This is a genomic window from Candidatus Thermoplasmatota archaeon, assembly GCA_018814355.1.
Taxonomy (GTDB): Archaea; Thermoplasmatota; Thermoplasmata; order UBA10834; family UBA10834; genus COMBO-56-21.
Genome location: JAHIZT010000082.1, coordinates 1 through 50,458 on the forward strand (window position 1 = coordinate 1; position 50,458 = coordinate 50,458).

The window sequence follows — 50,458 nt, forward strand, 5'->3', positions numbered from 1 at the left end:
GACGCTCAGGTCACCTCTCCGATGCAACTCGTTCCATTCGGCTCCGACCGTGCGGCCATCGCTGGCTCGTATAGGATCATCATCACGTCATGCTGGAACGCGCCGGGGTCGAACCGTAGACCCCCTGCCACCTCCAATCCCTTGGAGACGGCTGTCTGCAGCAGGTTGATGCTGGCGTTGATGTGCCTATCAAGGCGCCATCCGCACTGGCATACGAACACCGCGCCCATTCGGGAATCTTGCATCCTCCCACACGTCGAGCGCGTTCTGCTGCTGTGCCTGGGATAGTCTTGGTCGACTCGAAGGTACGACTCAAGGCTTGATACGACACCATTGACTGGCATCACCTCATTCACGGCGTTTCCTCTATTAAGACTCCGCCGCTGCATGTAGTGCTAGGAAGTCAGGGCGTAACCGCTTCGATGTCCTAATCACCTGACTTGTCACAGAACGGCACTTTACTTGCACAACCTATTTATCCGGACTGCCCGCTAGGGCGGAGGCGCGACTAACATGGTTCTAGAAGGTCTCGGCCAGGCGCTCAGAGGGGCGATCAAGAAGATCGCCAACGCTTCCCACATCGACCAAAAACTGGTCAAGGAAGTGGTCAAGGACATACAGAGGGCGCTCCTGCAGGCAGACGTCAATGTCAAACTGGTGCTCCAGATGACCAAGGAGCTAGAGGAGCGCGCCCTGACGGAGAAGCCTCCCGCAGGCATGAGTTCCCGAGAGCATGTCATCAGGATCATCTACGAAGAGATGGTCAAGATCATCGGCAAGCCGAAGGAGATCCCCGCGAAGCCTCAGCGGATCCTCATGGTTGGCCTTTACGGTCAGGGCAAGACGACTTCCGCAGGGAAACTGGCTCGGGACCTCCACAAAAGGGGCATGAAGGTCGGTTTGGTTGCTGCGGATGTACACAGGCCCGCCGCGTACGACCAGCTGATGCAGATCGGCAAGAAGATTAATGTCCCAGTCTACGGGGACCCCAAGGAGAAGAACGCGGTCAAGATAGCCAAGCACGCCATGAAGGAATTCGAGGGGTACGACGTCCTGATATTCGACACATCCGGGAGGCACTCGCTGGAGGACGACCTTATCCAGGAGATCAAGGACATCGCGAAGGCGGTGGATGCTGAGAACAAGATACTGGTCCTAGACGCCCAGACGGGACAGCAGGCCGGACCTCAGGCCAAGGCGTTCCACGAGGCCGTCGGGCTCACGGGCGTGATACTCACCAAGATGGACGGGACCGCAAAGGGCGGAGGCGCGCTGAGCGCCATCGCGGAGACAGGAGCCCCGATATCATACATCGGAGTGGGCGAGCACCTGGAGGACCTTGAGAAGTTCGACCCTGACAGGTTCATCAGCCGTCTGCTGGGCATGGGAGACATCAAGTCCTTGATCGAATCGGCCTCCGAGGTGATGGACGAGGAGAAGGCCGAGGAGATCACCAAGAAGATGATGTCCGGGAAGTTCACTCTCAAGGAGATGTACGAGCAGATGGAGATGCTCCAGGGCATTGGCCCGCTCAAGAAGATCGCCGCGATGCTTCCTGGGCTGGGAGACAGGCTCCAGGAGCAGGACATGGAAGCCACTCAGGTCAGGCTGGCCAAATGGAGGGTCATCATGGACTCGATGACCGACGAGGAGCTCGAGAACCCCAAGGAGATCAAGTCATCGAGGGCAATGAGGATAGCCAGGGGGAGCGGCACCAGCCAGAGGGACGTCAGGGAGCTCCTTAAGCAATACAACATGTCCAAGAAGGCCATGAAGGGCTTCATGGGCAACCGCAAGATGAGACGTCAGTTGATGAAGCAGATATCAGGATCTGGCCTGGCCAAGGGAGGGTGATGTTTCTGAGGAGATACATAGTAATGGGCCACAGGGCAATCACGTCAGCTGAGTTCAAGCTGGACGACCTGTGCGGATCGACAGGCAGACTGGACATACTTCTTAGGTGTGTCAACTCGGCATTCTTCCTTTCCCACGGGATCAGGAGAGATGTCGAGATCGTGCTGATGCTCCTGGGAGAGCCGAACCCGCCCAAGACGATCAGGATAAACGGCTCTGAGGTGAAGTACCTCAACCCCGACGAGCGGAGCACTGCCGCGCTCATAAGAAACGCCCTGCTCCAGAAAGGCGAGGGCGAAAGGAAGTGCTCGCCTGGCATATACGTCTCTGAGCGCAGCTATAGCGAGGTCTTGTCCAACATGTCAAAGGAGTCCAAGATGTGCTACCTCCGCGAAGACGGCGAGGACATCAGGGTGGCCACTCTCGCACCTGACCCGACGTTCGTGCTTGGCGACGACCAGGACCTGACCAAAGAGGAGGAGGACATCCTCATGACCTACGAGCCCAAGAGGCTCTCCCTGGGGCCAGTCAGCTATCATGCGGACCACTGCATAACGCTGGTCAACAACGAGCTCGACAGAAGATAGCTCTGCTCACTGGGCAGGGCTTGAGGACTCGCTCGGGACGACCGGCGCGACCTCAGAGCCTCCGTTCTCAGGTTCAGTGTCATACCTGACTACGAACCTCCCGTTGATGAACCTGAGTGTGGCGGAACGAAGTCGACACTTGTAGAGCCTGACCTTTCGGCCCTTGTAGACCTCTTTCTCCCTGTCGACACCGATCAGGCCAGCCAGCTCCAGTTCGTGTATCCTTCTGTAGCAGGCGGCGATTGGTATCTGGCAGATCTTGCTCAGCCGTTGGGCGGACATCGGGGAGGTGTAGGTGCTCACCAGTATCTTCTGTGAGTAATCGTCTGCGAGCAGCCTCGAGACGTCCTTGGCTTTATGCTCTGAAGTCATTCCGCTCGCGTCCAACTAGGCGCTGACGGACTTAAGGCGGTTATTGTCAGGTTATCAGTGTTGATAACTCACTAGGCGTAGCCAGCCGGGTCGCGGTTTATTGTCAATTCCGGACGATTGACGGTCAGCATGGGATCCTGCACATGCAGCTCCTGCGCTAGCACTGCGCGTAAACCCACAAGGAAGAAAAGAGTTTCATTGGAGAAGATCCACGATCTAGTCTTTCTTCTTCTCCAAGGCTCCTGCGACTATGACGGCTCCAGTGACGATAGCGGCGGCTAGTACGCCCATACTGGCGCTGAGGTCGTCTGTGAACAACACATTCGCCGCTATCTTGATTACCAGGAGCGTCAGAGCGAAGTAGATCAGGCCCAATATGACCATCATGATAGTGGCTATCAATGTCACTACAAGGACGTCAAGCTTCTGTTTCATTCCCATTCCCTCACCTCCTCCTCGAATCATTATCGGGGCTACATCCGGAATGGGCTTGCGACGTATTTGGAGGTTATGGAATCATTCATCGACACCTGCCGTGTCAAGCAGTAGCATTTGGTGATTCAGTTCCATGAGGTTGGGAAATGGGAAAAGGGTCTGAGCAAGGCCATTAATCCGCGCCGATTGACCACATTCGACCTACTACTAGGCTCATCAACACATGTTGTCAGCGATGAGAACTCACAAATTGACCTGCACGCATCTCACGAAAGGATTAATCCAAGCATAGACATCTATCCCGGGGAGTTCCCAGATGACTGTCTGCCCGCTCGATTTCAGGTACGGCCGCCCAGGGATGAAGGCCGTGTTCGATGAGGAGAACCGCCTCCAGAGGATCTTGGACGTGGAGGCCGCTCTGGCCCAGGCTCAGGCAAAGGCAGGGAACATCAAGCAGGACCATGCGGACATCATCAAGAAGACGGCGAGCACCAGGTATGTCAAGTTGGACCGCGTCCGAGAGATAGACCAGAAGATCAACCACGAGATAACGGCCATCATACGGGTACTGAGCGAGCAGTGCGGGGAGAGCGGGAAGTTCGTGCACGTGGGCGCGACCTCGAACGACATTCTCGACACTGGCGCGGCGTTGCAGATCAGGGACGCTATCAAGATCGTCGATGACGACCTGGGCAAGCTCAGGAAGACCCTGGCGATGCGGGCGAAGGAGCACAGGGACACCATCATGGTGGGCAGGACGCACGGGCAGTGGGCGCTTCCCATAACGTTCGGTCTCAAGCTGGCGAACTATTCGCTAGAGGTACACAGACATCAGCAGAGGCTGACGGAGTGCTCCGCCAGGATTCTGGTCGGGAAGATGAGCGGAGCTGTCGGGACGGGGGCCGGCTTCGGACCCAAGGCGCTGGAGATCCAGGCGAACGTCATGGAACATCTCGGGCTCGGAGTCGAGGAAGGTCCGACCCAGATCGTGGCTCGAGACAGATACGTGGAACTCATCTCGGTTCTGGCCAACATATCGTGCTCCATCGAGAAGTTCGCCACCGAAGTGAGGAACCTCCAGAGAGGGGAGATAGCGGAGGTCTCGGAATTCTTCGATGATAGTGTCCAGGTCGGCAGCTCGACGATGGCCAACAAGAGGAACCCGGTGACGGCTGAGAACATCTGCGGGTTGGCCAGGATCGTCAGGGGGTTCATGACGCCGGCCTATGAGAGCGCGATGCTGTGGCATGAGCGGGACCTGACCAACTCCTCGGCCGAGCGGTTCTTCGTCCCGCACTCGTTCATTCTGGTCGACGACATGCTCGCCAAGCTGGACAAGCTGTTCGAGACCCTGGTCGTGGATCCTGCTCAGATGGAGAGGAATCTGGCGAAGGCTGGGAGTGTCATAATGGCGGAGTCCGTCCTCCTTGCACTCGTGGGAAAAGGGATGGGCAGGCAGGAGGCCCATGAGCTCATCCGCAAGTGCAGCATGGAGTCGCAACACGCCTGCGAGGATTTCAAGAGCTACCTGATGGCCAACAAGGATGTCCGGGCGCTGCTCTCTGAGAAAGAGATTGATGCTGCCCTGGACCCAAGAGCATACCTCGGGAGCACAGGCGAGACCGTGGACCACATTCTGAAACTGGTTGCGTAGCAAAGATAGAAATAGCACACTCTTTCTCATCGGCCTACCAAAGGGCCCTTAGATCAGTGGCAGATCGCTTCCTTCGCAAGGAAGAGGCCGTGGGTTCAAATCCCACAGGGTCCACTATGACCGTTTTCAACCTTTTCTCGTCAGATGTATTATCAACAACATCTGCAATAGCCAGAGAGTAGACGCCCTATTGATGGAATGACGCGGAAATAAGTGCGGAGCGTGCATAGCACGGAAGAAGATCGTTTGAGCGGAACTGTGAAAGGATTCGCAATGGTCCTTCTCGGCATCGTCATATGGATTGGGTGCGCGTACATCAGACCGAACTTCCTTGGGATTTCCGCGCCCGCAGCAGTAGGCGCCCTCATACTCGTGTTTCTCAGCGGTTTCGTGCTCGTCCTGAGCGGGACCGGGATTGTGATGGTAAAGAACGGCCTTTGGGACTAGAGCGGTCGATGGATCTCTCGGAGTAGAGCTTGCTGGACAATTGATGACCCGGGTTACCTAGGATAGCGATGAATTGCTAGACTAACCAGCTAGCCAATTAACCAGCAAACCGCTGACCGGCCTAGAAACAAGGGCATTATCAACACACGGCTCGCACCAGTCGGGATTGCTCCCGACTTTCCCCCATTCTGCAGTGAGTTCCTGCTCACTCCATACATCCGATGCAACTGACCGAATATAAGAGTTACATTAGCCATGGACAGAATACATCGAAATCTGCTATGCGTGAGCGGCCCATGTCTTGCACAAAAGCAAAGACGGATGCTCGTGATGAATTTCTGCAACCCGAGTGAGCTCTTGGTTCATATCGTGCCGGGCAGTCGTTCAAGGAAGTGAACCAACCTCGTTCTAGCACGTCCGTAGAATGTGTCGGCTCCGGCAAATGACATCATGAGGAGGGCGGTGAAGATCCCGAGGAGGGCTCCGAACAACACGTCGGACGGCCAGTGCAGTCCCAGATAAATGCGACTGACTGCTACGCACCCCGCCAGGGCGAAGCTGATCACATAGATTCTTGGGCCGCGGCCAAATGAGAGCAATGCCGCCACGGCGAAGGCCCTTGCCGCATGTCCGCTTGGGAAAGCAGGGCCTGACGCAGAGGTGAGTCCGAGCAACGAGATAGTGTTCACGTTCGGCAGCACATCGAACGGCCTTTGACGGTCCGTGACCATCTTTATGACCTCGGCCAAGATGCTCGCGATAATGATCAACACAAGATAGTCGATCGCGAGATCCTTCCGCCTCCGCAACCAGAGTACTATCGCGAACGTCGCCATCACAAAGGAGATGCCCATGACCACCGTGAAGGTGGTCATCAGCGCGTCGAGAACGACATTAGAACCCGCTTGGTTGAGCGCATGGAATACTGATTCGTCCGCGCTCAGAATGATGTCCAACAGATGCACGGGCCCGTATCGCACGGTTCGTTATTCAACCTGCTGTGTTCAATAGACGAGTTCGCCCTTGACAAATGCGGCCGTGCGCTCATCGTCAGGGTTCTCAAAGAACTTCTTCTTGGTGGCCACCTCGACGATCTCTCCGCCCCACATCAGGGCTATCCTATCGCACATCCGCTTCGCCTGGAACAGATTGTGCGTCACAAGAACGATACTCCTTCTGCTGTCCTCCGCAGCGTACTGTCTTACACGCTCCTCGAGCAGAGCCACATTCGCCGGGTCCAGGTTGGCGGCGAACTCGTCCAAAAGCAGGATGTCAGGAGAATGGATCATGACCCTGGCGAAGCACAGCCTCTGCATCTCACCACCGGACAGAGTGCGAGCGTTCTTGTGCTTGCGGTCGACCAGCCCGAACCTATTCATCTCGGCTCGAACCCTGTCGACGACGTTGTTCTCGTCCCAGCCGCGTATCCTGAGGGCGTATGCGAGGTTGTTCTCAACGCTTCTGTTCAGGGCGACTGGCTTCTGGAGTACCATGCCGATGTTCCTTCTCAGCTCCGCAGCCTGTTTTGTGTTGACATCAACGGGCTTCTCGTGAATGACTACAGAACCAGAGTCCGGGGCTTCGAGAAGGTCAATCAAACGCAGGAGCGTGCTCTTGCCGGCCCCGCTCGGGCCCAGGATGCCTAGGACTTCGCCTTTCGAAGCGGACAGCGACACATCCCTGACGGCAGTGACATCGTTGTATCGCTTCGTGACCGCATCCAGTCTTATGGATTCGGTCATAGCATCTCCTTCTCCTGCAACAGCCTGAGGAAGAAGAACACAGCCATCGCCACAGACAATAGGACGGCCCCGAGCGCGATCGCCCATCCGAAGTTGCCCATCCTGGTCTCCAGCATGATCGCCGTGGTGAGGACCCTCGTCTTGCCCTCGATGTTACCTCCGACGAGATACGCTGCCCCAACCTCCGCTATGACTCTCCCGAACCCGATCATGCACGCCATGACAAGCCCGACCCAGGCCTCCCTCATGATAGTAAGGGTGGTCTGGCGGGAGGTGGCTCCGAGCGCTCGTACCGTGTCCTTGACGGACCGGTCGACCTCCATGACGGACGTTATCGTAACGCCCGTTACGAGCGGTATGACCAGGAGGGTCTCGGCCAGTATCATTGCAGTGGGGGTGAACAGAATCCCGAAAGATCCTAGGGGGCCGCTCCTCGAGAAGAGGTAGTAGATGAGCAGACCGGAGAGAACGGGAGGGAAGCCGTAGAGAGTGTAGGTGACTGTCTTGACGGCCCCCTTCCCACCGAACTCCTTCAGACCGATGAGTGCGCCCAGAGGTATCCCTATGGCGGAGCCGAGGATCGTTGCAATGCCGGACACATAGAGCGACAGCAGTGTTACCAATAGGAGTTCGTTCGTGTGGGTTCCACCTCACATTTTCGAGACGTCTACGAGGGCAATCGGCTCAATTCTCCCGACCGACGCGCTGTTGCAGATGACCGTTCCGATCGGCATCCCTGGATGCAATTCGATTCCACGGCTCATGGTAGCCGGGATGTTTCTCGGTGCGTTGGGGAAGAACAGCTGGTGGTCGTACTTCACATAGCTGGCTATGAGGTCCTGTCCGTCGGTCGATGTGATCCAATCCTTGAAGTCGACAGCCAGCGTGTGGTTGACATGGGTCCACTTCGTCGCGTTGATCGGTATAGCGCTGTACTGGTTGAACAGCCCTGGGTCGCCCTGATAAGTGATGTTCAGATGGGGGATGAGGTTCACGCTCACCCGCTGATAGTAGGTCGCATCATCCGAGAGAGTGTACGCGTTCATCTGCTCGCACATGTCAAGGACGGCGCCCATGCCCTGGCCAGCGCTCAGATACCATGAGTTCGAGAACTGGGATGCGTTGAATCCAGCCGAAGTCCACAGAGAGAGCTCTTTGGTGTTGGTCCCCGAGTTATCGCCTCGCGAAATGAACTTCGCGGAGCCCGCGGTGCCGCTGTCGTGTATCTTCACGAAAGCCTGAGTGGCGTTCCTCGATGAGTTGGTTCCCGCAACATCGCCCGATGGGCCTACGATTACGAAGTTGTTGTACATGACGAGCGTTCGGCTCTCGCCGTAACCATCACTGACGAACTTGATCTCAGAAGCCGGAGAGTGCACAAGAAGGACGTCAACATCTCCGCTCTTGCCCATCTCAAGAGCCTGACCGGAGCCGACCGCTATCACATCGACTTCGCAGTTGTACTTCTCCTCGAAGTCGGGCAGTATGTAGCCCAGGAGCCCGGAGTCGTATGTGCTTGTGGTCGTCGCAAGTCGCAGGGTCTTCTTCTCATGACCCTGAGCAAGGACGAGATAGCCCACAGTCGCAACTACAAGCACAGCCACCACCGCAATGGCCGCCACAACCCTCCAATCTAGCTTCATCATGTCACCGATATGCTTTGGCGAGCATAATGATAGGCCAGTATATAACAATTATCGGCGAGAGAAATGCCTTTGTCCGATGCCGAATGGGCTGAGAACCCCTGCACACTCCTTTTATAGTGGCCGTTCTATTGGAACAACGCTAGGCTCGACCGGGACGTTCGGCGTGTCCTTGTACACCAAAACCGTCGTTAGTGGGGGTGACAGCTGGGGACGTCGTAACCGAACCGGCGCCGGTCCAGATACCAACTATGAGGCTCTGTCCGATGGGGTCGAAGGTGGCTCTGAGGTCCAGCCGGAGGGCGGGATCACTTGTCTTCATTGCGGGGATCGGGTCAGACCCTGACGGGAGCAGCCTTACCGCGAACTCTCAACGCTCAACGGGAAGCGGGGCCGAGAAGGTACCTGGGTAGCCGACGTCGGAGAGGTCGGCAACTCCAGTGGCCTAGCACTTCTCGCCACACCTTCAACGCGTCTGTGCATAGATAATAGTGAGTGAGATTGAGTAATACGTATTGGAGAAGAGAAAGAGAGAGAGTCGAGCACGGTGGGGGCCGCAGCGTGACAGTCCCCTTTTACTAGCTCAACCTACCCCAGCGTATAGGCGCCCTCTGGGATTGGTTGCCAACCGCTGTGTTGCCGTGTTTCTCGCTCTCTAAACATCGATAGGATAACCGACCTCATATCTTTTGTGGGAGAGCGCATCCGAGGGTGTCCTCTTTGAAATCGAAAAGCACTTTGCTGTCTCCGTCGAGCTGGAGCTCAAGGGAAGTGCCCTTGGTGACCTTGCCGCACACGGCAGCAGTTATGTCGGACCTTGCGAACTCATCGATCACTTGCTGCGTCCGCGCCTCCCTGCAGGTGACTACGAACCCGCAGCCCTGGTAGGCCGTGAGCCATTGAAGGAGTTCCACTCCCTTCGGACGAGGGATCTTCGACACATCCACGACCGCTCCTTTTCTGCTCGTCTCGAGAAGCATTCCAAGGCATCCCAGCGCACCTGGGTTGCTGATGTCCTTCCCAGCGGTGAGGTATGGCGCGATCTTGTTCATGGTCCGGAGCTGCCGCCTCACGACCTCCCGGCTTTTCTTTGATGTCGTGTCCCAAGAATATGGCACGCCCTCCGTGAACTGGCCGTCGAGGTCCATGGCGAACACTATCGGGTCGCCTTCCGATGCGCCGCTGCTGAGAACAAGCCGCGACCTGTCGGTCTTCCCGAGTATGGCCACATCGACGGCCGAATAGGAAGTGTCAGGGTGCAGATGTCCGCCCACCATAGGCACGCCGAACTTGTCGCAGGCTGCCTTCATGCCCTCGACGATTCTAGCCCTGACCTCTTCGTCTGCGCACGAGAGCACATTCACCATAGCTATGGATTGGCCTCCCATGGCGGCGATGTCATTGACATTGACCAGAACCGCGCAGTAGCCCGCCCAGTATGGATTCCTCTTCACGAGGTCCTGGAGTATCCCGTCGGCCGCCATGAGCAAGATCTCCCTGCCGCACTTGATGACAGCCGCGTCCTCTCCGTATGCTGCGAGCACATCCTCGATCTGGATCGGTATTAGGCCTGCGGCTACCGATGTTACGGGGCCCTTTCTGACGACGCCCCTGTACTCTCTGATGTGCTTGACAATCTCCTCCAGCTTCACGAGAACCAAATCCCAATCATGCAGATAAATACCTGTCCCTCAGAGCTTCGTCTGAGTGGTTTCCTTCTGATATGGCCGAGCGTTGAACCGCTCCACTATGACGTCCCCCAAGACCTGGAGGAACTGCTTCTCGAGATCCTTCTCGACCACCGTGGGGATGTCGCTGTTGGGAACCTTGTAGCCCATCCTCGTCATTATGGACTTCGCATCGGCCCGCTCCTCGGCTGTGGCCTTCCTGCCATCGACAGTTCCTCCGACTCCACACCGCCTGACCTCCATGTCGAACACCGCCCTCTTGAACAGCCGCTGCAGGGAGTAGGCAGCGAGGGTAGCCCTCTCGTCGGCAGACTTCATGATCGATGACGAGCTCTCGCCTATCAGCTCATAGAGGTTCTTGTCCCTTGACGCCGAAGGGGAGAATACCTTGGAGGGCTTGATGTCCTTCTCTTTCAGGACATTCATGTCTGCCAGGGCCTTGAGGTAACCTGTGAGCTCAAGTCTGTGCAGCTTCACCCCCTTCGAGGCGAGCTCCCGACAGACCCCGCTGATCGACATCTGGTCCTTCTTCAGGATTTCCAGGACCAGCTCCTTCATGTCCTTCTGAGGAGAGAACATTGCATCCGAATTGGTAACAGATTAGGTAATAAAAAACTATGCGTAGCCAGGCATGTGTTCCTTTCGGTGAATGGACAACTCTTCAATCCGAAGCTTGCGGCGCAACGTTTCGAGATAAATGAGAACCGAAGGGGTTTAGATCGAGCTTTATGTCTCTCGTGCAGTCGCAGTGACAACGATGTATGGCCTCATCATCTCGTTGTCCTCATGGTCCAGAATGTGGCAGTGCCAGACATAGCCCGGTCCAGAGGTCGCATCGAACGGATAGGATGGGCTACCATCGATGGGCGCGAACTTGATCCTGATTATCGTCACCTCACCAGGATTCATCTGAACAGTGTCCTTCCAGCCCATCTCCTGGGGCTCCGCCATCTTCGGCTTCCCCTTCAGGTATCGAGCCACGTCTAACTCCTGCGGGGTCTCGTGGTGGAACGGCGGCTCGCCGTTAAGGGCGACCCAGTCCGCATAGTACTTGACGGTATCGAGCTTCTGCCTGCTCACAAGCTGGAACTGAGTTAGGTGCAGGTGGATCGGGTGGGTGTCCATCGTAGGATTGACTATGATCCAATCCTCAGTGCTGCCTAGCACTGGTGTCTCAGAGATCGGTGCGTGCCATTTCTGGCCGTTCAGCAGGATTTCCAGCGGTCCTCCCATTCCCATGACCTCAGTCAGCACAAGAGTTCGCTTGGCATCGGCCACGGTCAGGCTTGGGAAACCTGCGGTCAGAGTCGGATTGAGATACAATGGCAGACTCTTGGCTGCGAATCCGCTATTGCCCGTTACCGTGAACTGCATAATCTTGCCCGTTGACGCGCCGTTTGAGGGAATTCCTGATGGGTAGGGCGACTTCGCATTGTTCACGAGGAATACCTTCGTCCCTGGCGCAAGCCCGGAGAAATCCACGAGAATGTCGTACCTCTCGCCTGGCGCGACCGTCAGTTTGGTCAACTTGGCTGCCGACGTCAAGTATCCTCCGTCAGTCCCGATCACAGTGAATGGCATCCTGTTGGAGAAGCTGAAGGTGTAGAATCTCGCATTTGAGCCATCAAGGAGCCGGAATCTGTACTGTCCCTGGTCCACGTCCATGTTCGGCCAGACGAGACCATTCACCATGATGGTGTTCCCAAAGAACTCGGGGGTCCAGTAGGGATGCATGTCTGGGTTGACTCCGACGTTGTCAAAGTAGAACGAGCCGTCCGTCTTGAACGTCCTGTCCTGGATCACGAGCGGCACCTCGTACTTCCCAGTTGGAAGCAACGGCGCAATCGTGTCAGCTGGATCCCTTAGAAGATAGAATCCCGCCAGTCCGGACATCACATTCGTTCTGGTCAGTCCAAGAGCGTGATCGTGATACCACAAGGTTGTTGCAGGCTGCGAGTTCGGATAGTGGTAAACAGCAGCGTTGGGGGTTGTCGACCTGTAAGTGTCGTAGGACATCCCCTGCTTTCCATCCCAGGTGAACCAAGCATCGGGTCCGCCGTCAGATGTCGACTGAACCTCAGCACCATGCAGGTGAGTCACCAGGGGGACGGGGCTCTGAGCCTCCTCGTAACCTGGCGGGAACGGGAGGAAGTCTTCCATCGGCATCTCCATGCCGTTCGGGTTTGCCCAGTGGAGAGTCGGGTCGACCGCGAACATGTGTGGGGTCTGTATGTCGTTCACCCACTCGACATTGACCGGTATCCCTTTGACAGACTCGAAGGATGGTCCTGGTGAGTTCGCTATCAGTCCCAGATATTCACCGGTGACGCTATCCTTTGCGTATCCGCTATATCCCCAGACATGTGTCTTCGGAAACGGAGCAGGAAGAACCTGTTGGTCCAACTCAGTCATCTCGACTCTGTAGTCCCACGAGACAAGCTGACCGTTTTCGTAGACGGGTGTGGGCACGTATACTGGAGGTGGACCGGATATCTGATTCACCCACTTCGGAATGCTCATTGGGTCCATTATGCCTTGAGGCACTGCAGCTGCTGTCGTATTAGCAGGTGCGACTCCTACGGGAAGTACCAGCACCAGCATCACCAATGGGACAATGGCGATTGCCAGGGACCTCTTGCCCCTGCCTCTGCTCGCGGATTCACCAAACCAGCTTTCGAAGGTTGATTTCAATTCCTGCCCCCTCCTTTCTCTATTCCTGACTTCGTGCATTTAACACTGTCATACGATTTAACTATTGAGCCGGACGCTGAGGCAGTCGGTGCGCGGGAAACAGGCCGACTTGACGCTCAGGAAACTCTCTGAGTCGTTAAGCCCATTGTGTGCAGGGGAGAATGGAGAATTCGAGGGGGATCTCAGAGGGATAATGCATTGTCACCTTCGGCGTCGGCTTCTTCATCCCATTCGTATCATTCAAACACATGGCCGCCATTCCAGAGAAACAGTATGGCTCGTTCCCTTCTCCAATCGGCGTGCCAGACATTGTTAGTTTGATCTTCGGCATCGTGCCTCACCTTTTCATGAGGATCGACGAGCCAGTCTAGGTGAGCAACAACACTCCCTGAGCTCAAAGGGCAGGCCCGACTATCTGCCAGACTATCAGAGCTAACACGAGGAAGGCGAACGCGAGCACTATCGAACCCACCACTTTGTCCTTCTGCTCCTTGGTATACGTCCTGCCAGTCTTGCTGAGAACATAGTCGATGGCATCCCGGAAGATGTGGCCGCCGTCGAGAGGTACCGCGGGAAGAACGTTCGTCAGGCCGATCATCAGGTTCAACCAGAATATCCAATAGAGGGAATTGGTGACGATCCAGAATGCTGAGTCTGGCATCCACGAGAGTCCACCAGATGGGTGGTAGAGGTCCGTCACCGGAGATCTCAGAGGAGCGAGGTCCAGGAATGGCAAGGCGATCAGTCTCAGCCATGACATTGAGAAGTCATTCAGGTTGCTATCGCCCGTGAACGGATTGGCCAGGATATTCGAGTAGTAGCTCACGTCATCGACCCGCAGGCCCAGCTCGAGAAATCCTCCTCCGAGGTAGGCCACACCAAGGTAGCTCGGATCGTTATTCGAAGGGTCGTATTCCTGATAGTAGTCCCATTTGTCAGAGAGAGTTATCCGGGAGATGCTGGTGTCCACGGCGAAGACGCCAGAGGGCGACTTGCTCATCACGGTGATGTTCACGGTCTGCCTGGCGTGAGCGAGCGCCATCGCGTCCGAAAGAGCAGTCATGTTGCCGATACGCGTATCGTTAATTGACACGAGAACCATGCCTGCCTCCAATCCAGTATCATAGGCGGCGAAACCCTTGGCGGCGTAGGCTATGACTACGCCGTCGGTGAACTGGGTCGACTTCAACTGCCCCTTATAGAAGTAACCCACGCTGACGTTCGAGCCCGGCGCTTCGGACATGCGCTCGTTGAACTCCGCTCCGTTCTTGACAGTGACACCATTCACCGAGACGACGACGCAACTCGGCGTCAGCCCTGCCTGCGAAGCAGGGGAGCCTTCCACGACGCCGAGGGTTAGCGCCCCCTCGTGCGAAGACTCCACGGAGGACATCATCACGCCCGAGAAAAGGGCTAGCACAACCATGGCCAGGATGATGTTGGTGGCGGGCCCGACTGCAAAGACCTTCGACCGCTTGCTGCGCGTAGTCGCCAGGAGCTCCTTCTCGTCCGGCTCTACGAATGCTCCGATCGGAATGACCATGAACACGAGGCCGATCGACTGGACCTTGATATCTCCTACTCTTGTGAGGATGCCGTGCGCGAACTCGTGCACGACGATGGCGACCACTAACGCGAGGATTCCATATCCGAGAGGGATCACGGGGTTGATGCCAGGAATCCCGAGGATAAGTTCAGGTGAAGGGGGGTTCTCGATCTGAGGGACTATCGTGGCCTCCCAGAGAAGAAGCAGCATGATGAGCAACATCGAACCCGCGCAGATCCAGAGAGACACCTTGCCATAGAAGTTCCAGAAACGCTTTCTGGAGGCCAGCCTCTCGATGAACTTCCTGCCCCGGCGGGTCCTCCACATGATCATGGGACCCATGAGGCTCATGCTGTGCCTCTCGAACCACTTCGTCCTGTTGAGGACATAGATGAGGCCCACGTACGCCAAGAATACGATGAGTGCTATCAGGTAACCGTTCATCTGGACAGACCCGCGCTCAGCTCATATCGGTTCCGCTATTAATGGGTTTCATTGTTCCTGGGCGGGTTCCCAGATGTCGGGTCTCCGGAGGACATCTTGTGTCTCGACCATTCCTCATCGGATACCTGGTCGTAGACGTCCGCTGCCTCGTCCTTCGCCTCAATCCCCTCATCGTCCGTCTGGGCAAGCCTGATGATCTGATCCTTCTTGAGTATCCAGTAGTGGATCCTCCAAAGCTTTCCCTTCTTGAGCAGGACCTCCTCCTGAGTGGATGTGAGGAGGCCTTCCTCTTCCAGCATGTAGAATACGTCGCGATCCTCGGAGGTGAGCCGGTTGTCGATGACTTCGTCCGTGTATCCGAAGAAGCTCATGAGATAGTCAGCCAGGTTCTTGACCTCTCCATCGGACATGCCCTTCTTGCCGACGGTCCTCTTCAGAGCTTTCTCAACCTGTTGCATGGTTACAACAGTCATCCCAATCCCGGAAAGGCAACTGTATTCACAGCTAAAAACATGTCGAAGATATGGTCCGCAGACTCATCCAACTTCCTCACTAGCGGGAAGGAGTCTGGCACCTTCCTGCGCCAGTACATCAAGGACTACCTTGGCCCATCTGAGCTTGCGCAGCTTCACCTCTCTGCTCTTCCCCTCCTTGTCCGAAGGATGCTCGAAATCGAATCCCGTTAAGAATATCTTCTTCGCGCCCAGCTCCGCGGCTATGCAAGCGGCTCGATCTCCATCTGTGAAACCTCCGAAGTTGAAGATCCCGGGAGGAGGAGGACACTGGCAAGTCCCGACAAGAGGTCCCGTGAATTGTCCAGTATATCGTGTCAGGGCCTTCATGTTGTCTCCGTGGGCATGGACAAACACAACCGCGCCTCGACCATTCGCGTCTATCTGGTCCTCAACGATGCCGTCGAGGTCGGTAACGATCATATCGACCTGCACGTTCGCATCCATCAGCACCGTCGCAGCGCTGTCTGCGGCGATCACATATCCTTTGATCGTGAGAGAGGAAAGCTCATCAGCAAGTCCAGGACCTCCACCGCAAACCAGTACCGATTGTGGAAAATCTCTCCTGGTCTGCTCGAGTGCGCGGGCCCCGCTTTCTCCCATCTGAGAGGCCAGCCATCGAGCGCTCTCGAGATCCTTGAACTTGTCGAATCCAAAATCATCGCATATCCTAGCGTACATCGGGAGCCAGGTCTCGAGCTTCAAGGGGTCACGCCCCCTGAGGTGCTCCCGGCTGCCGGGCCGCCTCGCTCCTCAGCGACGCGTTCAGAAGCGAGCCGAATATTGCCAAGAGGATACCAGTAATCATCTCCGCGATGATTATGACAAGGTCGGCCTCGCCATACGATACGAAGAACTGAAGGGCGTCCACGGCTCCCTGAATTATGAAGCCCGTGGCGAGGACGGAGACCATCATCACGATGAAGGACCATCTTATCTTACCAGTCTGCAAGAAGGCGGTCACAGACTTGCCGGTCTCGTATGCGAACACGCCGAACACGATGAACCACACTGCCCCGGAGATGAAGAGCAATATCGATATGGACAAGCTTCTCTCCTCGGGGAGCAGGCCCTGTCTATAGACTGCCAACATGTCGTAGCCCACAAGCATTCCGAAGACAACAAGTGCGAACGAAACAAGCGCAAATGGTATCACGAGGCTGCCCTGCCGAAGGGCACGCTTCGTCCTCTCGACCCGCAGGTGTAGCGATGCCGTCCATCTGTACGCCCATCCAATGAGGTAGAAGCCCAATACAACACCAATAACGCCAGGAGCCATCTCTGACAGCAGTGCGATGTCATCGAAGTTGCCCTCCGAGAATCTGATGATCTTGGTGAACAGTGAGAGGAGCCCCCATATTATCAGTACGAGAGAAAGCGGGACTATCCACTTTCTCCTCATCTTTTCGTCTTGGAGCGTCCTGATGATCATGTAGTATGTGCCTTCGATACTTCTGCTCTGCTTGACATAGACCCGTCTGACCGAGTCGATCTTGATCCTGGAGGAGATCACGGGATAGATCGACTCGTCCTCGGCGCCGTCGCTTACTAGGATCGCCCTGTCGGGCTTGACCACCTCAAGAACATTCTCCAGCTGGTTCGTCAGAATGAGGTCGGACTGGAACCCGACGTGCGAGTCTCCAGATATAATGGCGATCTCCGCCTCCATCCCCCGTTTCACGAGGTCGTCATACAGTTGCACGCCCGCTAGGATCGTGTTAGTGTCCACGTCTTCGGGGTCGGCCAGGCCAAGCGCGATGCTTGCCTTAAGGTTCTCATCTCTCCCTATGACCGGCCCGTTGATGCCCGCTTTTGTGCCCAGGTCGTCGTCCCTGTCTACACACAGCACTAGAGTCTTCATTACGGGCCTCCTAATGCCCCAGGGATGTATTTGAGCCTCGTCATTGTAGTACTGACTAGTATTCTTCACCGCATCAACAACTCTTATATAATGACCTGAGAATTATCTCTGCAATGGGCAAGAAGATTGACGAGACAGAAGTCAAGAAAGAATGCCCGAGCTGCGGACTCGGAGTTGCCCTGGATTCTTCAATCTGCGAATTCTGTGGTTGGGATTTCGAAGAGGAGGACGAGTGGATCCTCCAGATAGAGAAGCTCGAGCGCGACCTCATGCTTGAGAAACAGAGGTTCGAGCCAGGATCCGTGAACCAAAGAATCGAATCGACCCTTCACGCACCTGCATTGGGGCGGAAGGAGACCGCAAAGGCGGCCCCGAGGACGATGGAGCCCGTGCAGGCGAGAGAGACAAGACCCGCGCCCAAGCCAGCTCCGCCGGTGGCCCGCGATGAACATGTTCTGAGACGGGCGAGGCCTTCAGAGGTCAGACCTCAGGAAGTCCCACCGCCAGTGGTGGCCAAGGAAGAGGCTGCCGATGCCAAGAAGGTCAGACGGGTCCGCACAGTGAAGGCGGCTCCGACGGCCGAGGCGGTTCCTCAGGCCTCTGATCAAGGAGAGACGACCATGAGAACCCGGGTCGTGCGAAAAGTCAAGCAATGATCTCCGGACTTCCAATAGCCGACCATTGCGCAACTGCCTCACACGAAGCCTGATCTGACCGTTTGTGTTAAGTAACGTGTTGCGGATTACTTCCATCCCCGGGGCGCCGATAAGTTGCGAATAAGATGGCATGGTCACGCTTGTTTTGAGGTCGGTGGGAGCGTCAAGGTGGTGACCGACCCCCATGACGGGAAATCACTGGGAATCGCTCCTCCCAAGGTCAAGGGCGACTTGGTCCTTGTCTCGCACGATCACTTCGACCACAACTGCGCTAGACTCGTCCAGGGAGACGATTCAAGCATAATCACCAAGCCGGTCATGACCGTCGAGAAGGGAGTGAGGATAGAAGGCTTCACGGCCGACCATGACAGCGATGGAGGCGCAAAGAGGGGGCACATAACCCTGTTCAGGTTCGAGCTCGACGGGACCTCGTTCTGTCACTTGGGAGATCTTGGGCACAGACTTGACGATTCGCAGGTGGACGAGATATCACCTGTCGATTTCCTCTTTGTCCCTGTTGGGGACGTGTTCACGATCGGCCCCGAGGCCGCGAAGGACGTCATAGCCAGGGTTGCCCCGAAGGTGGCCATACCGATGCACTACAGGGTCCCTGGCCTGGGACTCGCGATCCAGCCTGTGCAGAACTTCCTCAAGATGTACGACCAGAAACAGATCGTCAGGGTTGGGAACGAGGTGGAGTTCACCCGAGAGGACCTGCCAGAAACAGGCACGGAGATATGGCTGTTCTCGAAATGAGCAATGGTCAATAGAGAGCGAGCCCGTCCTCAAGCCTGCCAAGCTCGATTGGCGTCGACCTCGAACCGACGAAGGCGCCCTTGCTGTTCGCAACCGCGCACGCGCCCAAATATGGCGTGCCGTAGTTCAGAGTGGCGACGCTCGAAGGGACCTTGAACAGCTCCGAGAGCCACTTGAGCTCATATTCCGTGGTCCTAGGATGGCACACAATCCCCTTGGCCGTGGCCATGCAGGCCGAACCGACCGTGTCTATGCCTGCCACTCTGCCCCTCTGGACCTCAACTCCAAGAACATCCTCAAGGAGCTTGAGCGTCCGGCCAGATGCAGCCGGGTGAACGAGGGCGGCATAGTCATTGACCAGGAGGTTGTTGCCGGCGGCGTTGATCTTCTCCTCCATCTTCGAGACCCTGATATCTTGGGGCAAGTGAGTAAGCTCGCTCTTCTCAGCGAAGTTTGAGACAATGATCCCATTCGAGTTCATTGCCACAAGGCAGCCCACGATCGTGCTCCCCGCGATGTTGGTCACAATAACCTGGACATCGAGAATCCGCCCTATCTCTTTGACCTCTTTCGGATGTGCAGAATTCGGAACGATGGCCAGCTTCTCGCTCGCGGCGCAGTAGACCCCCACGTATGGGTTTCCGTCAATATCGCTCAGTCTGATCATTCAACCCCTACCTCGGGAAACTCACTCCTCCGGCAGGGAGACCTCGATGAGGCCGTCTTCGAACCTGATGACCTTGACGCGGACCTTGCTCGGCGGGTGTTCGATCCCGCGAGACCAGATCAGCTCATTCAACCTGTAGTCGACCCAGACATCCTTCGCCTCGGCATCATCATCGCCCTTCACGGACGTCTTCTCCATCATGTGCTTGCGCACGAACTCCTTAATTTCCTTGATGGCTCTGGGCGCCCTCTTGGTCCTGGGGACCCGCTTCGTGACAGTCAGCGGGATCGTGTAGACCCTCTCTAGCTCCTCGACCATGGTAAGACCTCACACCTTCAGTTTCGTCCTTCTCCAGTGCCGCCTCTTCGGATGCCTCAAGAAGGACCTATTCGTCCTCATCATGACCCAAGCGGGGACCCTCCTGTTGCTCTTGGTCGCCGCCATCAATCTGAGCTTCCTCGCATGTGGCTTGTGTTTAGCCATCCGGTCATCTCCTCTCGATCTTGATCTCCCGCTTCGTGGGGACTATCTTGCGCAGGATCTGTCTCAGCGTGTAGTCGTCTATCTGCTGGTTTATCCTGCCCGACTGGACCAGCATGATGAGCTGGTTCTCGACGGATTCCACGACATCTGGGCGTGTCATGCGCAGATTCGCGAGCCGTTCCCTCGCCTCCGGCGTCAGCAACTGCCGCATGAGCATCTGCTTCTGCGCGTCCTGCTGCTTCGTCTGCTCCTGGGCCATGGCCTCCTGCTGCGCCCTCATCTGGAGTTCCTGCAGTTTCCTCTGCCTCAGAGCATCTAGCTCTTCCTGTTCAGCCATGTCCGCCCACTCAGAGGTACTTCGTGAGTTCAGGGTTCTGCGCCGCCATGTCCTTCAAGATCTGTGTAGACATCTGGTCTATCATCTTCCTGGCCTTGGCGGTCACGTCCCTGCCTCCGTCCTTTTGTTTCTGAACCAGCTGGCTCTTCTCCAGCTGCTGGACAGTCATACGTGATATCGATCTGGAGCCGCGGACCGCCTTGTTCGGCTTAGAGCCTCTGTCCGCCCTGCCCCCGTACATCGCCGCCAGTCTGGTCGTCCCGACCGGACCTTCGATGTATATCTTCCTCAGGACCGCGGCTGTTCGGGTGTGCCACCAATCGTTGTTGACAGGGCTCTTCTCCCTGTGCCTGCCGGTCTTGACAAAGGCTGCCCAGTCGGGCGGAGCGATCGTCTCGATCTTCTTCAGCTCATCCGCTATCTTCGGGATGAGCTTTTCAGCGGGCACATCGTACGCGGTAGCCATTGAGATTCCTCAGTCAAATGCGACTTTTCAATCGGCTGGATTGGTGCCACCAAGGGTGGCAAATCGCGGATAAGATGCTACTCGTATTTAAATGCTTCTCGGCTAGAGAGCAGGCCAGGAATGCACCCAGATTGTTGCATCATGGCACAAACGCATGCCTGTCGGAAGGGGAAGAGTATTTTGTCCGGATGGTCCTTCTGCAGCCCCGATGATGACTGTCGTGGGCATAACAGGGGCCTCAGGGACCATCTACGGAGTGCGCCTCCTGGAGAGGCTCCCAGGGAGGAGGGCCGTGATCATCTCCTCAGATGCTTCCAAGATAGCCAGAATAGAGCTGGGCATGTCGAAGAGAAGCATCGAGGCACGGGCGGACGTTCGTTATGGGAACGACGACATGCACTCCCCTCTTGCATCTGGCTCGGTGAGATTCGATTCCATGGTGATAGCTCCGTGCAGCACATCGACCATGTCCAAGATCGCGTGCGGAATCGCAGACAACCTAATCACCAGAGTCGCAGCAGTCGCACTCAAGGAGCGCCGGAAGCTCGTGCTGCTGACCAGGGAAACCCCCCTGTCGAGCATCCATCTGTCCAACATGGAACGGCTGTCCCTAGCGGGTGCGACCATCATGCCCGCGAGCCCTGCATTCTATCCCATGCCCAAGGACGTAGACGACATGGTGAACTTCGTGGTCGGCCGCGTATTGGATGAGCTGGGCATGGACAACGACCTTTACATGAGATGGTCTGGCGCCGCCGACAAGACTACTGGTAATCGTGGATCTCGTCGAACTCATCGCTGATTGATTTGAACTGGTCCTGAGCAACCGTCTTCTTGTTGATGGACAGGATTATCGTGGACCGATGGATGGCCGCAAGGTCGTTCAGCCTCTTCACAAAGGCCAGCACCTTGTCGAACCCGTTCATCTCTATCAACGATTCGATGCCGTCCAGAAGCACTCCGGCCTCCTTTGTGGTCATGAGGAATGTTGAGACGAGCTCCATCGAGTCACCGTCTAGGTTCTTCGGGTTAACGTTGTCAATGTCCGTCGAGCTCTCGGACAGCCATTTGACCTGCACATTGCCGAGGTCGTACTCGGAGCGTATCTTGCCCGGGAACTGGACTGTGAGGCACATGGTGGGCCGTTCCGAGAGTGACATCACTCGGATCATCATGAAGGCGTTCCTCGGGTCCTCGTCCACGACCAGGTAGTTCTTCCCTGCTTTGATCTCCTCCTGGAACGCCCCGCACTTGGCGCACTGGATGGAGTACGGGTCCGCTCTCCCTGAGTAGAGGAAGGTCTCACCGCAGGACCTGCATTGGATCGACCTTGTGCGCTGCGGGAACAACATCTCCCCGCAGGACGGGCAGGTCTGCACCTTCTCCGCGCATTCGACGTGCATCGTGAAGCCACAATTGCACTGGAATATCTCCAGTCCGGCCTCTATCGGCTTGTAGCATACCTTGCACAATATCTCCCCCTCGCCCTCCTCCGGCTGTATGAGGGCTTGCTTGACCTCGATTATCGATTCATCAGGTATCGAGATGGCTGCCTTGTTGTAGATTCCTTTGGAGAAGAAATACTCCCCTATTATTGCCACTGGCACCAACAGGTAGAGGTAGGCGGCATAGAACATCGCGCTTTTTGAGACGAACGAGAACAGGAACGGGAAAAGGTACAGCACGACCAGCACGGCTGCCAGGACGTACGCCGAGATCCTGACAGACATGAGCGGCTTCGCGTACTTTCTGAATTTCCTCGGGTGCAGCTTCGCGAATTTGTCGAAATTCTTCCCTGGCATCCTCAGTATCATCAGGCAGCCTATGAACAGCACAGCGAACGAGATCTGCTGGTTCTCCATTATGGAGAAACTCGAGTATGCTATCTGGTCATCTGCGGTCACCCTTGAGGACACAGGGCCTTCGAATGAGTACCAGATCACGTCCCCGAAAGGCGCCCTCAGCTCGGTGATGTCGCCGTCGGCGATTTCCGGATTGGTGAAGCTTCCTATTACAAAGGAGGTCACCCTGTGCTTCAGGACCAGCGTGCCATTGAACCTGAAGTCGGTGCAGTCGAACACAGCCGCTCCAAAGGCATTGTATGCTCCCTGTGCGGTCTCGATCATCTTCGTGGCGCCCAAGCCTTTGCCCTCGAACCCGATCTTGAACATCACGGGCGCGGTCGAGGACCACTGAGATTGCACAAGGCCGCTCGTGTGACTTGTGATGTATTCCTTGGATTTGGTGGTGAAATTCGTCGCGGACTTGACCGTGATGCCCCAGTACGACTTCCCGACGAGGTAGTGAGACACTCCGTTCACGAAGTCCCTTGTCTCGTTGACGTCCATCCACTGGTCGCCGTTCTTATCGAATCCGCGGAAGATCGCTAGACGCAGAACTGACGCAGCGTTCCCAGTGTACGTTATCTCGGCACTGCCAGTCCCGCTCAGATCTCCCAATCCGGAAATGACCATCTTGGAATCCACATGCATCGCATCTCCCGTGACCGGTTGAGATGAGACACTAGGGGCATTGAGGGTGATTACCATCACAGCTATGACAAAGACCGACAAAAGAGCTGTCTTGCGTCGCATAGTACCAGGTGATGATATCTGGTCAGCCTTGTCTTAATGATTTCGTGACTTTTCCTCGCGCCTGACACGTTGCAGCCTGCCCGGGGCATACCAGTTCCACTTCTCCAGCAGGAGCATGATCGCCGGGACCAGGTAGATCCTGAGGATCATTGCGTCGAGAAGGATGGCGAATGCCAGACCGAACCCGAACTCCCTCAGCAAAACAGTCGTGGACAGCATCATGGATCCGAATGCACCAGCCATCACCAATCCGCAGGCAGTGATGATGCCCCCCGTGCGCTCCACAGCGGTCGTGATGGCCTTCGCGTCGCTCTTGCCCTTCAAGACCTCCTCCCTTATCCTCGTCGTTAGGAATATGTCGTAGTCCATGCCGAGGCCCATCGCGACCACGAACAGAATCAAAGGCATCATCCAGAGCACAGGACTGCCGTACCCGTACTGGAAGATGAGCATGGTCATTGCTATGGTCCATGTAACGTTCAGCAGAACAGTCATTATCAGCCTGAACGGGATCAGCAGCGAGCCAAGGACAAGCATCAGGACGATGTATATCCCCACCAGGACGACTATCCTCATCGTCAGGAAGTCGTGAGACACCGTCCCGGAAACATCCAACATGCTCGCGGTGGACCCGCCGACGAGGACTGTTGCGCTGTCGTGGAAGATATCGGTCTTCGCTTGCGAGTTCAGCGACCTGATATCGTCTATCGAATGGATCGAGTTCGTTGTGAATGGCTCGTCCTGTAGGACGACGGTCAACATGACTGTCCGGTTGTCTCTGCCGATTGTGTTGGCAATGGCCATCTCATAAGTCGCTAGTTCGACGGGGGGGAGCGACTGGAGATACGTGTTGTTCACCGGCTCCCCGAAAGGCCTCGTAGGCCCGGAGACCGTCCTTATGTTGCTATGACCGCCTACTAATGATGAATACTGCTCGAGCTGCGAGCCAGCCGTGAGATCCAGAGAGCCGTTAGAGTCGCGTATCGATTGGTCGAATTGGATCACTATGTAGGTGGGCATTATCGTGCCCTCTCCGAAACCGGACCCCAGGGCGTCGATGCCTCTCTTGCTCTCGGCGTTTGGCAAGCTGGCCATGAAATCGTAGCTCGGCTCGAGCGCGAAATAGAAATAGACGGCCGGCACCGAGATGACGAGAGCGGCCAACACGATCGCCTTCGAGTGTTTCAACGAGAACTCAACGCTCTTCCTGAAGTAGCCTCCGCCTCTCTCATCAAGAGCCTTCGCCCTCTCAGTCGCCTTGGCCATCGTGTTTGGCCAGAACACCCTGTCCCCGAAGAACATCAGCAGCGACGGCAACATGGTGAGAGCAAACAGCAGCGTAATTCCTATGGCAACCACGAGAGCCATGCCCATGGACCGAATCATGCTGTACTCGCTTATCATGAGCGAGCCGAACCCTATCATGACCGTGGCCCCGCTCGTCGCAATGCTCTCGCCTGCCCACATGAGGCTGGTCTTGACAGATTCCTCCTTGGACCTTCCTGCGACGCGCTCCTCCCTGTATCGGGACATGATGAAAATGCAGTAGTCAGTGCCCGCACCGAGCATCACGACTAGTATGAGCATGGTCACGCTGTAGTGAATCGCCATCACATATGTGCCTAGAATGTAGATGACAGCCGTGGTGACGAGGTAGGCCATGCCTATGGTGATCAACGGGATCCAAGGACTGATGAGCGACCTGAAGAACAGGCCGACCAGAAGAACGACTAGGATCACAGTTACCGGGTCGACCCTGCTCGTGTCCTGAGCGACCGCGTCCATGGTGTCGACCTCGAGCGCCGCGTCGCCGCTCACGAAAACCTCGTAGCCAGAACCGATGACGTTCAGCTCCTGCTTCACGAGGTCGCGGATGTCCCTGACATCGTTTTGCGCTTCGTGGGACGAGCCGGCGACCGAGAGCGAAACCGCCATCAGCATGGTAGTGTTAGCGGTTCCCGAGATGGGGTCAGTGTTTATGAACCGCGAAATGAAGACCTTCGGGATTCTGATGGGGATCTGGTCGATTGTGTAGTTGAATACCGCCCCGTGGGCGAGGGCCGTGATGCCAGCCGCCGATGGGTGCGGTCCAAGGTTCCAGATCTCCGACACGAATGTTGCGTTTGCCTCGATCTGGGCGGATGTCAAGTTGATGACGAATCCCTCCAGCATAGCCTCCTGTTGCTGAGTCGTCATGAGACGGTAGAATTGCACACTGAACGAGTGGGCGACCATGATGGCGAACTCACTCGTCTGGCCAGGGATCGAGCTGAAGTACGAGTCTGCCGCGGCGACGATGGTCGTCTGCAACTCCGCAGAGACGTTCGTGTGTGTGACCAACCATGCAGCATAGAATGTCTGGTTGGCATAGCCAATCACGAAATCGATCATCGTGGCGTCCATTCCGTTGGAGAGCAGCTGCGCCGTCAGGCCCTGGATGGTCAGGTTTCTCGCCTCATCATCAGTGTAGCCGACCGCAGTCAGCTGCAGATGGCTGTCGACGATATCGAGCGGCACCTTGTAGACTATCTGCACGATCTGGCCGACCTGGTCATGCAGATCGTACATCCCGGGACCGCTCTGTGCAACAACACCAGCTATGTATGACTCAAGGACGCTGTACACGTAATCCACGCTGATGACTCCTTGGATCGCGCCATCCTGACGGATGTCGTTGTAAAGATTGGTCGAGAATTCCCGTGCCTGGGGAGATGTCACATCCGAGTTCTGGATCACGATCGTGATGGTGCTATTCGCGATCTGGCCAGGGAATTTCTCATCGATGAGATTCTGGGCTTGGATGGCCTCGAGCTTGTTCAGACCGACTTCTGTCTCGGTGTACATGACGACATCGTTTATCTTGAAGATCAGAGGGAAGGCGTAGAAAAGGAGGACGAGCCAGACGACTATGACAAACTTGTAGTGTTTGATGATGAAATCGGCTAGCTTGTTGAACATTAACCAATCACCAGAGTCACGGAAAGTGGAGGAACTGAGGGATGTAGAATCGGGAATATGCTCTCGGTCTATATGTTTTTCGATATGACTCTCGCGGCAACTACGCGCCTCATTCCAAGTACACTGCCGGCCGGCCAGGTTTCGCGAACCTCGCCTTCCCCTTCGGGTCTACCCTAGCGGGATCGTCCGCGGAGAACACTTCGACCCGACACGAGAACTCCGTCTCCAAGAACGATTTCGCATTGCTTAGAACAGCGAGCTCGTCCACAACCACGGACATGAGGTTTCTGCCATCGGCAGATGTCTTTGTCAGCTCAGCCACCACTTCTTTCGCGAATGCTGGTATCTCCTTCTTCGCGTCAGGCCCCTGCGCCTTCGCCATGCTGGTCTTTATGAGCGACGATATGTCCGACTTACCTCTGGGCTGAGAAAGCGCCGCCGCCAGCAATTCCTGCTTCCAGATCGGAGCCGTCATCACGATGATACGCTTCGGCTTGATCTCGGTCACCTTCAAGATCTCGGCAACGTCCGACAACAGGGACTCGAGCAGCCGCTCCTTGGCCTCCTCAATCGCAGACGCCGCCCCTATGACAGGCGATCCGAGCTGCACCTGAGAAACGAACGGCTTCTTTCCGAGCGCTTGCCACATCTCCTCTGCGACATGCGGAGTGACAGGAGCCATCAGCGGTACCCATTTCTCGAGGGCGCCCAGAATCACGGCCCTGTTCTTTCCGCCCCTCCTCAGGTACCATCTGAAATCCTGCGGCATCTCGAAGTAAACGTCGTTCGAATATGACCTAAGGTCATAGTCCTCCATGTACCCATGGATTCTCGCCAGCCTGGCCTCCATCCTTGCAAGGAGCCAAGCATCGATATCAGTTGGTTCGCCTTCATTGACGGACATGAGCTCCTGCGACATCTTCCAGAGACGTTCGAGCCGGTCCCTGTATCCCTCAACCTTCTCATCCTCCCAAGCGACGTCGACGTACAGGGAGGCGATGTGGGCGTAGAACAACCTCATGGCGTCGACGCCGAACCTCTCGGCTGCATCGGGTATCGGCTGCGCTCCCCCCTTTGACTTGGATATCTTGCCGCCGGTTGCGGTGATGTACCAGTTCACCAGTATGCCCCGGGGCCAATGCTGAGGGCGCAGGACAGCAACATGGTTCATCAAGAACACGGGGAAGTGCACGGTCATATGCTCCTTTCCTCCGAGGTTGATGTCCAGCGGATACCAGTATTCGAACTCCGCTCTGATCGACTCTAGGACTTGTCTGGAGAAACCTGATTTCTCTGAGACAGAGTTGGCGTCACCCTTGCCCAGCAGAACATAGTCGAAGAACGCTTCGTCCATGCCATCAGGCTTGATCAGGCCCTCGTTCGCATATCTAGATATCACATAGTACACAGGATATAGCGTGCTGTCCGCGATTGCCTCGACGATCCACTTCTGATCGAAAGGAAATCTGGTGCCGAGCCAGTTCCCCATGCGCACGCATGCCCGCTCCCGATACCATTCCAGGACGCCCTGTATGTTCTCGTAGTATTCTTTGGGAAGGATCTTCATAGCCCGCGCGTGCTCTTTTGAACGTGCTGTGAGCGCTGGATTGGAGTAGTCAATGAACCACTGGTCGGGGATCTTCTTGATGAATACCTTCTCTCCGCACCTGCACAGGACCTCCTCTGACAGGTCGTGGAAGAGGTCTGCCTGGCCTTTTGCGAGCATCTCCTGACGCATGACGTCCTTGGCTCGCTCGACCGGCTGGCCTGCGAACTCGCCGCAGGACTTGTTCATGACTCCTTTGTGGAAGCCGCTCTTGTAGACCTCCTTCGTCGCCTCGTCGAGCTTCGGGTCCGTCAGTGAGTCGATGCCCATCCTCTTGGTGATCTCGACGGCCGGCAGAGGACCCCAGCCAGGAGTATCTATGATGGGTGTCGGTCTGGCATGCTCCATCATCTCGTCCGTTATTCCGTATCGAGATCGCGTGGCGTTGTCCCTCGAGAGTTCTACGAGGCCGATCCAGTCGACTGGGGCATCGGAGGGCACGCTCATGACAAGCCCTGACCCCACGTTGGGGTCGCACAGGGTGGATGGGAATATGGGGATCATCTTCCCGGTGTACGGCGCCCTGCACCGCTTGCCCATCAACGACGCGCCATTGGCAGAGCCTATGATCTCGACTCTGTCCCTCTGGTACCCGAGCTTCTCAGCCGCCTGCCTGCTTACGACCCAGATCTCTCCGTCCACCCGTGCGTCTACGTATTCTACCTCAGGGTTGACCCAGAAGTTCGTAAGGCCGAATACCGTCTCGGGCCTCAGGGTTGCGGCCACCAGCTTCCGGCCGTCCTCGAAGTCGAACTTCAGCATAGAGTACTCAAGAACCTCTGCGTTCCCGCCCTTCGAGATGTCGGTCTCGGAGGCGTCTATGGCCACCGGACCGTGCTCGATGCACGCGGCCGCGAAGTACGGCTTCTGTATGAGCAGGCCTTCGGCCATCAGTTTGCGCATCTGCCACTCGATGAACTTGGAGTAGTCAGGGTAAATCGTGCAAGTGAACCTGCGCCAGTCGGACATGAATCCGAAACGCTTCCAATAATCATTCACGTAGACGCCGTTGAAGAATCTGACAACCTCTTGCGGATCAGCCAGCAATCTGATCTTGAGTTCTGAGCAACCGTTCGCGCTGAGCATCTCGATCGTCGCCGGATCCCGCCTCTCGACCTTCTTCGCGAAGCTGATGGCTCCGTTGCCAGTCGCGTGCGTTCCCATCGGGAAGAGGACGGAGTGCCCGGTCATCATCTTGTACCGCACGATCGCATCGGAGAAGGTGTACCCGCGCATGTGGCCGACGTGCAGGTATCCGGTCACACCTGGGTATGCGAATATCATGAAGAACTTCTTCTTGCTGGGGTCAGGGGTGGACTCGTTTATCTTGGCATCGTACCACGCCTTTCGCCATTTGGCCTCTATGTCGGAGAAGTTGAGAGCCATCTTGCACAGCCAGCTACAACACTGAATACCTGTGACTAATAAAAGGTTTCTCGATGGCAGACTCATCTCACAACGAGGTCTCTGCTCCGCATCACTGAGACCGCCGGACCCACAGTCGCGATGACTACGCCTGCCAGGCTTGTCATGATGCCGGCGAGGACAAACTTGTCAGCTTCTCCCCCGAAGCGCTCCTTATCGACTGAGAGGGGCACACCTGATCCGTCGTGCAATCCTCTGACATTCGTCTGAGAGAAAGAAGCGACTGTTACGAGGAAACCGGTAATGAAGAGCGCGATCCCTACTAATACCATCAGAAAGCGAGCTTTTGGCGCTCTGCTAGCCCCCAACCTGATCTTGCGATCTGCTGCCATAACTTGAGGATGCCCCAGCTGAAGGATGCAGGAGAGCGCACCCTTGGATAAACCTTCCTGCACGGATTCGGGCGTGTGCGCGATAGCCCTAGAACATCGCCCAGAGCCCCTTGACGGGCATATTCGACGACCGAGCCAGTATAGCGAGTATGACAATTGCCGACGAAATGAGACATTTTACATATTAATATATACCTTCGGCTGACATATGTTCCTTTTGCGTCAACAAATCGGGATGGGATGCACACATGTCCGACCCTTTGGAGAGCGAACGGATAACAATTCGGCTCGATGCCGAGGACCTCAAAATGATCGACGATTTCATCGCCGACAGCAACGAGTTCTCCAACAGGTCGCAACTGGCCCGTGCAGCCGTTCGCGCGTACATAGAAATGCGCGCGGGCGGCTCTGAAGGGACGAACAGCAAGCCGAACGAGATCGTGGTGGTTCTTCCGTCGCTTGTGCTTGACACAATCAAGCAGCTCGTGGCGGAAGGAGTGTACAGCTCGATTTCAGAGGCTGTAGCCGATTCGGCGCGTCATGAGTTCCTACACGAGGAGCACGTGGAAGGGCTCAAGAAGGACGCGAACAAGCAGGGAACCGGCTTTAAGCTCGTCCCCGGAGCATAGGCACCGTTTGTGGGCGCCCTGGGTGGAAAGGAGGGGACTCTGATAGGGGGTCTTCTCTCGACTGGCCAGGGAGAGGACGGAGGCCAAAGGGATGACGACGGAAAGGAGCAGGACGGAAGAGATAATCAATGCGATAGGGACCAGCCTCGGTGAGCCGACAGTCGCAGTAGTCGGCTGCGGAGGAGCTGGTTCGAACATCGTCCACGGGATCTACTGGAAGTCCAACCGTGTTGAGACCGTGGCTGTGAACACTGACGAGGAACACCTCAGAAAGGTTGACGCCCACAAGAAGATCCTGATCGGGAAGGATGTCTCCTTCGGACGGGACGCGGGCGGGTTTCCCGAGATAGGGGAGCACTGCGCCGACAAGGCTAGGAATGTCATCAAAGAGGCGATCAAGGGATACGACATCGTCTTCGTCGTCGCGGGCATGGGTGGCGGAACGGGCACAGGCGTTGCCCCAGTCGTCGCGAGCGTCGCACGCGAGATGAACGCAATCACATTCGCGCTGCCAATACTACCATTCGACATCGAGGGCGAGGCACGGAGAAAGACGGCAAATGAAGGGGTCGCCAAGCTGAAGGACCAGGCGAACTTCACCATCGTCCTAGACAACAACAAGCTCATGAGCATCGGCTCGGAACTCCCGATGGCCGAGGCGCTCAAGGTAGTTGATAGGAGCGTATTGAGAATCGTGGACTCGGTGTGCCACCAGACGAGTTCGTACGTCAGCAGCATGATGGAGGACATCATGGGCTACGGCGAAGAACTGGCTGAGCCAGCACCTGAGCCGCCGGCGGAGATGAGGGAGACCCAGTTGGTGCACGCCGACCTGGACCCGATGTTCAGTGGGTTTGGCCCGAGCATGTTCGGGTGAGCCTGGGAAGCAACTCGCCATAAAGCTGACGCCCATAGAGTCTGACCGGAACAAGGGCCTCCGTGGCTCGAAGTGCGTCGGCTTGAAACCATTTCCTTCCAATTCTCAAAGCGATTCGGACGGCGAGGCAAATCATTTCTAACAGATAACGACCTCATGTGACCCGTGAGAGTAGGCTTCGTCGTGAATCCGATAGCCGGCATGGGAGGCTCTGTCGGACTGAAGGGCACCGATGGGGATGACATCCTCAGGGAGGCGGAGAAGAGAGGCGCAAAGAGGCTCTCTCCGGAGAGGGCGAAGAAGGCGCTCGCAGGCTTTAGCTCCAGGAAGGTACACGTCGAGTTCTTGACCTGTTCTGGAGACATGGGCAAGTCCGAGCTCGATTCAGTAGGCATACCAGCGGAGGTCGTGTTCGAGCCGGGCGCGGTGACAACTCGTCAAGATACGGCCAGAGCCGTCAGGGAGTTTGTCAAACGCGATGTGGATCTCATTCTGTTCGCAGGGGGCGACGGCACTGCTAGAGACATTCTCGAGATTGCCGGTCAGAAGGTGCCCATCGTCGGCATACCGACAGGGGTGAAGATGCATTCGGCAGTGTTCGCGTACACGCCCGAGGATGTGGTCGACCTTGTGCGGACTTACGAGGACAGACGGTCGACCAAGGATGCAGATGTGATGGATGTCGACGAGGAGAGCTTCAGAGCTGGAAGGCTGAGAGCGAAGCTGTTCGGCGTCGCCAGAGTGCCCGATGACCCTGTCCACATGCAATCAGGCAAGGCTGTCTACCATTCAGGGAGCGCAGAGGACGAGCTCGTTGAGCTCGGTCAGTACGTTGCGGAGACGATGGAGAAAGGGGTGATGTACGTCCTGGGTCCAGGAAGCACGACCGAGGCGGTCACCAAACACCTCGGTCTGAAGAAGACCCTTCTAGGTGTTGATGTCGTTCTCGACTTCAAGATGATCCTACGCGATGCCTCGGAGATGGACCTCCTTGAACTCTTGGCGGACCAAAGAGCTGCGAAGATACTGGTCTCACCCATCGGCTCTCAGGGATTGTTCTTTGGACGTGGGAACCAACAGCTATCCCCCAGCGTGATCAGAGCGGTCGGGCGAGACAATGTGACCATCATCTCCACACCATCTAAGTTGAAGGGGACCCCGGTTCTGAGATCGGATACAGGGGATTCTGAGCTCGACTTGGAGTTCAAGGGGCGGATCAAGGTCATCACTGGCTACAAACGCAGGAAGCTGGTGACTGTGGAATAGAGCCGCCTTTCAGGTCCCTGACGATTCCTTGAGAAGCAGCATGATCCAGTTGTCGTCCACTATCTTCTGCATAGAGGAGATCTCCGGCTCCGTCAAATGCTGGAACCTCCCCTGGACCTTCAGGTAGTCCACGATAGGCAGTCCCTTGCCCTTCCTCGTGATGTGCACCTTTCCCTCGTCTATCTCGTAGAGAGGAAACACTCTGGCGTCCACGGCTAGCCTGGCAATCTCGACGCTCAGGGACGGGTTCGTCTTCCAGCCAGGCGGACAGGGAGACAGAGCGTGAATGAACTTGAAGCCCTTGGTCCTCTTCGCCTTCTCGATCTTCTTGACGAAGTCCTCTGGGAAAGCCGGTGACACGGTTGCAGCATACGGTATCTTGTGTGCCTGCATGATCGCCATGATGTCCTTCTTGGATTCGTGCTTGAACCCGTGGCTCGTCCCCACGGGCGTGGTTGTGGTCCACGCGCCCCAGGGGGTGGAGCCGCTCCTCTGTATGCCGGTGTTCATGTAGGCCTCGTTGTCGTACATGACGTAAATCGCGTCCGTGCGCCTCTCGGCTGCACCCGACAACGCCTGGAGGCCAATGTCGACAGTCCCACCGTCCCCAGCGAATCCGACGACGGTGACATCCTCGACGCCTTTCACATCCAGAGCTGCCCTCAGCCCAGAGATGGCTGCGCCCGTGGCTTCGAACGCACAGTAGAGCAATGGCACCTTGAGGCAGTTGCTGGGCCAGTATCCCGGCATGACAGCCCAACAGCAAGCGGGGATTGTCACTATCGTTCGCTCGCCCAAAGCCTTGAGCATGTATCTCATCACGAGATTGGCTCCGCATCCGGGGCAGCCAGTGCTCCCGGGATAGGCGAACTCCTCGACTGGAATGGTGGTCTTGGTCATCATCGCCACCTCCTCGGCAACCCCGCTACATCGACCCATTCGACCTCGTCCTCCGCGCCGCGCTTTGATACGACCAGCATGTCCTCGAAGATCTTCTCCAGTATCTTCGGAGTTATGTCCCTTCCTCCCAACCCTGCGATGTAGTTCTTGACGACCGGGCGTTTCTGGCACGAGTAGATGGACGACTTGACCTCGGTGAACATCGCTCCCGCCGCCCCAAATGTGAAGCTCCTGTCGAGGACCGCGATCCCCTCGGTCTTTCCAGCCAGTGAACGGAACTCCTCGTGCGGGAACGGTCTGAATGCCCGGATCCTCGCAAGCCCGACGCGCATGCCTTTCGCACGCATTGCGTCGACGACATCCATCGCGGTTGCTGCGACCGAGCCAGCTGCCGCCATGATCACATCTGCATCGGCGCACTTGTACAGATCGAGCAGACCCCCGTGCTCTCTACCGAAGATGTGCTTGAACTCCTGCTCGACCCTTAGGATTCTCTCGCGGGCCTCCTTCATTCCCAGCATGGCCTTGTACCTGAACTCCATGTACTGGTCGGGTTTGACAAGGGAGCCGAAACCCATTGGTTTTCCCACCTCTATCTTGAGCTCGGGTGAATAGGCTGGCAAAAAGGAGTCGACCAGGGCCTGTTCAGGCACATCGACGGGTTCGGATGTGTGCGAGAGTATGAACGCGTCCTCCACTATCATCGCCGGGAGCATCACGCCGCTGGTCTCGCATATCTTGTAGGCCATGATGATTGTGTCGAGCACCTCCTGGTTGCTTCTGCAGAAGAACTGGAGCCAACCAGTGTCCCTCTGGGCGACCGTGTCCATGTGATCCGCCCAGACGTTCCACGGAGGGGCCATAGCCCGGCTGACGTTGGTCATGACTATAGGGAGCCGCGCCCCGGATGCCCACATCAGGACCTCGTGCATGAGCGTGAGCCCTTGCGAGCTTGTCGCAGTGTACGTCCTGGCTCCCGCTGTCTGGGCAGCGATGCATGCGGCCATCGCGCTGTGCTCACTCTCGACCGGGATGAACTTCGCCTTCAGTTCCCCGCTGGACACGAATTCCGCCAGCTTCTCCACGATCGAGGTCTGGGGCGTTATTGGGTATGCCGCAATGACCTCGGCCCTTGCCAGCTTCGCGCCGTACGCGGACGCGTAGTTGCCGGTCATGACCATCCTCATTGTTCACCCTCCTTGACCATGATGATGCACTTGGACGGGCACTCGAAGGCGCATATCCCGCAGCCCTTGCAGTACCTGAGATCGACGATCGGCTCGCCGTCCACGAGAGTTATGGCTGCATCTGGGCAGAACTTCCAGCAGATCGTGCACTTCTTGCACTTCTCCTTGTCCACGACCGGCTTGACCACCCTCCAGAGGCCAGTGATGTTCATTGTACTCGGAGTGTCCGAAATCGGCGTCAGGGTGATCTCTTCATGACTCTTGGTCATATTGTTGCCTCGACCGTTCGCTGGTACGCTTCCTTCGCAGCGGCCACGTTCTCCTCTTCCTTGACTGGGGCCTCCTCTCGGATGCTGTCGAGGATCGCCTCCAGGCTGACTGTATCGCACATTCTAGCGAACCCTCCCATGATGGCCGTGTTTACGATCGGTGCCGTCTGAGAGCCAATCCCGTGGGACGCAGCGACCGACGTTGCGTCGATGACGAAATACTTGAACCTGGGCGGAAGGTTCTCCAGCTTCTTCCCCTCCGGATAGTTGATAAGTACGCGGCCCTCCGGTTTCAGTCCTTCGAGAATGTCCACACCTCTCAACAGAGAATTGTCGAGCACGACCACGTAGTCAGGTTCGTAGATGCTGGACTTGATTCGTATCGGCTTGTCATCTATGCGCGCGTATGCGGTCACCGGGGCGCCCCGGCGCTCGACGCCGAAGAATGGGAATGCGGAAACCTCGAACCCCATCTTGAACGCTGCCTTCGCCAGGACCTCAGAGGCGATGACCACCCCTTGGCCACCTCTCCCATGGAACCTGACTTCCATCAATGGAAACACCGATTGACGCGATAGAAGGTCTGACATATTAAGTGTTGACCAACCTACCATGCGTGGTGAAGGTTGCGGCAGGTCTGGCATCTTCGGGTGAACATTGCCTCCCCCGCACGTAGTTACATATCCTGTATGCCTCTATTCCCTGCGTGAAGAAGCTGTTCATTGGGCTCTACGCACGGACGTTCTGCCACACGACAGAGGATCTGGCGAAGGTCAAGGAAGCCATGACAAACGTCCTTGGAGATTTCGAGCTGAGAATCTCAAAGACCGAGGGACATCACGGGAACCCCATCACTGTCATCGAGTCCACTGTCGACAAAATGAATGGCATATCCGGGTTCTTCGCCAAGGTCGATGATCACGACCTTTCTTTGATAGAGGATACGCTGGCAACTCGTGTTGATGACGGCTGCAACCTCTTCCTCAAGATTGACAAACAGGAGGCTTTTCTCGGCAAGGTGAAGCTGGGTCATGAAGACGACGTCATCTCTCTGAGGATACGCGTGGCCGCGTTCCCGGCAACGTGCGAGGTCGCTCAGAACAATATCAGAGAATACTTGGCCCTGGAACGAGCGAGGAGAGGCGGAACAGCGACTACTTCCAGCACAAGCCACGTAGACGATTGATTATTATAATGAGGACACGTCTGCGGGAATCGCACGTGCAGGGGTAGCCAAGTCCGGTCAACGGCGCAAGGCTTAGGACCTTGTCCAGCAGTGGTTCCGCGGTTCGAATCCGCGCCCCTGCACCATTGCCTATCCCTTCTTCTTCAAGAACAACTCACAGCCTGAAGCATACTCCTCAGGTGAAAGCCATTTCCGGTACTTTCCATCTGGGAAGCAACCTCGATGGTTCCCGCGCGCAGAGTACCATTTCGCAGGTACTGCAGGTTCTGCCCGTGTTACGCCTAAGAGATGCGAGTATGATCATCTCCTCGCGAGTGTAGCCTTCCGCTGGATGCTTCTGATTGACCTTCACGGAGTGGGAATCCCTCAACTCGCTATTTCATTTTTCGCGCGCGAGCGCAGGTCGGAGATATATATGGCCCACGCGTTTCCCTCGCCCGTGAAGTACCTATACTGCCCGCAATGCAAGGAGCTCAGAGTGAAGAGCTGGTATCAGGTCAGAAATGTGTGCTCCAGGTGCTTCAGTGTTGCGACCGCGATCGAGATTCCTAGGAATTGGATGACATACGTCTCGTACGTTCTCTATGTCGTCGTCCCAGCACTAATAGGCGCAAATCGAATCACTGGCTCAGCAACATATCTCCGGCTGGCAATCATAGGCCTCGTTGTGATGTTGATCGTCTCATATATGAACATAGTGCGTGGGGAGAAGTTCGCAAGGACCAAGATCAAAGTAGCCGGCTCGAACCTAGACCAGTTCAGGAAGAAGGGTTGGGCATAGGATGAGTTCGGCAAGGTAGACCATTGCGCCTGACCCCGGGATTTCGGTCGAACTCGCATAGGCGTTCTTGGTCGCCTCAGGCACGCATGGAATCGAAAGCACCGGTCCAGAGAGGTCATCGCCCATTTCAAGCACCAGCAGGTAGGGTTCGAATGCTGGGTTGCACACAGCCCTCAGCATGTCACAGATGAGGCTGTTCAGACGATTGAATTGCATCATGTCATGTCCGGCCTCCAGCGCACGCAGCTCGATGGCGAGAGACTCGGCAGCAGTCGTGCGGTCGTCCATGTAGAATGGTTGACCGAGATCCACGACAACGGATTCGCACAACGATGTCGCAAGGAACGTCCGCAGGATTTCCGCGGGGTCTGTGTCGCCGCCAATACTGTTCCCCTGGGAGTGATTGGGGAGGGGTGTGACGTAGGACATGAGAATGTTTGAAACCAAAACGGCCCCGATGAAGAAGATGATTGCGTCCATTACCGCCAGCTGAGCACTGATCTCACCATCGGATCTACCACACAACCGATCTCACCTCGAGCATGATAGTCCTTCCATAACCGTCAAGGACGTTGAGCAGTCGAGAACAGTATCCGGTGGTATTCGGTTGCGCTGTGTCGTTGTCGGACCCGGTATTCAACCAGGTGTAGGATGGATATCTGGAAATGATGGCAATCAGGTAATGCCTCTCACCAACGACCCTACTTGCGATGTCAGAGATGTCGACGTTCTGCGCTGATGATACAGACGGCATCAGGCCTGGCGTTTCCGGCCTGAGCAACCGAGACATGACGCTGTTCACCAGATCCTCAGCTAGGGAGTCAAGCTCCTCCTGGACCTGGACAGCATTCAGATTCCGGGAAACCCACGTTCCACAGAGGACTAGAGTCGCCACCCCCACAAGGACGAACATGAGGACGGGAAGGTCCTCGAAGAAGCCCGCGACTCCTGCGTCATCTGCCTTCATGATCATCCGGAGCGTCGGTGATGGTTGGCTTCATAGTCACTACATGTAGCCTACGACCGTGGAATCCGTAGAAGAACCGCACATGCCATGCTTCATGGCATGAGACACCGCCAAGGACCCGCCAAGAAACTGGCTCCGAGCATGAGCCCCGAATCGATCTGCCCACACAACTACACTGAAGAGGAGGCGCTCCAGCTGGAGATCGACTGCGGTTCGTGCACAGGCGCGAACGACCTCATGAACAACAGATGTTTGACGGGCGTGATGAACATCATCGCGGCCGGGGCGGTGCCGGAGGCGATTATCCTCAAGAGGTTCATCCACAAGAGGTACAGAGGGGACGCTGTGAAATTGGCAGCACTGGCGGCGCGGGAGCTGGCCACACTGAACAGAGCAATCGCATCAGCAGAGACGCCGTCTGACAAGAAGTGTCGGACATGTCCTTCTAGCAAGGAGCTGGCGATGATTGCGATGAGGCGCAGGCTGCTCTCGAGCCCAATCAAGTACATGCCCGGGAAAGGGGTAGACCCATCACAGCTTGCGGAAGAACTGACGGTCGAAGGCTGTCCGATGGCTCGCAGATGCGTGGACGAGGCGCTCGCGGTGAGCGTGCTCCTATCAGGGGGGGAATGAGTGTTGTCGAGGCCTCCTCCTCCGAAGATCGTGCATGGCGGACGGCCACCCATCCAAGGGACGCAGACGCCGGTCCTGGTGCTAAAGCCCACTCCCAAACCCTCCCTGTCGGTAGCGCAGTTCGAGACACGACCGTGCTTCGCATCATCCTGGGTAGAGTCCAAGGCCGCAATTGAGAGCGAAGTCGTAGCGCGATACGAGATATCGGGAGTCGGCGTGACCATATCGTCCCCTGAGAGTTCCAGCTGCGGACTCTACACAATCGATCCTCCTGAGTACAAGCTCAATCCATTACAGCTGCAGGCCCTAGCAGGCGCGATATCCGAGGTCACGCGGGCAGCTCCAGCCGACCTGGAGGTGAGCTCCTTGGGGACCGTCAGACCGTACATCAAGGCTAGGGCGAAGGACTTCATATTCTCACAACTCGCCAGGAGATCCAGAGAAGAGACTGTTGGAATGGTCCTCGACAGAGAGGCAGACCATCTGTCAGAGCTTCTATGCAAGTACACCGCAGGCTACGGAGTCCTGGAGACGCTGTTGGAGGACCGACTCATACAGGATATCTACGTCGACGCGCCCTCGAGCCAGACGCCGGTACAGGTGGTCCTTCGGTCGGATGCGGGGCCGCGCGTCAGACAGAAGTGTCGGACGAACATATTGGTGGGCAGGAAAGACATCCAGGGTTTCGTCTCCCGCATCAAGCTTGAGACCGGGCTGCCGTTCTCAGAGGCACATCCTGTCCTCGAGGCAGACATAAAACGCTTGGGGGCACGGGTCACCCTCGTCGGGCCTCCCTTGAGTGAGAAAGGGGTTTCCGTTGCGATCAGGAAGCATTCTACCAACCTGTGGACAATTCCAAGGTTGATCGCCAACGGCTCGCTCTCTCCCCTGCTTGCGAGCTTCCTGTGGGCATGCGTGATCGGCCGAAGGACTGTCCTCGTAGCTGGCAGCAGAGGGGCTGGCAAGACCACCCTACTTGGAGCGATAATGCTCGAGTTCCCCCTGTCCCAGAGGATAATCCTGATAGAAGACACACCTGAGCTCTCGGTCCCGCGCATGCAAGAGCTGGGGTACGATGTGCAGACGCTGAGGTTTTCCGGAGCCAGTGAGGAGGGTGTCGCGTCGGCACAGGAGGCACTCAGAGTCAGCCTCAGGATGGGAGAGAGCGCGATCGTGATTGGGGAGGTCAGGGGCGCAGAGGCCAAAGTGCTCTACGAGAGCATGCGCGCGGGGAGTGCGGGGTCGTCGGTCCTCGGGACCATCCATGGCAACTCCGCCAAGGGCGTTCTGGACCGAGCGGTCGAGGACCTGGGGGTCTCGGAGAGGGCCTTCTCGTCAACCGACATAGTCGTCGTGATAGGCCTCGTGCGGTCTCCTGACGGTTCGAGGTTCAACAGGCGGGTCGTAGAGGTCGCCGAGGTGAGGGAGAGAGGCCAGAGCGTAGAGCTTGTCAGTCTTTTCACGACGGAGGCGGGCTGCACATGCGCAAAGCCGACTTCGGACTTCTCGCCTGACTGCAAGACCATCAAAGGCATCGCGTATGCGTTGGACATCAGTCCAGTGACGATCATGGACATCATCAGGGCGAGGGCACATGCTGACCAGCTCGTGTCAGAGGCCGATGGTGTCTGGGGAGAGGACGAGGCCAGAGTCCGGTCGAACGAGGTGCTCACGAGGTGCCTGTTCGGGAATGACGGCCCGGAGACGGGCCTCAGAGAATGGAGGAGTTGGCTCGATGCAAGGATGTCGAGATGATCAGCAAGCTCACATGCTCTTCGTGTCCTTATGCGTTCGATTGGAGCGACTAGGTTCGAAACTGGGAATCGGAGCTAGAAGCTCGCCGAAAGGAATTGCACGACGGGCCAGAGGAACGAGGACATTACTGGACGTCAGGGCGAAGCTGGACCTTGCGGGGATCGATGTTCCGCCAGGAACAGTTCTCGCCGCGGCAAAGACCCTTGCCGTCCTGATGGGCTTATCTCTGGCGGTCTTCGCGGTTGCCGTTCTCCTCGTAGGGGCACACTCTTACCTCATCCCCTCGGTCTTCCTGGGGGCTATCGCGCCTCTTGTGTCAAGGGAGGTCCTTCTCTCATATCCTGGGAGCGCAGCGAACAAACGCGCGTCTGAGGTCCTCAAAGGGTCTCCGGAAGCCGCGAACCTCATGATCATGAGCCTGAGGCACGAGCCCTCGCTGTCTAAGGCGATCAGGTTCGCCTCCAAGAGGAGCAACGCATTCTCACAAGAACTTGGCAACTGCATCTGGTACGTGGTGATGGGCAAGCATGCGAGCTTTGAGGAGTCACTACAGGAGCTTGGGGGCAGGTGGGCTGCATACGGGAACGAGCTCAAAGCCTCTCTGAACGCGATGGTCACTGCATCGTGCGAAGCGACCGAGGACGGCAAGAGGAGGGCCCTCGACAGGGCCAATCATTCCATGATATCGGGAGCGAAGAGAAGGATCGAAGAGTACGCGCTCTCGCTGTCCGCCCCCAGCATGATGATGTTCGGGCTCGGGATCCTCCTGCCGCTGATGGTCGGTTCGTTCCTGCCGATGCTGTCATGGAACCTCTGGTCTCCCGAGACCGTCGGAGAGGGTTCGCTTTTGCAGGATCAAGGACAGGCGACGCTCGAGACCGTCTTCCTGATGAATGTCATGTTCCCGGCGATAGCCGCGCTTGTTGCCACGAGCGCTGCATCGCGTCATCCCATTGAGACCCACAGTAGGCATGTATCCAGGAAGGGGCTCGTCACGGCATCCAGGGCGCTCCCTGTCCTCGCACTGAGCGGGGCTGCATGCGTCCTTTCGGTGATTCTCCTGGAGGGTATGCAGATGTCGCTTGCACTCCTCCTCAGCTCGATCGCGCCCCCGTCCGCCATCATGATGCTCATCGGGAGGGAGGGACCGCAGGCGGGGTCGAAGCTTGCTGAAGGTGATGTGGAGGACGCATTGTTCAAGACCGGCGCCCGGATGCTAGAGGGAGAGAATTTCGAGGCTGCGCTGAGCAAGGCCGGGCTGGAGATGCACGGGCCCGCAGGAGATCGAGTAAGACGGCTCTCATTCGGCTCGATAGTCTCTGGCAGAGATACTGCTGTTATGGAAATGGAGGACAAGGCGGAAGAACCTGGCCAGAACGCGCTCGATGGCATCAGGGTCGTCAAGGAAGCTGCCTCCAAGGACGAGCGCGCGGCCGGAGTATTGGCCATGGACCTCGCAGCCTACCTCAAGGATCTGCACGACCTCGAAACCACCTTGAAGAACCGACTGAAGCCCACCATCTCGATGATGAGGCTAACGGCATACGCGCTCGGCCCCATAGTCCTGGGCGTAACATTCGCGATATACATGTCCCTAGCGGGAATGATGGGATCTGGCTCCGCGGGAATCTCCGCTGAAATCTTCTTCCTGGTGCTCGGCGTGTTCCTGGCAGAGACGAACGCAGTCGTAGCGTACTTCGTCTGGGGGATCGAGGGCAAGAGGGACAGGAGAGAGCTTCTTCGTTCGCTGGGTGCGTACATACTGGTGTCTGGGCTCGTATATAGCGCGACAGCGATGATCGTAGCTTGACAGAACAAGCGCCGGGACTACTTCGCGGGCTTGACCTTGCTCGAGAGCTTCTCCAAGTTCCTCTCCAGGAGGGCCAGCTCCTTCGTGTCAAAGGCTCTCGGGTCGACTGGTATGATCATAATAGCCGTGCTCTGGGATATGTGGTCGTTCACCTGGTCTATGACTCTGAGGACCTTGTTGAAATCGTTGTTGGAGACCAGATACTCCAGGCCGTCCAACAGTATCACGCCGCAAGGGTTCTGCTCAATGAACTGTATGAGGGTATGGGTCAAGATGCCGAGGTTGGTCGGGGAAATGACATCCTGTCCCGTCCGCGTCGCCAGCCAGTACAAAGGAGTCTGCTCCAGACCGTACTTCTGCTTGATCATGTCCGGGTGCTGCCGGCTAATTGCCAGACCGACGGCCTTTACGGAGTGGTCTCCGGAGCTCGTTGATATTATGTTCACGAACGCGTCGAAGCTGATATCTGGCGGAGACTCCTCGACGACATAGGATTTGCCACCGGCCAGGTTGTACTTCCTGGTTATTCCGAGGCCTTTATCCTCACTCGCCTTGTCGAACCTGGGCCTCTTTGAAAAGAGGCCCATCTAATCACTCCACATGGCCAGCGTGGAGCTTAGCGCGATCTCATTTGTCGGTTTAAGGAGAAAATCCTTTGCTCCCGCGTCCATGCTCTCGCGTATCATCTTCTTGTTGATTATGGAGCTCATTGCCACAATCGTTGCCGTAGGGTCGATCTCAAACATCGCTTTCGTGAGCTCAACTCCTGACTTACCTGGCAGGATCATGTCGATGAAAGATATATTGGGCTTCTCCCGCTTGAAGACCTCGATTCCTTCGTCGAAGTCCTTCGCCTCGACGACATCATGGAATCCCACCCTGACCAGGAGTTCGATCATTACCTTCCTGAAGGCCTCAGAATCGTCGACAACAAGTATCCTCATGTCAATCACGGAACTTCAGTTCGTTATTGTCTGAGATGGTATTTATCGTTGGCTGAAGAACAAGGGGAGATGGGCAGGCAATTAGCTTCCTGACGCAATGCCCTTCCTCCGATTCCTTTTGGAGCACGACGTCCATTCAAGGTTGCGTGCGTACAGGGAAGGGACTTAGATGCTACCCATCTCGGATATTCATGTGTCGGCCTAGGTCATAAATCTATCCCCTACTGTAAGTGAGAACATCTGCTCGTCGACGCTTTGATGAGGACGGTTCTATTGCATCATAGGGTGGTGACGCTCAGGTCGCCTCTCCGATGCAACTCGTTCCATTCGGCTCCGACCGTGCGGCCATCTCTGGCTCGCATAGAATCATCATCACGTCATGCTGGAACGCGCCGGGGTCGAACCGTAGACCCCCTGCCATCCCGTTCGAGATGGCTGTCTGCAGCAGGTTTAGACTGGCATTGACATGTCTATCGAGGCGCCAGCCACCTCGAACGCCGATACAAGATGCTTGGCATACATTCTGGGATGTTCTTGGCGATAATCCTTGTACGTGAGTGTGACCAAGGCGTTTCTCGAGGTCACTCTCGCCTGGAGACCGACTCTGACCGCGTTGTTGACGGCCAATCTGAAGTCCTCGAGAAGGTATTTCGCCTCCGATGGAAGGTCCGTATCCAACCGGAAGACGACTCCCTTGATCAGCATCTCGTCCTTGACGATGACCAGTATATAACACTTCTCCGATTACATGTAGCAATTGGGGACCGTGGCTACGCTTTCTGACGTCTTCATCACCCGAATTGCTCCAGAACCAATGAGGACAAACAATTATATACTGGCACGAGGATTCTTTGAAAACGCCTTTTAGTAGATTAGTTTTCAATGACGGTGTTCATTAATGACGGACATTGAGGAAGTCAAGACCGGGACTACGACCATAGGTGTAGTGTGCAAAGACGGCGTCGTCATGGCGACGGAGATGCGGGCAACGATGGGCACTCTCATCGCCCATAAGACGACCCAGAAACTGTTCAAGATCGATGACAACATAGGGCTCACAGTGGCCGGTGTTGTCGGGGATGCACAGACCCTTGCGAGATACATCGGCGCAGAGGTGGAGCTGTACAAGCTGAAGAGAGGTCAGCCCATGACGGTCAGATCAGCCGCCACTCTGACATCGAACATCCTGGCTGGTAGCAGGTTCTACCCGTACTACGTGGGCCTTATCCTTGGAGGTATCGATAGGGATGGCGGGCATGTCTATGCCCTAGACATGGTAGGTGGCGCAATCCCGGATGATTACGTGACCACGGGCTCCGGATCTCCGTTCGTCTATGGTGTTCTCGAAGATCACTACGAGAAGGGCATGTCCGTAAGTGACGGCATGGACCTGGCCATACGGGCCCTTCACGCAGCCATGAGAAGGGATTCCGCTTCCGGCGACGGCTACGCTGTCGCTTCCATCACGAACGAGGGCTTCGTGATATTGGACGAGAAGGATGTCCAGAAGCGACTCGCGAAGATGAAGCTGACCTGACCAGCGCAGTATCGTCTATGAAGGCATTTCTGCCGACAACCTATTCAATTCAGCTGAGTGAAATAGATGGGCATTGAGAAGATTCTAGAAGAGGCAAGAGAGGCGGTCAAGAAGACCATCCCTTCAAACATCGAAGTCACGGATGTCGATTTCGAGGGTCCGGTCATAGTCATCTACACCAAGAACCTGGAGGAGTTCGCCCACAACAACGACCTCGTGAGGCAACTAGCCCAGAGCCTGAGAAGAAGAGTCGCGATCAGGCCGGACCCGACAATGCTGGCAAAGACCGAGGACGCCGAGGAGCGGATCCGTAGGATCATTCCTGAGGAGGCAAAGATCACCAACATCTACTTCGACGACGACACAGGCGAGGTAACGATAGAGGCGATCTCGCCAGGACTGGTCATCGGAAAGCACGGTGTTGTGCTGAATGAGATCAAGAAGGAGATCGGCTGGGCGCCGAAGGTCGTGCGCGCGCCTCCGATCCCGTCGAAGACAGTCAGCGAGATCAGGAGCTACCTCAGAAAGATGCAGGACGAGCGCAAGGAGTTCCTCAAGAAGGTTGGCAGGAAACTCATGCGGCCCAGACTGAACGATGAGACCTGGCTGAGGATCACATCTCTGGGTGGCTACAGGGAGGTCGGAAGGAGCGCCACGCTCATGATGACCAGGGAGAGCAAGGTGCTCATCGATTGCGGTGTCGCGGTATCCGCAGAAGATGGCGGTTCGACGCCGTACCTTAGCGCTCCGGAACTGCAACCTATGGATTCGATAGACGCAGTTGTCATCACACACGCTCACCTCGACCACTGCGGGCTTCTGCCAGTTCTATTCAAGTATGGCTACGAAGGGCCAGTATACTGCACCACGCCCACCAGGGATATGATGTCGCTTCTGCAGCTGGACTTCATCAAAGTCGCCGTAGGGGAGGCCAAGAAGCCCCCGTACGAATCATCGCATATCAGAGAGGCGGTCATGCACTGCATACCGCTCAAGTACGGCGAGACCACGGACATCTCGCCCGATGTGAGGCTGACATTGCAGAACGCTGGACACATCCTCGGTTCGTCCATAGCACACTTCCATGTGGGCGACGGGCTCTACAACGTCGCATTCACCGGCGACATGAAGTTCGAGAAGTCGTGGCTGTTCAACGCCTGCGTCAACAAGTTCCCGAGACTGGAGACCCTGGTGATAGAGGCTACGTACGGTGGGTACCACGACATGCAGCCCAGCAGACAGGACGCTGGAAACCAGCTGAGGGAGATCGTCAGGGCAACACTGAGTCGCGGCGGCAAGGTCCTCGTACCTGTGTTCGCGGTCGGGAGATCTCAAGAGGTCATGCTGGTTCTTGAGGACTTGATGAGGAACCATCAGATCCAGAAGGCACCCATATACCTCGACGGGATGATCTGGGAGGCGACGGCGATCCACACAGCCTACCCTGAATACCTCAACAGCCAGCTGAGGACGCAGATCTTCCAGATGGGAGAGAACCCGTTCCTGTCCGATATATTCAAGCGGGTCGACAGCGCGGACATGAGGGAGACCATCTGCAACGATCCGGAGCCGTGCATCGTTCTCGCCACGAGTGGCATGATGAACGGAGGGCCCGTGATGGAGTACTTCAAAGCCTGGTGTGACAACGAACTCAGCACTATAACCTTCGTCGGTTACCAGGCGGAGGGGACGATGGGCAGGAAGATCCAGAAGGGCTGGGGGGAAATCAATCTCAACGACAGAGGCAAACAGATCACCTTGCACATGAAGATGGACGTCGAGACCGTCGACGGCTTCTCAGGACACTCCGACAGACGTCAGTTGATCAACTATGTCAGCACACTCGAGCCGCGCCCCGAGAGGATAGTGATATGCCATGGTGAAGATTTCAAATGCTCAGACCTGGCAAGCACGCTTTATAAGAAGTTCGGCATAGAAACTCGTGCTCCCCTGAACCTGGAGACGATACGGCTGAAGTGATCGATCATTCTCTGACACTGAGCCTCGACCCCTTCTTTCCCAGCAACACGACTCGGCTGTCCTCCCTTTCTCTCAGTATGTCCAGACCGAGTCTCTGACCTAGCCTCGCGGAGAACTCCTTGACGGAGGCGTGCGGCGGCATGTTATCCGCGGTCATCCTCGTTCTCGAATCTCCGACAAACACATATCCTTTGGGTTCGATGAAAACAGGCTGGGCCGTTCCGTCCAACTTGGCGTACTCGTCCTCCCAGCCGAGGTTCCAGTCCTTGACCAGCGTGTGCCTGATGACCGTCCTTGTCGAAAGGGAAGGGAGAAGCCTGAGGGTATCCATGAGATTCTCCCATGCTCGTGGGAACTGGGGCACACAGAGCCTTTCAAAGACCTCCTTGTTGGGAGCCGCCACAGTCACATAGAGCTGGGTCGGCAGAGGCGAGAGATCCTCAAGCACCTTGGGAACTGAGCCGTTCGTCACAAGGAAAGTAGTCATCCCGCGACGCTTGCACAGCTCGATAAACTCCCCAAGCTTGGGATAAAGGGTCGGTTCTCCTGAGAGCGAGATGGCCACCTGGTTTGGGTTCCGGGCCTCCTCCCAAAGCCGCGCATCACACCTGGGATCACCCTTGAAGCCGGACACTAGTAGCCTCTGCTCCTGAAGGCACTTCTCTAGGAGTTCTTCGGGCTCTGGGTATCCAGAATTCTTGAAGCCGGTCATGCCGTGGTACCTCCAGCAGAACAGGCACCTGAAGTTGCAAACGTTCACGGCAGGGGTCATCTGTAGGCATCTGTGGGACTCGATCCCGTAGAACTCCTCTTTGTAGCACGGCCTGCCGTGTATCATCTTCTGGCTCATCCAGTGGCAGAGCTTCACGGCTCCGCTCTGGCCAATTATCCGGTACTGCTGCCTCTCCAGATGCTCCCTCGTTCTCGAATCCAAACCACACGACCTCTCAGTGATGCGTTGTGTGCCTCTTGCCCGAGCTTGATCTCGAGGGGCTCTTCCTCCCGGTCACAGACTGTGTCTTCATGTCATCGCCTGTCATCCTGGCAATCTCCTGGACCACGCGTGAGTCCGGATCGACTCCCAACAAATACGCCAGGTCGCCCTCATCGAGCGCCAGTTCCTTGGAGAGCGCAATCAGAAGATCCCGATCATTCCTCACCATTGATGAAACCAGAGGTAGAGTCGATTCGTTGATGCACCGCCTTGAAGTATGCATGTGTGCTGCCAGCTTGCCAGAGACTGAATCCCGAGTTCCCCGCGAACCCTTGGATCTGGACATCAGAACGAAGTAGCTCGGGAAACGGTATTCGTAGACGCTCGGCCTCGGGCCATGCTTCCTCGACAGAGCGACTCCCCCTGTCATCAGCTCCTTGGCGTACGCCCAGAGGCCGTAAGACTGCAGTATCCTGGTCCTTCCTAGATACATGTCTGATATGGACAACGCATTGAATGCGTCGGCAAGATCTCTAGGATGACGCATCTCAAGAGGTATGTTCTCCTCAACCCATTTCTCAAGTTCGTCCGGCGTCATGTCGAGGTCAAACGTTGCGTCACGCGCCTCACGGGCCGTTTTGGCGCCGAAAACTGCCCGCAGCGCCGCATCAATCTCCTTCTTCTGGTTCCTCTTACCCATAGCGTCCGAATCCACCATACTTAGCTCGATCTTCCCCTCGACCATCATCTGGAGATCGTTCACGGCGGCACGCATATCCCCACCAGCGTTCTCCGCGATGCGATCGAGAATCGGGTCTGGAACCTGGACCTCCTCACGGCCGGCGATGGTCTTCAAGACCTTCACGACCGATCTGGAATCAAGTCTCCTGAACGTGACCTTCTCGGCAAGGGTCTTGATCGCAGGAGCTTTGCGAGTCAGCTCGTAGAAGTTGTTAACTATCAGGATGATTGGCTGGGAGGAGGCCTTGATGGTATCCACAATCGCCTTCGCACCGCCGTAGTCCTCCCTACCGAAGAGGTTGTCTGCCTCGTCCAGGATCACAAGCTTCCTCCTCCCTTTTGAGGAGGACAGGAACTCTCCATCAAGCGAAAAGGTCTGGCTCACAGAACCCGCTCCGGCGACCTTCCTAATGGAGGCGGCGTTCCTGTGATCGGATGCGTTCATCTCGATGCAATCCCAGTTCATGTCCTTGGCCAAGGCGAGAGCAGCGCTGGTCTTGCCTGTTCCCGGCTCACCCCTCAGGACAACCGCTTTCAGCCGAGGAATACAGTCAGCCCAGGAATCGCCCCAATTCCTCAATGCGTGAGCGGCTGCCTCATTCCCAATGATCTCTTTCAAGGATTTGGGGCGGTACTTCTCGGTCCACGCGTCTTGCATCAGGAATGAAAGCAATCCTCGCGTATTATAGACTAATTGTATGCAGTGCAGAAAATGCTCGAGAAAACGCAACTATTGACTTCGTTGAGCATAGAAGTATAATAAAATAGTTTGAAGATGTCTTTGGAATACTTGTTTAGTTATTAGCTATACATCATTCGAGAGCACGAAGGAGCTAGTGTGATTCGCAGCGGCTGGCGTCTCGGAGAGGTTCTCCGTACCTGCCGTCTCTGAATGGACGCTCTCTGTCTCACCCATCCCAGGCAACGGGTGCTTCGAGTACTCTTCCTTTCTGTCGTCGATGTCCATTGTGAGATATATGGCCGTGACTTCGATGCTTGAATGGCCAAGATTCTGCTGCAGAGTCCTGATGTCTATGCCAGATTTAAGCGCATACACCGCATGCGTGTGCCTCAAGACATGTGGATGCCTCTTGTCCTTGTCCAGGCCGATTCTCGTCCCATAGTTGTTAATCAGACGTTCGACCTGGCGTCTGGACAGCTGGCCTCGCTTGTTTGATACGAAGAGCGGGTCCTTTCGGTTCTTGCGTGTCCCGACATAGTCACGCAGCATCGTCTTGGTCCAGCTGTTCACGAGAGGGACCTTGCGTCCTTCCTCATGTCGCTTCGCCTCCTGAATCGTGATCTCCCCCGCTTCGAGATCTACGTCACCGATTGTCAAGGCGGTTAGCTCGCCGACTCTAATCCCCGTTTCGTACAGAAGTTTGATAATGAGACGATCTCTCATTCGCTTAGGTTCCTCTAGCAGGGCTTTGAGCTCATCCTGCTTGAGATACTTTCGCATGCTGAATCCCCATCCCTTGTCTTCGGACGATTGTCCGACAAAGCATTGGTTTGTGCCTATATAAAAATGTCGCATTTTGGGTCATAACTGCCCTCAGACGATCTGCGCGGTTCCGGTGCCTCTCAAAAGCGTCAACAAATACCCTATTTGTCGCCGTTTTCCATGGAAGGCCTTACGGATAGCGTTCTCCCAGATAGCAAGGGCGTTCGTTTGCATGACAATATATAGCACGGCTCCTGCTAAAACCCGAAAAACACCATGACTTCTTCTGGAGAATTTCGGTTTCGTGAGCTCGGATCGCATATTGCCCCCGTAGGGGGCAACAGAACGACCACTATTTTAGCTACTTAGTATACTAGTCAATACAATATCAATATCTCGCTTACATATGTATCATTTACCGATAATTTCGTCCGACAGCGGCGGACAGCATGATACTCAATGACACGGTACGCATCTATGTCACGTCATGACATGACATGCGTGGACACATTTTCGAGGCGGATCTTAAGCGTGTCATCATAGATTCCTCGGACGAAGCTCGCGTGCAGCGCCTGATTTCGCACCAGATCCCACACCAACGCCAGGCATTAGCCAGATAGTAAGATTGGCAGCCGTCTTGCTCTCCATTTCGTAGTCAGTTATTGAAGCACAGATAACCAATTCGACCCCGGTCTGGAATTTCCAAGAACAGAACCCGTTATATGTCCGACACTATATAATTAGATGAATTATCTATAATTGATAGTATTAGATATCTCCGAGCAATACAATGCGAAAACAGAACACCAAATGATGCAAAATACTGAAAGTCTAGCAGCGAGATTCCCTTTCAGAAACAGCA

52 protein-coding genes, 2 tRNA genes and 1 other RNA gene are annotated in these 50,458 nt (G+C 56.2%); 20 read left to right on the top strand and 35 right to left on the bottom strand.

The features are described 5' to 3' along the window. Nucleotides 1-5 precede the first annotated feature (5 nt). A complete protein-coding gene (locus KJ653_06145) occupies nt 6-344 on the bottom strand; it encodes a transposase (GenBank protein ID MBU0685409.1) in 339 nt (112 codons plus the stop codon). A gap of 169 nt (nt 345-513) precedes the next feature. Here KJ653_06145 and KJ653_06150 point away from each other — a divergent pair, with 169 nt between their 5' ends. Both KJ653_06150 and trmY read left to right on the top strand, forming a co-directional pair. Next, complete coding sequence (locus KJ653_06150) at nt 514-1,854, top strand: signal recognition particle protein Srp54 (protein ID MBU0685410.1); 1,341 nt, start codon at nt 514-516, stop codon at nt 1,852-1,854. Nucleotides 1,855-1,859: 5 nt separating this feature from the next. After that, complete coding sequence (gene trmY / locus KJ653_06155) at nt 1,860-2,441, top strand: tRNA (pseudouridine(54)-N(1))-methyltransferase TrmY (protein ID MBU0685411.1); 582 nt, start codon at nt 1,860-1,862, stop codon at nt 2,439-2,441. Between the two features lie 6 nt (nt 2,442-2,447). On the opposite strand, the gene KJ653_06160 is transcribed toward trmY, so the two are convergent. Both KJ653_06160 and KJ653_06165 read right to left on the bottom strand, forming a co-directional pair. Then, complete coding sequence (locus KJ653_06160) at nt 2,448-2,813, bottom strand: helix-turn-helix domain-containing protein (GenBank protein ID MBU0685412.1); 366 nt, start codon at nt 2,811-2,813, stop codon at nt 2,448-2,450. A 216-nt stretch (nt 2,814-3,029) separates the two neighbouring features. Next, on the bottom strand, nt 3,030-3,248 hold the full coding sequence (locus KJ653_06165) for a hypothetical protein (protein MBU0685413.1): 219 nt from the start codon (nt 3,246-3,248) through the stop codon (nt 3,030-3,032). 316 nt (nt 3,249-3,564) lie between these two features. Between KJ653_06165 and KJ653_06170 the strand changes: the two genes are divergently transcribed. From KJ653_06170 to KJ653_06180, 3 genes are all read left to right on the top strand, one after another. After that, entirely contained in the window at nt 3,565-4,902 is a 1,338-nt protein-coding gene (locus tag KJ653_06170) for an adenylosuccinate lyase (protein ID MBU0685414.1), read from the top strand. Nucleotides 4,903-4,944: 42 nt separating this feature from the next. After that, nucleotides 4,945-5,016: transfer RNA gene (locus KJ653_06175), tRNA-Ala, on the top strand. Nucleotides 5,017-5,175: 159 nt separating this feature from the next. Next, nucleotides 5,176-5,349: a hypothetical protein gene (locus tag KJ653_06180; protein MBU0685415.1), complete on the top strand. Its 174-nt coding sequence runs from the start codon at nt 5,176-5,178 to the stop codon at nt 5,347-5,349. Between the two features lie 362 nt (nt 5,350-5,711). On the opposite strand, the gene KJ653_06185 is transcribed toward KJ653_06180, so the two are convergent. From KJ653_06185 to KJ653_06200, 4 genes are read right to left on the bottom strand one after another with little or no spacing between them, the layout of a single operon-like run. Further along, entirely contained in the window at nt 5,712-6,314 is a 603-nt protein-coding gene (locus tag KJ653_06185) for a phosphatase PAP2 family protein (GenBank protein ID MBU0685416.1), read from the bottom strand. 39 nt (nt 6,315-6,353) lie between these two features. Then, complete coding sequence (locus tag KJ653_06190) at nt 6,354-7,091, bottom strand: phosphate ABC transporter ATP-binding protein (GenBank protein MBU0685417.1); 738 nt, start codon at nt 7,089-7,091, stop codon at nt 6,354-6,356. Next, complete coding sequence (locus tag KJ653_06195) at nt 7,088-7,714, bottom strand: ABC transporter permease (GenBank protein MBU0685418.1); 627 nt, start codon at nt 7,712-7,714, stop codon at nt 7,088-7,090. Before KJ653_06195 ends, KJ653_06190 begins: the two co-directional genes overlap by 4 nt. A gap of 27 nt (nt 7,715-7,741) precedes the next feature. Continuing rightward, nucleotides 7,742-8,734: a substrate-binding domain-containing protein gene (locus tag KJ653_06200; GenBank protein ID MBU0685419.1), complete on the bottom strand. Its 993-nt coding sequence runs from the start codon at nt 8,732-8,734 to the stop codon at nt 7,742-7,744. A 140-nt stretch (nt 8,735-8,874) separates the two neighbouring features. On the opposite strand from KJ653_06200, the gene ffs reads away from it, so the two are divergent. Continuing rightward, an RNA gene (gene ffs, locus KJ653_06205) (signal recognition particle sRNA) lies at nt 8,875-9,185 on the top strand. A 229-nt stretch (nt 9,186-9,414) separates the two neighbouring features. Here the strand turns inward: ffs and KJ653_06210 are convergent. The 7 genes from KJ653_06210 to KJ653_06240 all read right to left on the bottom strand — a co-directional run bounded on the left by KJ653_06210 (nt 9,415) and on the right by KJ653_06240 (nt 17,476). Next, a complete protein-coding gene (locus KJ653_06210; GenBank protein MBU0685420.1) occupies nt 9,415-10,386 on the bottom strand; it encodes a methanogenesis marker 2 protein in 972 nt (323 codons plus the stop codon). A gap of 39 nt (nt 10,387-10,425) precedes the next feature. Next, complete coding sequence (locus KJ653_06215; protein ID MBU0685421.1) at nt 10,426-11,001, bottom strand: hypothetical protein; 576 nt, start codon at nt 10,999-11,001, stop codon at nt 10,426-10,428. A 147-nt stretch (nt 11,002-11,148) separates the two neighbouring features. Further along, nucleotides 11,149-12,951, bottom strand: coding sequence for a multicopper oxidase domain-containing protein (locus tag KJ653_06220; protein MBU0685422.1), 1,803 nt, complete (start codon nt 12,949-12,951; stop codon nt 11,149-11,151). Nucleotides 12,952-13,507: 556 nt separating this feature from the next. Continuing rightward, nucleotides 13,508-15,103 carry a site-2 protease family protein gene (locus KJ653_06225; GenBank protein ID MBU0685423.1) on the bottom strand — a complete coding sequence of 532 codons (1,596 nt, stop codon included), beginning with the start codon at nt 15,101-15,103 and terminating at the stop codon, nt 13,508-13,510. Between the two features lie 38 nt (nt 15,104-15,141). Beyond that, nucleotides 15,142-15,576 carry a hypothetical protein gene (locus tag KJ653_06230; GenBank protein MBU0685424.1) on the bottom strand — a complete coding sequence of 145 codons (435 nt, stop codon included), beginning with the start codon at nt 15,574-15,576 and terminating at the stop codon, nt 15,142-15,144. Between the two features lie 63 nt (nt 15,577-15,639). Then, nucleotides 15,640-16,320: a DUF115 domain-containing protein gene (locus tag KJ653_06235; protein MBU0685425.1), complete on the bottom strand. Its 681-nt coding sequence runs from the start codon at nt 16,318-16,320 to the stop codon at nt 15,640-15,642. A 4-nt stretch (nt 16,321-16,324) separates the two neighbouring features. Next, complete coding sequence (locus KJ653_06240) at nt 16,325-17,476, bottom strand: DUF373 family protein (protein ID MBU0685426.1); 1,152 nt, start codon at nt 17,474-17,476, stop codon at nt 16,325-16,327. Nucleotides 17,477-17,589: 113 nt separating this feature from the next. Here KJ653_06240 and KJ653_06245 point away from each other — a divergent pair, with 113 nt between their 5' ends. Then, a complete protein-coding gene (locus KJ653_06245; GenBank protein ID MBU0685427.1) occupies nt 17,590-18,132 on the top strand; it encodes a hypothetical protein in 543 nt (180 codons plus the stop codon). 114 nt (nt 18,133-18,246) lie between these two features. Then, nucleotides 18,247-18,888 (top strand): MBL fold metallo-hydrolase, encoded by a 642-nt coding sequence (locus tag KJ653_06250; GenBank protein MBU0685428.1) that lies wholly within the window; start codon nt 18,247-18,249, stop codon nt 18,886-18,888. A 7-nt stretch (nt 18,889-18,895) separates the two neighbouring features. Here KJ653_06250 and KJ653_06255 read toward each other — a convergent pair whose 3' ends face one another. The 5 genes from KJ653_06255 to KJ653_06275 are packed head-to-tail and all read right to left on the bottom strand — an operon-like array spanning nt 18,896 to nt 20,841. Continuing rightward, a complete protein-coding gene (locus tag KJ653_06255) occupies nt 18,896-19,555 on the bottom strand; it encodes a translation initiation factor IF-6 (protein ID MBU0685429.1) in 660 nt (219 codons plus the stop codon). A 21-nt stretch (nt 19,556-19,576) separates the two neighbouring features. Continuing rightward, a complete protein-coding gene (locus KJ653_06260) occupies nt 19,577-19,873 on the bottom strand; it encodes a 50S ribosomal protein L31e (protein MBU0685430.1) in 297 nt (98 codons plus the stop codon). 9 nt (nt 19,874-19,882) lie between these two features. After that, nucleotides 19,883-20,038: a 50S ribosomal protein L39e gene (locus tag KJ653_06265; protein ID MBU0685431.1), complete on the bottom strand. Its 156-nt coding sequence runs from the start codon at nt 20,036-20,038 to the stop codon at nt 19,883-19,885. Between the two features lie 4 nt (nt 20,039-20,042). Beyond that, the gene (locus KJ653_06270; protein MBU0685432.1) at nt 20,043-20,375 is read right to left on the bottom strand and encodes a DNA-binding protein; all 333 of its coding nucleotides are present in this window, start codon (nt 20,373-20,375) and stop codon (nt 20,043-20,045) included. A 10-nt stretch (nt 20,376-20,385) separates the two neighbouring features. Next, the gene (locus KJ653_06275; GenBank protein ID MBU0685433.1) at nt 20,386-20,841 is read right to left on the bottom strand and encodes a 30S ribosomal protein S19e; all 456 of its coding nucleotides are present in this window, start codon (nt 20,839-20,841) and stop codon (nt 20,386-20,388) included. 208 nt (nt 20,842-21,049) lie between these two features. Here KJ653_06275 and KJ653_06280 point away from each other — a divergent pair, with 208 nt between their 5' ends. After that, a complete protein-coding gene (locus tag KJ653_06280; GenBank protein ID MBU0685434.1) occupies nt 21,050-21,643 on the top strand; it encodes a UbiX family flavin prenyltransferase in 594 nt (197 codons plus the stop codon). Here the strand turns inward: KJ653_06280 and KJ653_06285 are convergent. From KJ653_06285 to KJ653_06300, 4 genes are all read right to left on the bottom strand, one after another. After that, a complete protein-coding gene (locus KJ653_06285; GenBank protein ID MBU0685435.1) occupies nt 21,606-23,435 on the bottom strand; it encodes a DUF835 domain-containing protein in 1,830 nt (609 codons plus the stop codon). The genes KJ653_06280 and KJ653_06285 overlap by 38 nt on opposite strands. Nucleotides 23,436-23,468: 33 nt before the next feature. Beyond that, nucleotides 23,469-26,393, bottom strand: coding sequence for an MMPL family transporter (locus KJ653_06290; GenBank protein MBU0685436.1), 2,925 nt, complete (start codon nt 26,391-26,393; stop codon nt 23,469-23,471). Nucleotides 26,394-26,502: 109 nt separating this feature from the next. After that, nucleotides 26,503-29,385, bottom strand: coding sequence for a leucine--tRNA ligase (gene leuS / locus KJ653_06295; GenBank protein ID MBU0685437.1), 2,883 nt, complete (start codon nt 29,383-29,385; stop codon nt 26,503-26,505). Nucleotides 29,386-29,447: 62 nt separating this feature from the next. Further along, the gene (locus KJ653_06300; GenBank protein ID MBU0685438.1) at nt 29,448-29,696 is read right to left on the bottom strand and encodes a hypothetical protein; all 249 of its coding nucleotides are present in this window, start codon (nt 29,694-29,696) and stop codon (nt 29,448-29,450) included. Between the two features lie 308 nt (nt 29,697-30,004). Between KJ653_06300 and KJ653_06305 the strand changes: the two genes are divergently transcribed. From KJ653_06305 to KJ653_06315, 3 genes are all read left to right on the top strand, one after another. Then, a complete protein-coding gene (locus tag KJ653_06305; protein ID MBU0685439.1) occupies nt 30,005-30,385 on the top strand; it encodes a ribbon-helix-helix domain-containing protein in 381 nt (126 codons plus the stop codon). A 91-nt stretch (nt 30,386-30,476) separates the two neighbouring features. Then, the gene (locus tag KJ653_06310; GenBank protein ID MBU0685440.1) at nt 30,477-31,262 is read left to right on the top strand and encodes a hypothetical protein; all 786 of its coding nucleotides are present in this window, start codon (nt 30,477-30,479) and stop codon (nt 31,260-31,262) included. Nucleotides 31,263-31,427: 165 nt separating this feature from the next. Continuing rightward, a complete protein-coding gene (locus KJ653_06315) occupies nt 31,428-32,528 on the top strand; it encodes an ATP-NAD kinase family protein (protein ID MBU0685441.1) in 1,101 nt (366 codons plus the stop codon). 9 nt (nt 32,529-32,537) lie between these two features. Here KJ653_06315 and KJ653_06320 read toward each other — a convergent pair whose 3' ends face one another. The 4 genes from KJ653_06320 to KJ653_06335 are packed head-to-tail and all read right to left on the bottom strand — an operon-like array spanning nt 32,538 to nt 35,438. Continuing rightward, complete coding sequence (locus tag KJ653_06320; GenBank protein MBU0685442.1) at nt 32,538-33,428, bottom strand: 3-methyl-2-oxobutanoate dehydrogenase subunit beta; 891 nt, start codon at nt 33,426-33,428, stop codon at nt 32,538-32,540. Next, the gene (porA, locus tag KJ653_06325) at nt 33,428-34,615 is read right to left on the bottom strand and encodes a pyruvate ferredoxin oxidoreductase (GenBank protein MBU0685443.1); all 1,188 of its coding nucleotides are present in this window, start codon (nt 34,613-34,615) and stop codon (nt 33,428-33,430) included. The genes KJ653_06320 and porA overlap by 1 nt, the downstream gene beginning before the upstream one ends. Next, nucleotides 34,612-34,884 carry a 4Fe-4S binding protein gene (locus KJ653_06330; protein ID MBU0685444.1) on the bottom strand — a complete coding sequence of 91 codons (273 nt, stop codon included), beginning with the start codon at nt 34,882-34,884 and terminating at the stop codon, nt 34,612-34,614. The genes porA and KJ653_06330 overlap by 4 nt, the downstream gene beginning before the upstream one ends. After that, the gene (locus KJ653_06335) at nt 34,881-35,438 is read right to left on the bottom strand and encodes a 2-oxoacid:acceptor oxidoreductase family protein (GenBank protein MBU0685445.1); all 558 of its coding nucleotides are present in this window, start codon (nt 35,436-35,438) and stop codon (nt 34,881-34,883) included. The genes KJ653_06330 and KJ653_06335 overlap by 4 nt, the downstream gene beginning before the upstream one ends. Nucleotides 35,439-35,590: 152 nt before the next feature. On the opposite strand from KJ653_06335, the gene KJ653_06340 reads away from it, so the two are divergent. From KJ653_06340 to KJ653_06350, 3 genes are all read left to right on the top strand, one after another. Continuing rightward, a complete protein-coding gene (locus KJ653_06340; GenBank protein MBU0685446.1) occupies nt 35,591-36,070 on the top strand; it encodes a hypothetical protein in 480 nt (159 codons plus the stop codon). Nucleotides 36,071-36,107: 37 nt separating this feature from the next. Further along, nucleotides 36,108-36,195 (top strand) — tRNA-Leu (locus KJ653_06345). Nucleotides 36,196-36,401: 206 nt separating this feature from the next. Further along, entirely contained in the window at nt 36,402-36,851 is a 450-nt protein-coding gene (locus KJ653_06350; protein MBU0685447.1) for a hypothetical protein, read from the top strand. On the opposite strand, the gene KJ653_06355 is transcribed toward KJ653_06350, so the two are convergent. Together KJ653_06355 and KJ653_06360 are read right to left on the bottom strand one after the other, a co-directional pair. Next, nucleotides 36,819-37,376, bottom strand: a complete 558-nt coding sequence (locus tag KJ653_06355; GenBank protein ID MBU0685448.1) for a hypothetical protein — start codon at nt 37,374-37,376, stop codon at nt 36,819-36,821. The genes KJ653_06350 and KJ653_06355 overlap by 33 nt on opposite strands. Continuing rightward, entirely contained in the window at nt 37,366-37,824 is a 459-nt protein-coding gene (locus KJ653_06360) for a hypothetical protein (GenBank protein ID MBU0685449.1), read from the bottom strand. The genes KJ653_06355 and KJ653_06360 overlap by 11 nt, the downstream gene beginning before the upstream one ends. A gap of 93 nt (nt 37,825-37,917) precedes the next feature. Between KJ653_06360 and KJ653_06365 the strand changes: the two genes are divergently transcribed. From KJ653_06365 to KJ653_06375, 3 genes are read left to right on the top strand one after another with little or no spacing between them, the layout of a single operon-like run. Then, complete coding sequence (locus KJ653_06365; protein MBU0685450.1) at nt 37,918-38,451, top strand: hypothetical protein; 534 nt, start codon at nt 37,918-37,920, stop codon at nt 38,449-38,451. A 3-nt stretch (nt 38,452-38,454) separates the two neighbouring features. Continuing rightward, nucleotides 38,455-40,206, top strand: coding sequence for a type II/IV secretion system ATPase subunit (locus KJ653_06370; GenBank protein ID MBU0685451.1), 1,752 nt, complete (start codon nt 38,455-38,457; stop codon nt 40,204-40,206). Between the two features lie 40 nt (nt 40,207-40,246). Next, nucleotides 40,247-42,016, top strand: a complete 1,770-nt coding sequence (locus KJ653_06375) for a hypothetical protein (GenBank protein MBU0685452.1) — start codon at nt 40,247-40,249, stop codon at nt 42,014-42,016. Nucleotides 42,017-42,033: 17 nt separating this feature from the next. Here the strand turns inward: KJ653_06375 and KJ653_06380 are convergent, their stop codons facing one another. From KJ653_06380 to KJ653_06390, 3 genes are all read right to left on the bottom strand, one after another. Next, nucleotides 42,034-42,603 (bottom strand): DUF835 domain-containing protein, encoded by a 570-nt coding sequence (locus KJ653_06380; protein ID MBU0685453.1) that lies wholly within the window; start codon nt 42,601-42,603, stop codon nt 42,034-42,036. Then, on the bottom strand, nt 42,604-42,969 hold the full coding sequence (locus tag KJ653_06385; GenBank protein MBU0685454.1) for a response regulator: 366 nt from the start codon (nt 42,967-42,969) through the stop codon (nt 42,604-42,606). It abuts the gene before it with no gap. A 441-nt stretch (nt 42,970-43,410) separates the two neighbouring features. After that, a complete protein-coding gene (locus KJ653_06390) occupies nt 43,411-43,665 on the bottom strand; it encodes a hypothetical protein (GenBank protein ID MBU0685455.1) in 255 nt (84 codons plus the stop codon). Nucleotides 43,666-43,867: 202 nt separating this feature from the next. Here KJ653_06390 and psmB point away from each other — a divergent pair, with 202 nt between their 5' ends. Both psmB and KJ653_06400 read left to right on the top strand, forming a co-directional pair. Then, nucleotides 43,868-44,497, top strand: coding sequence for an archaeal proteasome endopeptidase complex subunit beta (gene psmB / locus KJ653_06395; protein ID MBU0685456.1), 630 nt, complete (start codon nt 43,868-43,870; stop codon nt 44,495-44,497). Between the two features lie 66 nt (nt 44,498-44,563). Then, nucleotides 44,564-46,477, top strand: coding sequence for a beta-CASP ribonuclease aCPSF1 (locus KJ653_06400; GenBank protein ID MBU0685457.1), 1,914 nt, complete (start codon nt 44,564-44,566; stop codon nt 46,475-46,477). A gap of 4 nt (nt 46,478-46,481) precedes the next feature. On the opposite strand, the gene twy1 is transcribed toward KJ653_06400, so the two are convergent. The 3 genes from twy1 to KJ653_06415 form a co-directional block, all read right to left on the bottom strand. Then, nucleotides 46,482-47,411 (bottom strand): 4-demethylwyosine synthase TYW1, encoded by a 930-nt coding sequence (gene twy1 / locus KJ653_06405; protein ID MBU0685458.1) that lies wholly within the window; start codon nt 47,409-47,411, stop codon nt 46,482-46,484. Between the two features lie 13 nt (nt 47,412-47,424). Then, on the bottom strand, nt 47,425-48,810 hold the full coding sequence (locus KJ653_06410; protein ID MBU0685459.1) for a replication factor C large subunit: 1,386 nt from the start codon (nt 48,808-48,810) through the stop codon (nt 47,425-47,427). A 147-nt stretch (nt 48,811-48,957) separates the two neighbouring features. Further along, nucleotides 48,958-49,614, bottom strand: a complete 657-nt coding sequence (locus KJ653_06415; GenBank protein ID MBU0685460.1) for a tyrosine-type recombinase/integrase — start codon at nt 49,612-49,614, stop codon at nt 48,958-48,960. Nucleotides 49,615-50,458 lie beyond the last annotated feature (844 nt).

Bases quoted from the DNA above. Each gene is read 5' to 3' on its own strand.
- KJ653_06145 (MBU0685409.1), bottom strand. From the start codon at position 344: ATGCCAGTCAATGGTGTCGTATCAAGCCTTGAGTCGTACCTTCGAGTC.
- KJ653_06150 (MBU0685410.1), top strand. From the start codon at position 514: ATGGTTCTAGAAGGTCTCGGCCAGGCGCTCAGAGGGGCGATCAAGAAG.
- KJ653_06160 (MBU0685412.1), bottom strand. From the start codon at position 2,813: ATGACTTCAGAGCATAAAGCCAAGGACGTCTCGAGGCTGCTCGCAGAC.
- KJ653_06165 (MBU0685413.1), bottom strand. From the start codon at position 3,248: ATGAAACAGAAGCTTGACGTCCTTGTAGTGACATTGATAGCCACTATC.
- KJ653_06170 (MBU0685414.1), top strand. From the start codon at position 3,565: ATGACTGTCTGCCCGCTCGATTTCAGGTACGGCCGCCCAGGGATGAAG.
- KJ653_06180 (MBU0685415.1), top strand. From the start codon at position 5,176: ATGGTCCTTCTCGGCATCGTCATATGGATTGGGTGCGCGTACATCAGA.
- KJ653_06190 (MBU0685417.1), bottom strand. From the start codon at position 7,091: ATGACCGAATCCATAAGACTGGATGCGGTCACGAAGCGATACAACGAT.
- KJ653_06200 (MBU0685419.1), bottom strand. From the start codon at position 8,734: ATGAAGCTAGATTGGAGGGTTGTGGCGGCCATTGCGGTGGTGGCTGTG.
- KJ653_06215 (MBU0685421.1), bottom strand. From the start codon at position 11,001: ATGTTCTCTCCTCAGAAGGACATGAAGGAGCTGGTCCTGGAAATCCTG.
- KJ653_06220 (MBU0685422.1), bottom strand. From the start codon at position 12,951: ATGGACCCAATGAGCATTCCGAAGTGGGTGAATCAGATATCCGGTCCA.
- KJ653_06225 (MBU0685423.1), bottom strand. From the start codon at position 15,103: ATGAACGGTTACCTGATAGCACTCATCGTATTCTTGGCGTACGTGGGC.
- KJ653_06230 (MBU0685424.1), bottom strand. From the start codon at position 15,576: ATGACTGTTGTAACCATGCAACAGGTTGAGAAAGCTCTGAAGAGGACC.
- KJ653_06240 (MBU0685426.1), bottom strand. From the start codon at position 17,476: ATGAAGACTCTAGTGCTGTGTGTAGACAGGGACGACGACCTGGGCACA.
- KJ653_06245 (MBU0685427.1), top strand. From the start codon at position 17,590: ATGGGCAAGAAGATTGACGAGACAGAAGTCAAGAAAGAATGCCCGAGC.
- KJ653_06255 (MBU0685429.1), bottom strand. From the start codon at position 19,555: ATGATCAGACTGAGCGATATTGACGGAAACCCATACGTGGGGGTCTAC.
- KJ653_06260 (MBU0685430.1), bottom strand. From the start codon at position 19,873: ATGGTCGAGGAGCTAGAGAGGGTCTACACGATCCCGCTGACTGTCACG.
- KJ653_06265 (MBU0685431.1), bottom strand. From the start codon at position 20,038: ATGGCTAAACACAAGCCACATGCGAGGAAGCTCAGATTGATGGCGGCG.
- KJ653_06270 (MBU0685432.1), bottom strand. From the start codon at position 20,375: ATGGCTGAACAGGAAGAGCTAGATGCTCTGAGGCAGAGGAAACTGCAG.
- KJ653_06275 (MBU0685433.1), bottom strand. From the start codon at position 20,841: ATGGCTACCGCGTACGATGTGCCCGCTGAAAAGCTCATCCCGAAGATA.
- KJ653_06280 (MBU0685434.1), top strand. From the start codon at position 21,050: ATGATGACTGTCGTGGGCATAACAGGGGCCTCAGGGACCATCTACGGA.
- KJ653_06285 (MBU0685435.1), bottom strand. From the start codon at position 23,435: ATGCGACGCAAGACAGCTCTTTTGTCGGTCTTTGTCATAGCTGTGATG.
- KJ653_06290 (MBU0685436.1), bottom strand. From the start codon at position 26,393: ATGTTCAACAAGCTAGCCGATTTCATCATCAAACACTACAAGTTTGTC.
- leuS (MBU0685437.1), bottom strand. From the start codon at position 29,385: ATGGCTCTCAACTTCTCCGACATAGAGGCCAAATGGCGAAAGGCGTGG.
- KJ653_06300 (MBU0685438.1), bottom strand. From the start codon at position 29,696: ATGGTATTAGTAGGGATCGCGCTCTTCATTACCGGTTTCCTCGTAACA.
- KJ653_06305 (MBU0685439.1), top strand. From the start codon at position 30,005: ATGTCCGACCCTTTGGAGAGCGAACGGATAACAATTCGGCTCGATGCC.
- KJ653_06310 (MBU0685440.1), top strand. From the start codon at position 30,477: ATGACGACGGAAAGGAGCAGGACGGAAGAGATAATCAATGCGATAGGG.
- KJ653_06320 (MBU0685442.1), bottom strand. From the start codon at position 33,428: ATGACCAAGACCACCATTCCAGTCGAGGAGTTCGCCTATCCCGGGAGC.
- porA (MBU0685443.1), bottom strand. From the start codon at position 34,615: ATGAGGATGGTCATGACCGGCAACTACGCGTCCGCGTACGGCGCGAAG.
- KJ653_06330 (MBU0685444.1), bottom strand. From the start codon at position 34,884: ATGACCAAGAGTCATGAAGAGATCACCCTGACGCCGATTTCGGACACT.
- KJ653_06350 (MBU0685447.1), top strand. From the start codon at position 36,402: ATGCTTCTGATTGACCTTCACGGAGTGGGAATCCCTCAACTCGCTATT.
- KJ653_06360 (MBU0685449.1), bottom strand. From the start codon at position 37,824: ATGATCATGAAGGCAGATGACGCAGGAGTCGCGGGCTTCTTCGAGGAC.
- KJ653_06365 (MBU0685450.1), top strand. From the start codon at position 37,918: ATGAGACACCGCCAAGGACCCGCCAAGAAACTGGCTCCGAGCATGAGC.
- KJ653_06380 (MBU0685453.1), bottom strand. From the start codon at position 42,603: ATGGGCCTCTTTTCAAAGAGGCCCAGGTTCGACAAGGCGAGTGAGGAT.
- KJ653_06390 (MBU0685455.1), bottom strand. From the start codon at position 43,665: ATGCTGATCAAGGGAGTCGTCTTCCGGTTGGATACGGACCTTCCATCG.
- KJ653_06400 (MBU0685457.1), top strand. From the start codon at position 44,564: ATGGGCATTGAGAAGATTCTAGAAGAGGCAAGAGAGGCGGTCAAGAAG.
- KJ653_06410 (MBU0685459.1), bottom strand. From the start codon at position 48,810: ATGCAAGACGCGTGGACCGAGAAGTACCGCCCCAAATCCTTGAAAGAG.
- KJ653_06415 (MBU0685460.1), bottom strand. From the start codon at position 49,614: ATGCGAAAGTATCTCAAGCAGGATGAGCTCAAAGCCCTGCTAGAGGAA.